The organism is Telluria sp. PB2R4 (genome assembly GCF_059685695.1).
This window is the reverse complement of record NZ_JCASIC010000010.1, coordinates 171,300-217,794: the sequence shown is the minus strand read 5'-3', so window position 1 is coordinate 217,794 and position 46,495 is coordinate 171,300. Positions and strand designations below refer to the sequence as shown.

General features: G+C 65.5%; 37 protein-coding genes (1 of these 37 running past the window's edge). 25 read left to right on the top strand and 12 right to left on the bottom strand.

Going from position 1 to position 46,495, the window contains the following annotated elements; translation table 11 throughout:
• The 4 genes from AC56LU_RS17410 to AC56LU_RS17395 form a co-directional block, all read right to left on the bottom strand.
• Positions 1-1,468, bottom strand: a 1,468-nt coding sequence (locus AC56LU_RS17410; RefSeq protein ID WP_497176875.1) for a hypothetical protein, incomplete at its 3' end; no start/stop codon positions are given.
• 461 nt (positions 1,469-1,929) lie between these two features.
• Positions 1,930-3,975, bottom strand: a complete 2,046-nt coding sequence (locus AC56LU_RS17405; protein ID WP_497176874.1) for a hypothetical protein — start codon at positions 3,973-3,975, stop codon at positions 1,930-1,932.
• A 330-nt stretch (positions 3,976-4,305) separates the two neighbouring features.
• Positions 4,306-5,631, bottom strand: coding sequence for a sigma-54 dependent transcriptional regulator (locus AC56LU_RS17400; protein ID WP_497176873.1), 1,326 nt, complete (start codon positions 5,629-5,631; stop codon positions 4,306-4,308).
• Positions 5,632-5,850: 219 nt separating this feature from the next.
• Positions 5,851-8,109, bottom strand: a complete 2,259-nt coding sequence (locus tag AC56LU_RS17395; RefSeq protein ID WP_497176872.1) for a hybrid sensor histidine kinase/response regulator — start codon at positions 8,107-8,109, stop codon at positions 5,851-5,853.
• Between the two features lie 150 nt (positions 8,110-8,259).
• Here AC56LU_RS17395 and ubiE point away from each other — a divergent pair, with 150 nt between their 5' ends.
• From ubiE to AC56LU_RS17300, 19 genes are all read left to right on the top strand, one after another.
• Positions 8,260-8,994 (top strand): bifunctional demethylmenaquinone methyltransferase/2-methoxy-6-polyprenyl-1,4-benzoquinol methylase UbiE, encoded by a 735-nt coding sequence (ubiE, locus tag AC56LU_RS17390; protein ID WP_497176871.1) that lies wholly within the window; start codon positions 8,260-8,262, stop codon positions 8,992-8,994.
• Between the two features lie 29 nt (positions 8,995-9,023).
• Entirely contained in the window at positions 9,024-10,019 is a 996-nt protein-coding gene (locus tag AC56LU_RS17385) for a Tim44 domain-containing protein (RefSeq protein ID WP_497176870.1), read from the top strand.
• A 105-nt stretch (positions 10,020-10,124) separates the two neighbouring features.
• The gene (locus AC56LU_RS17380; RefSeq protein ID WP_497176869.1) at positions 10,125-10,769 is read left to right on the top strand and encodes a ubiquinone biosynthesis accessory factor UbiJ; all 645 of its coding nucleotides are present in this window, start codon (positions 10,125-10,127) and stop codon (positions 10,767-10,769) included.
• Entirely contained in the window at positions 10,766-12,355 is a 1,590-nt protein-coding gene (ubiB, locus tag AC56LU_RS17375; protein ID WP_497176868.1) for a ubiquinone biosynthesis regulatory protein kinase UbiB, read from the top strand. Before AC56LU_RS17380 ends, ubiB begins: the two co-directional genes overlap by 4 nt.
• Complete coding sequence (locus AC56LU_RS17370) at positions 12,356-12,964, top strand: methyltransferase domain-containing protein (RefSeq protein WP_497176867.1); 609 nt, start codon at positions 12,356-12,358, stop codon at positions 12,962-12,964.
• Positions 12,965-13,422: 458 nt separating this feature from the next.
• On the top strand, positions 13,423-13,752 hold the full coding sequence (locus tag AC56LU_RS17365) for an FmdB family zinc ribbon protein (protein WP_497176866.1): 330 nt from the start codon (positions 13,423-13,425) through the stop codon (positions 13,750-13,752).
• A 32-nt stretch (positions 13,753-13,784) separates the two neighbouring features.
• Entirely contained in the window at positions 13,785-14,372 is a 588-nt protein-coding gene (locus AC56LU_RS17360) for a DUF502 domain-containing protein (protein ID WP_497176865.1), read from the top strand.
• 87 nt (positions 14,373-14,459) lie between these two features.
• A complete protein-coding gene (aspS, locus tag AC56LU_RS17355) occupies positions 14,460-16,253 on the top strand; it encodes an aspartate--tRNA ligase (RefSeq protein WP_497176880.1) in 1,794 nt (597 codons plus the stop codon).
• Positions 16,254-16,343: 90 nt separating this feature from the next.
• Positions 16,344-16,793 carry a dihydroneopterin triphosphate diphosphatase gene (gene nudB, locus AC56LU_RS17350; protein ID WP_497176864.1) on the top strand — a complete coding sequence of 150 codons (450 nt, stop codon included), beginning with the start codon at positions 16,344-16,346 and terminating at the stop codon, positions 16,791-16,793.
• A 360-nt stretch (positions 16,794-17,153) separates the two neighbouring features.
• Positions 17,154-17,354: a hypothetical protein gene (locus tag AC56LU_RS17345; protein ID WP_497176863.1), complete on the top strand. Its 201-nt coding sequence runs from the start codon at positions 17,154-17,156 to the stop codon at positions 17,352-17,354.
• A 95-nt stretch (positions 17,355-17,449) separates the two neighbouring features.
• Positions 17,450-18,259 carry an endonuclease/exonuclease/phosphatase family protein gene (locus AC56LU_RS17340; RefSeq protein ID WP_497176862.1) on the top strand — a complete coding sequence of 270 codons (810 nt, stop codon included), beginning with the start codon at positions 17,450-17,452 and terminating at the stop codon, positions 18,257-18,259.
• A 5-nt stretch (positions 18,260-18,264) separates the two neighbouring features.
• Entirely contained in the window at positions 18,265-19,425 is a 1,161-nt protein-coding gene (gene clsB / locus AC56LU_RS17335) for a cardiolipin synthase ClsB (protein WP_497176861.1), read from the top strand.
• A gap of 31 nt (positions 19,426-19,456) precedes the next feature.
• Entirely contained in the window at positions 19,457-19,840 is a 384-nt protein-coding gene (locus AC56LU_RS17330) for an RNA-binding S4 domain-containing protein (RefSeq protein WP_497176860.1), read from the top strand.
• Between the two features lie 146 nt (positions 19,841-19,986).
• Positions 19,987-21,231, top strand: coding sequence for a DUF819 family protein (locus AC56LU_RS17325; protein WP_497176859.1), 1,245 nt, complete (start codon positions 19,987-19,989; stop codon positions 21,229-21,231).
• 270 nt (positions 21,232-21,501) lie between these two features.
• Entirely contained in the window at positions 21,502-22,122 is a 621-nt protein-coding gene (locus AC56LU_RS17320) for a TetR/AcrR family transcriptional regulator (protein ID WP_497176858.1), read from the top strand.
• Between the two features lie 53 nt (positions 22,123-22,175).
• Positions 22,176-23,966 carry an acyl-CoA dehydrogenase C-terminal domain-containing protein gene (locus AC56LU_RS17315; protein ID WP_497176857.1) on the top strand — a complete coding sequence of 597 codons (1,791 nt, stop codon included), beginning with the start codon at positions 22,176-22,178 and terminating at the stop codon, positions 23,964-23,966.
• Positions 23,967-23,997: 31 nt separating this feature from the next.
• On the top strand, positions 23,998-26,394 hold the full coding sequence (locus AC56LU_RS17310) for a 3-hydroxyacyl-CoA dehydrogenase/enoyl-CoA hydratase family protein (protein WP_497176856.1): 2,397 nt from the start codon (positions 23,998-24,000) through the stop codon (positions 26,392-26,394).
• Positions 26,395-26,423: 29 nt separating this feature from the next.
• Entirely contained in the window at positions 26,424-27,620 is a 1,197-nt protein-coding gene (locus AC56LU_RS17305; RefSeq protein ID WP_497176855.1) for an acetyl-CoA C-acyltransferase, read from the top strand.
• A gap of 107 nt (positions 27,621-27,727) precedes the next feature.
• The gene (locus tag AC56LU_RS17300) at positions 27,728-28,507 is read left to right on the top strand and encodes an enoyl-CoA hydratase (protein ID WP_497176854.1); all 780 of its coding nucleotides are present in this window, start codon (positions 27,728-27,730) and stop codon (positions 28,505-28,507) included.
• A 4-nt stretch (positions 28,508-28,511) separates the two neighbouring features.
• On the opposite strand, the gene AC56LU_RS17295 is transcribed toward AC56LU_RS17300, so the two are convergent.
• From AC56LU_RS17295 to AC56LU_RS17285, 3 genes are all read right to left on the bottom strand, one after another.
• Positions 28,512-30,152: an ATP-binding response regulator gene (locus AC56LU_RS17295; protein ID WP_497176853.1), complete on the bottom strand. Its 1,641-nt coding sequence runs from the start codon at positions 30,150-30,152 to the stop codon at positions 28,512-28,514.
• Positions 30,149-33,076, bottom strand: a complete 2,928-nt coding sequence (locus tag AC56LU_RS17290) for a PAS domain-containing hybrid sensor histidine kinase/response regulator family protein (protein WP_497176852.1) — start codon at positions 33,074-33,076, stop codon at positions 30,149-30,151. Before AC56LU_RS17290 ends, AC56LU_RS17295 begins: the two co-directional genes overlap by 4 nt.
• Before the next feature lie 93 nt (positions 33,077-33,169).
• On the bottom strand, positions 33,170-33,565 hold the full coding sequence (locus AC56LU_RS17285) for a response regulator (RefSeq protein ID WP_497176851.1): 396 nt from the start codon (positions 33,563-33,565) through the stop codon (positions 33,170-33,172).
• A gap of 166 nt (positions 33,566-33,731) precedes the next feature.
• Here AC56LU_RS17285 and AC56LU_RS17280 point away from each other — a divergent pair, with 166 nt between their 5' ends.
• Together AC56LU_RS17280 and AC56LU_RS17275 are read left to right on the top strand one after the other, a co-directional pair.
• Positions 33,732-34,463 carry a response regulator gene (locus AC56LU_RS17280; RefSeq protein WP_497176850.1) on the top strand — a complete coding sequence of 244 codons (732 nt, stop codon included), beginning with the start codon at positions 33,732-33,734 and terminating at the stop codon, positions 34,461-34,463.
• A 144-nt stretch (positions 34,464-34,607) separates the two neighbouring features.
• Positions 34,608-36,236 carry a response regulator gene (locus tag AC56LU_RS17275; protein WP_497176849.1) on the top strand — a complete coding sequence of 543 codons (1,629 nt, stop codon included), beginning with the start codon at positions 34,608-34,610 and terminating at the stop codon, positions 36,234-36,236.
• Here the strand turns inward: AC56LU_RS17275 and AC56LU_RS17270 are convergent.
• The 3 genes from AC56LU_RS17270 to AC56LU_RS17260 all read right to left on the bottom strand — a co-directional run bounded on the left by AC56LU_RS17270 (position 36,224) and on the right by AC56LU_RS17260 (position 40,463).
• Positions 36,224-37,252: a porin gene (locus AC56LU_RS17270; protein ID WP_497176848.1), complete on the bottom strand. Its 1,029-nt coding sequence runs from the start codon at positions 37,250-37,252 to the stop codon at positions 36,224-36,226. The two genes, AC56LU_RS17275 and AC56LU_RS17270, sit on opposite strands and share 13 nt — an antisense overlap.
• Entirely contained in the window at positions 37,245-37,988 is a 744-nt protein-coding gene (locus tag AC56LU_RS17265; RefSeq protein WP_497176847.1) for a MarC family protein, read from the bottom strand. Before AC56LU_RS17265 ends, AC56LU_RS17270 begins: the two co-directional genes overlap by 8 nt.
• Positions 37,989-38,111: 123 nt before the next feature.
• The gene (locus tag AC56LU_RS17260; protein WP_497176846.1) at positions 38,112-40,463 is read right to left on the bottom strand and encodes a beta-galactosidase; all 2,352 of its coding nucleotides are present in this window, start codon (positions 40,461-40,463) and stop codon (positions 38,112-38,114) included.
• Positions 40,464-40,606: 143 nt separating this feature from the next.
• Between AC56LU_RS17260 and AC56LU_RS17255 the strand changes: the two genes are divergently transcribed.
• The 4 genes from AC56LU_RS17255 to AC56LU_RS17240 all read left to right on the top strand — a co-directional run bounded on the left by AC56LU_RS17255 (position 40,607) and on the right by AC56LU_RS17240 (position 45,935).
• Positions 40,607-41,953 (top strand): BNR repeat-containing protein, encoded by a 1,347-nt coding sequence (locus tag AC56LU_RS17255; RefSeq protein WP_497176845.1) that lies wholly within the window; start codon positions 40,607-40,609, stop codon positions 41,951-41,953.
• Positions 41,935-43,113 (top strand): glycoside hydrolase family 88/105 protein, encoded by a 1,179-nt coding sequence (locus AC56LU_RS17250; protein ID WP_497176844.1) that lies wholly within the window; start codon positions 41,935-41,937, stop codon positions 43,111-43,113. Before AC56LU_RS17255 ends, AC56LU_RS17250 begins: the two co-directional genes overlap by 19 nt.
• 17 nt (positions 43,114-43,130) lie before the next feature.
• Positions 43,131-44,384, top strand: a complete 1,254-nt coding sequence (locus AC56LU_RS17245; RefSeq protein WP_497176843.1) for a DUF2264 domain-containing protein — start codon at positions 43,131-43,133, stop codon at positions 44,382-44,384.
• 339 nt (positions 44,385-44,723) lie between these two features.
• Complete coding sequence (locus AC56LU_RS17240) at positions 44,724-45,935, top strand: MFS transporter (RefSeq protein WP_497176842.1); 1,212 nt, start codon at positions 44,724-44,726, stop codon at positions 45,933-45,935.
• A gap of 57 nt (positions 45,936-45,992) precedes the next feature.
• Here the strand turns inward: AC56LU_RS17240 and AC56LU_RS17235 are convergent, their stop codons facing one another.
• Positions 45,993-46,307 (bottom strand): ArsR/SmtB family transcription factor, encoded by a 315-nt coding sequence (locus AC56LU_RS17235; RefSeq protein WP_497176841.1) that lies wholly within the window; start codon positions 46,305-46,307, stop codon positions 45,993-45,995.
• Between the two features lie 52 nt (positions 46,308-46,359).
• Positions 46,360-46,495, bottom strand: partial view of an MFS transporter gene (locus AC56LU_RS17230; protein WP_497176840.1) — the end only. Its footprint extends 1,067 nt past the window's final position; 136 of the gene's 1,203 nt are visible here — the last part of the coding sequence; its start codon lies off the right edge, out of view; it ends in the stop codon at positions 46,360-46,362.

The following is a 46,495-nucleotide window of genomic DNA, read 5'->3' as shown; positions in this document are numbered from 1 at the left end:
CGGTCGCGGTGCCGGCAGCGCCAGCACCACCCGCGCCACCTGCGCCGCCAGTGCCGGAAGCGCCTGCGCCGCCGGTGCCTGCGCCGCCAGCACCACCAGTGCCGGTCAAGGCCGCACCGTTGCCGGCGGTACCGCCGCTGCCTGCACCGCCGGCAGCGCCTGCGCCGCCGGTCGAGGTGCCGGCAGCGCCGGACCCGCCTGCGCCGCCAGTTGCGCCCGCACCGCCGGCGCCGGAGGTGGAATCACCTGCGGTGTTCGACACGGTGCCGGTGCTCGAAGCACCCGACGAAGCTTCGCCACTATTCGAAGTGGCGGCGCCGCCCGCGCCCGCTGCGGTGTCGTCACCCGACATGCCGCCGGTGCCGCCATTGGCCATGTTGCCGCCGCTGCCCGCATTGCCGCTCATCGCGGAACCGGTTGCGCCCTGGTCCGATCCGCTCGCGTTGCCGCTGGCACCGCCCATGCCGCCGGCGCCGCCGGCCGAGCCGCTGCCGCCATTGGCGTCGGAGCCGCCGCCGTTGGCGCCCATGCCGCCGGTCACTGCGCCGTTGCTGCCGCCATTGCCGCCGGACAGGCGGCCAGCGCGGCCACCATCGCCGCCGTCGGCCATGCCGCCGGTGCCGCCGGTGCCGGTGCCGGCTTCCCCACCGCGGGCGCCGTTGCCGCCCATCGCATCGGCATTGCCGCCACGGCCACCCGTCGCGTCGGCGTTCCCGCCGCGGCCGCCCGTCGCGTCTGCGCTGCCACCGCTGCCGCCGGTGCCACCCAACGCGCCGCTGCCGCCGGTGTTACCGCCGCCGCCCGCGCCGCCCAGGCCGCCAGCTGCGCCACGGCCGCCGTCGCCGCCTGCGGCGCCGCTGCCGCCTTCACCGCCCATGGCGCCCGAACCGCCGGCGCCGCTGCGCGCGTTGCCGGTCATGCCGCCTGCGCCGCCTGCGCCGCCGCTGGACATGCCGGTATCCGATGCGCCGCTGGTGGCATCGCCGCTGCGGCCGTTAGCGCCCGAGCCGCCCATGTCGCCATTGGCGCCGCGTGCCGCGCCGCTTGCACCGCCGTCGCCGCCGCGTGCTGCACCACCGGTGGCATCGCCGCCGGCTGCGCCACGACCGGCTGCGCCATTGGCGTTACCGCTATTGACGGCCGTATTGCCGATATTGCGGATGTCATTGCCGGTGACCGTACCGGTCAGGTTGCTGGTGGCGGTAGCGCTCGAGTTGTTGAACGAGCTCGACACGTCCGAGGTCGAGGTGCTGTTGTTGTTGGCAGCCGCTGCAGCCACTTCGCTGGCGTTTGCGTTGCCGGTACTGCGATTCTGGCCCGACGAGTTACGATTATCCGAGTTGTTGCTCTGGTCAGTAGTTTGCGTTTGGGTGTTGCCGCCGCGGACGTCGCCCACGGTATTGCCGTCCTGTGCTTGGGCCAGGCCGAATGCCAGTGCGATTGCGGTCGCCAGAATAGTGCGCTTCATCTGATACTCCCCTTGTGTGTCACTGAAAGTTGAAATGCCCGGCGCTCAATGTCACCGGTCCACTCTGGTCTTAGCAGTTTGCGTGCCACGCTAACAGCGGTTTCGCAAGTCGTTGATTTATTGGCGAATTGTTATGCCGAGCAAGCTTGTAGGACTGGATTGATGGGTTAATTCAATAAGTTGCCTGGATCCTGTCGCAGATCTGTGACAGTTGCCCCGAGATCGTCACGAAACTGTATCAGCGTGTAACAGCAAGCTTGGGGGACAGTCGCTTTCTTCGACCGACTGTTTCTTTGGAGGTGTAGGAAAAAATGAAGAGCAAGAAGGGATGGCGAAGCGCGTGAAGCTGCAGCGGGCCCGGATCCTCAGGCAGGGTAGAGCAGGCTAATCAAGTGCCCAGGGCTTGGTTCAAAAAAAAACCGCGCGGACGATGCCGCGCGGTAGTTACTGCCGGACCTAAATTATTGGCCGACGTTCATGTTGGACTGAACGTTGACGCTCTGCTGCACCAGCGACGAGAAGCCGCCGTTCTGGCTGATCACCGAGACGCCTGCAGCTGCCTGGGAAACGGCGGACATCGCGTTCGACATGTTGAACTCGCCGGTGGTCACTTCCTGGCTGCCTCCGGCGCCGCCAGTGCCGGCTGCGCCCGCGCCGCCGGTGCCTGCACCGCCGGTATTTGCGCCGCCAGCGCCGCCTGCGCCCGAGGTGTTGCTGCCGCCAGCGCCGCCTGCGGCGCCGCTACCGCCGGTGGCCGTGCCCGAGGTGGCCGCGCCGCTAGTGGACTCGCCACCAGTGGCTTCGCCGCCTGCCGCGCCTTCGCCGCCGGTATTGGAGGCTGCACCGCTCGCTGCGCCGGAGCCGCCTGCAGCGCCGGCAGCGCCAGCACCGCCCGCACCGCCGGCTGCGCCCGAACCGCCTGCGCCGCCTGCCGCACCGGAGCCACCGGTGCCGCCTTCAGCACCCGCACCACCAGTGCCGCCTGCCGCACCGGCGCCGCCGGTCGCGGTGCCGGCTGCGCCGGCGCCTGCGGTCGAGGTGCCGGCCGCGCCAGCGCCTGCGGTCGAGCTGCCTTCAGCGCCTGCGCCGCCCGCGGCACCTGCACCGCCAGTTCCTTCTGCGCCTGCACCGCCGGTACCGGCAGCACCTTCTCCGCCGGTGCCGCTCAACGCCGCTCCGGCGCCAGCTGTGCCGCCGGTGGCGGTGCCGCCAGCCGCGCCCGCGCCGCCGGTCGAGCCGGCCTCGGCGCCTGCGCCGCCTGCGCCGCCCGCTGCGCCCGCGCCGGCAGTGCCGGACGTGGAAGCGCCTGCATCATTGGTGGCTGCGCCGCCGGTTGCCGTGCCCGAGGTGCCGGCGCCGCTGTTCGCATCCGCGGTACCGCCAGCCCCGGAGCCGCCATCACCGGCGGTGGCGGTGTTCATGCCGGTACCGGCCGCGCCGCTGCTGGTGGTGCTGTTGGCGTCCTGGCCCGAGCCGCTCGCCATGCCGCTGTCGCCGCCGGTACCGCCTTCACCGCCCCGGCCGCCATCGCCGCCGGTGGCAGTCGAGCGACCGCCTGCGCCGCCGTCGCCGGCGTTGACCGCGCGATTGTCGCCGCCATTGCCGCCTACGATACGGCCGGTCGAGCCGCCCATGCCGCCGGTGCCGTCGCCGCCTGCACCGCCGCGCGCGTCGCCGCCTGCGCCGCCAGCCGCGCCGCGGCCGCCGGTTGCATCGGCATTGCCGCCACGGCCACCGGTTGCATCGGCGTTGCCGCCACGGCCACCGGTTGCATCGGCATTCGCGCCGCGGCCGCCGTCACCGCCGGAGGCGCCGTCGCCCCCCAGGTTACCGCCACCGCCATCGCCACCGGCAGCGCCCATGGCGCCGCGGCCGCCGTCGCCACCCATCGCGCCACGGCCGCCATCGCCGCCGCGGGCGCCGTCGCCGCCGGCGCCGGTGCGTGCGTTGCCGGTTTCGCCACCGGCGCCGCCTTCGCCACCACGTGCCGCGCCAGCCGAGGCGTTGCCACTGCGCGCAGCGCCGCTGGTGGCGGTCGATCCGTCACCGCCTGCGCCACCGTTGCCGCCACGTGCATTGCCGCTGTCGCCGCCGTCGCTTCCGTTGGCGTTACCGCCATTCCCGGCACCGCCTGCTTCGCCGCGGCCTGCGCCGCCGTTGGCGCTGCCGCGGTTTTCGGCCGCGTTACCGATGTTGTTGACGGAGTTGTTTGCCGCACGGCCCTCGAGCGTGCTCATCGAGCTTGCGTCCGAGGTGTTGAACGAATCGGTCACGGTGGCGGAGGCGGTGCCGTTGTTATTGGCCGAAGCGGCGCCGACAGCGGAAGCCCTGGCATCGCCCCTGCTGCGGTTTTGGCCCGAAGAGTTTCGATTATCCGCGTTGTTGCTCTGATCAGTCATTTGAACCTGATTGTTGCCTTGGCGGACTTCGCCTGCCGTGTTGCCGTCCTGTGCGTGGGCCATGCCGAATGCCAGTGCGATCGCGGTCGCCAGAAGTGTGCGCTTCATCTGTTACTCCCCATTATGTGTAACGAAAGTTGAAATGCCCGGCGTGCGATCACACCGGTCCATTTTACCCCTAAGCACTTTGCATGCCATACGCTGCTTATCTCGCCAAGTCGTTGATTAATCTGAGTATTTTTACGTGGGGAAAAACTGTAGGACTGAATCGATGGTCTTGTTCAATATGTCGGGCAAATGCTGTCGCAAAGCTGTGACAGTCGACGTTGAATTGTCACCAGACCGTATCAAGCTGTAACAGCAGGCACTTGGAGGGCGCACGAAGACGTATCCAGGAATTGCGCTGGATATGTAGGATGAGACGAGGGGAGGCCGGTATCAGGGCGCGATGGAATGCTTGGCCATCAGACGGTACAAGGTCATCCGCGAGACACCGAGCTCGCGTGCCGCCTGGCTGATGTTATTGCCGCACTTGGCCAGGCTATTCGAGATGGCCGTGCGTTCGGCACTGCCGCGCGAGTTATCGAGGCCATCTCGCAGGATGATGGCGTCGTCGTGCGGTGTCAGCTCCAGGTCTTCCGGCATGATCAGGCGGTTTTCGGCCAGCACCATGGCACGCCGCATGCGGTTGATCAGTTCGCGGATATTGCCCGGCCAGTTATGTTGGGCCATGGCGCGCAATGCCTGATTGCTGATGCCTTTGAGCTGCGGGCTCTTTTCATCCGCATATTTGTTGAAGATGATTTCAGTCAGCAGCGGCAAGTCTTCCTTGCGCTCGCGCAGCGATGGCACCCGGATCGGGAACACGCTCAGGCGGTAGTACAGGTCTTCGCGGAAGCGTCCTTCGGCCACCGCCTTGGGCAGGTCGACGTGGGTGGCGGTGATCACGCGTGCATCGACCGCTACCGTGCGGGTGCCGCCCACGCGGTAGATGCTGCGTTCCTGCAGGAAGCGCAACAGGCTGGCCTGCAGGTCGAGCGGCAGGTCGCCGATTTCGTCCAGGAAGATGCTGCCGCCCGAGGCTGCTTCGATGAGGCCCGGCTTGTCTTTCGCCGCGCCAGTGAAAGCGCCGCGCTCGTAGCCGAACAGTTCGGAGTGGATCAACGACGGCGGGATCGCTGCGCAATTGATGGCGATGAAGGGGCCGCCGGCGCGCGGCGACTGCGCGTGGATTTCTTGCGCCGCCAGTTCCTTGCCGCTGCCGCTTTCGCCCGAGATGAGCACCGGCGCATCGACCGCGGCGATCTTGTCGATGTGGGCGCGCAGGCGCCGGATCGCCACCGACTGGCCGTCGATGCGGCGCGCGGTGGCAGCCTGCTTGTGCGGCGGCGTGGATTTGGCGAGCATGGCCATGCCGTGCGCGTGGCCCAGCGAATGCTGCAGGCGCACGGTGTCGACCGGGCGGGTATGGAAATCGGACAGGTGGGTGGCGATGGCCTGGCGCAACTGCGGGCGGTGCAGCAGGTCGGGGCCGAACACGCCGATCCAGCGGATATGGTGGTGCTGCTGGAGGAAGCGTTCGATGTCGTCGTGCTCGAGGTCGTCGCCGTCGAGCAGCAGGCCGACCGCGTAGTGCTGGTGCGCGAGTACCTTGCGCGCGGCGGCGATACTGTCCACCGTGCACACGTCCCAGCCCCGCAATTCTCCGCAGGCTGCGCGGACCGCTGCGTTCCCCTCGTTGGTGATGCATAAGAGTCGTTTCACCGACACATTAACCTCGTTTTTATTCGTTATTACTGGTAATGCGGGCGACGTCGTCGGCCGATTGTCCGGAAGTCTTGCAGGAAAAATCCCGGGTAGAGAATGCCGGATAAATCCGACACCGCGTTGACCGTCATTTAACCAGAAATGGCCACCTTCCGGCGCACGAATATTGCCGAGTTGGTAATTAACATCGAAAAAATTCCCTCAGGAATCAATGCCTTACGGCATTTGTTCATCTTGGCTGTTCGTGGTGGCTGCCGCGAGCAGGCTCACCAGGCGTTCGATCGGATAGGGCTTGGCCAGGACCTGTACGCCGGGGATGGCGGCCTGGCGTTCGGTATAGCCGGTGGCCAGCACCACCGGCAAGGACGGATGGCGCTGGCGCACGATGGCGGCCAGGTCGATGCCGCTCACCCTGCCCGGCATGACGATGTCGGAGAACACCGCGGCAGGACGCGCGCCGCCGTCGAGCAGGGCCACCGCCTGTTCGCCGTCGTCCGCCACCAGCACTTCGAAGCCGGCGTCCGTGAGCGCACGCGACACCGCTTCGCGCACCAGCGGGTCGTCCTCGACGAACAGTACTTTGCCTCGCGCACGCGGCAGCGGCGCGTCGGCCGGCGCATAGTCCGACGTCGCGGCTGCAGGCGCCGGCGTGGCCGCCGCCTGCGCGCGCGGCAGGTAGATGTCCACCCGCGTTCCCTTGCCCGGTGCGCTGTCGAGCAGCAGCAAGCCCTGCGACTGCAGGGCGAAGGCATAGGCCTGCGGCAGGCCGAGGCCGGTACCCTGGCCCTGGCTCTTGGTGGTATAGAAGGGATCGAGTGCGCGTGCCAGCACCTCGGGCGTCATGCCGCTGCCGGTGTCGCCCACGGTCACCCGCACGTAGTCGCCGGCGGGCAGCGCCGCCAGCGCCGAACCCGGCGCCGGCGCGGCCAGCGCGACATTGCGCGCTTCGATGCGCAGCACCCCGCCGCGCGGCATGGCGTCGCGCGCATTCACCGCCAGGTTCAGCAGCGCCAGGTCGAACTGCAGGGGCTCGACCTTCACTGGCCAGGCCGGCTCGTCGCATTCGATCCGCAGGTCGATGTCGTCGCGCAGCGCGCCGCTCATCAGCTGGCGCGCGCTGCGCAGCTGCTGGCAGGCGTCCACCGTTTCCTGGCGCGCTTCCTGGATCCGGCCGAACGAACCGAGCTGGCCGGTCAGGGCGGTGGCGCGCTGTACGGTCTTCTTGCAGGTCTGGACCAGGCTGTGCACCTTGCCGTCCTTGTTGTTGAACTCCACCAGTTGCAGCGCCGTACTCAGGGTCTGCAGCAGGTTGTTGAATTCGTGGGCGATGCCGCCGGTCAGGCGCCCCAGCGCTTCCAGTTTCTGCGCCTTGAGCAGGGCGCTTTGCACGCGCTCGGTGGCGGCGACGGCTTCGGCCACGCGCTGCTCGAGTTCCTGCTGCGATTGACGGATCTGGCGACCGGCCTCCTGCATGCGTTGCGCCACGTTGTCGATTTCGGCGATGTCTTGCGGCTGGTAACCCGGTTCCTTGCCCTGGCCGAGTTCGTCGGCGGCGAGCCCGAGGTATTCGATCGGCCGGATGGCCCGCTGCGCCAGACGGTGGGCCGCAAGCACGCCCGCGGCGAGCAGGGCCGCCATCAGTCCGCCCAGCAGGGCGGCGGCCTGCAAGGGCAGGCGCTGGATCTCGCTCATGGGAATGCTGATCAACACTTTCCAGTTCGATGCCGGCACCGTGTCGAAGAAGGCGCGCACCTCGATCCCGTCGAGTGTGCGGCTTTCGCCGATCCCCTTGCTGGTGGCCTGGAGGCGCTGCCGGGTCGACGGACTGGCCGCGTGGCCGACGAAGCGCTCGGGATGGCGCGAACGCGCCAGCACCTTGCCCTGGCGGTCGACCAGGGTGACGATCCATTCACTGCGGAAATCCTGGCGCTCGACCAGTTTCTGCAGCGTCGCCACGCTGACGCCCACCAGCAGGTGGTAGCGCAGCGCGCCGCCGACCATGACCGGCACTTGCACCGTGTAGTCGTAGACTTTGCCGATCGGGGCCATGAACATGTCGGAAACATAGGTGCCCGCAGGGCCGCCGCGCCGCATCAGCTCGCCCACGTTCGACGAGCGCTGCGTCGGCAGCGCTGCGCCGAAGGGGCGGCGCGTGTTGACCAGCTGGCGCCCATCGAGGTCGGCCAGCACGATGACGGTCTCGGGGGTGGGCGCCATGCGCCGCGCGAAATCATAAAACGTGCGCAGGTCGCCTTCGTGCAGGGCCGGGGAGCCTGCCAGCGTGTGCAGGATGGCGGTATGCGCCCGCAGTTCGGTGTCCACCATCAGCGCGAAGGTGCGCGTGGCTTCGCTCACGCTTTGCACCTGCGACTTCTGTTCCTCGTGATAGACGTAGCCCACCGCCAGGGCCGCCGCAATGAAGGAGGGCACCAGGATGGCCAGCACGAGGATCAGGAGACGGGTTCGGATGCGCATGAGAAGGATCTTGCATAGCGCAAATTGCGTAATTTAACGATTATACAAGATGCAACATTGTTGCATCATGACTTGCAAGCGTGCACGCCCTGCACGCAGGCGCCGCCCGACCACCTTGTATAATGTGGCAACCCCAACCTGCCTGCACATATGACGAATACCACCCACTTCGGCTACAAGACCGTCGCCGAGGACCAGAAGGTCCAGGAAGTCGCCAAGGTCTTCCATTCGGTCGCCTCGAAATACGACGTCATGAACGACCTGATGTCGGCCGGCCTGCACCGCGCCTGGAAGCTGTTCACCATCGCGCAGGCTGGGGTACGGCCCGGCTTCAAGGTGCTCGACATCGCCGGCGGCACCGGCGACCTGGCCAAGGCCTTTGCGAAGCAGGCGGGCCGCACCGGCGAGGTCTGGCTCACCGACATCAACGAGTCGATGCTGCGCGTCGGCCGGGATAGACTATTGAATAAGGGCCTGGTGACCCCACTTCTCTTGTGCGACGCCGAGAAGCTGCCGTTCCCGGACAATTATTTCGACCGCGTCAGCGTGGCCTTTGGCCTGCGCAACATGACGCACAAGGACCAGGCGCTGGCGGAAATGCGCCGCGTATTGAAACCCGGCGGCAAGCTGCTGGTGCTGGAGTTCTCGAAAGTGATCGCGCCGCTGCAGAAGCCCTACGACCTGTATTCGTTCTCGGTGCTGCCGTGGATGGGCCAGAAGATCGCCGGCGACGCCGAGAGCTACCGTTACCTGGCCGAATCGATCCGCATGCATCCCGACCAGGAAACCCTGAAGTCCATGATGCTCGATGCGGGACTGGAGCGGGTCCAGTATCACAACCTGACGGCGGGTGTGGCCGCATTACACACCGGTATCAAGCTGTAGTATCACGCTTTAAAACAGGAAGAACGGACATGAAAAAACTCGTGGCAACGATGGTACTGGCGATCACCGCGGTCTCGATGATCGCCGAAGCGACCGCGCGCCCGATGGGCGGCAAGCGTTCGATCGGCCGCCAGTCGCAGGCCGTGCAGCGGATGCCGGCCCCGGCGCCGGCCCCGACACCCGGATTCCAGCAGCAGCGCGCGCCAAGCGCGGTGCCGGCCGCCGGCGCCGCGGGCGCCGCTGCCGCCGCGCAGGCCAAGCGCCCCAGCATGTGGAAGGGCATCCTCGGCGGCGCACTGCTGGGTCTCGGCCTGGGCGCACTGCTGTCGCACCTCGGCATCGGCGGCGCGCTCGCGAGCGCGATCTCGGCGATCCTCATGATCGGCCTGCTCGCGCTGGCGGTGCTGTTCGTGGTGCGCATGTTCCGCCGCAAGGACACCCCGGCCAACCCGGCCTTCGGCGGCGGCTATACCAATCCGGTGCCGGCGGGCGCCGCGCCGCATGCCTCGGCAGCCGGCGTGGCGACACCCGAAATCGGTTCCGGCCTGCGCCGCCCGGCGGCCTTCCAGGGCCAGCAATCGGCCCACGCCGGCGGCGTTTCGCTCGGCAAGCCGGGCTCGGAACCGCCTGTCATGCACAACCAGTGGGGCGTGCCTTCCGACTTCGACCAGGACGCCTTCCTGCGCCATGCGAAAGCCTCGTTCATCCGCATGCAGGCCGCCTGGGACCGTGGCGACACCAACGACCTGCGCGAATTCACCTCGCCGGAAGTGTTCGCCGAGCTGAAGTTGCAGATCCAGGAGCGTAACGGCGCCACCGACTTCACCGACGTGGTCACGATCGACGGCCAGCTGCTGGGCATCGAGACCACCGCCACCGACTACCTGGCCAGCGTGCAGTTCAACGGCATGATCCGCACCGCCCCGAACGCGCCGGCCGAGCCGTTCGTGGAAGTCTGGAACATGTCCAAGCCGCTGTCGGGTTCCGGCGGCTGGGTCCTCGCCGGCATCCAGCAAGTGGCGTAATTTTTTCCGGTAAAGCTTCGTGCCGCCGGGTTTGTGTCCGGCGAACTGGTAAGATCGAACCGCCCGCTAACACCGGGCGGTTTTTTTTGATAAAGAATGCCTGCCATGTTCCCGAGTTCCGCCATGCTGGCGACCCCAGCGGTCGCCACGATCAACCATCTGCTGGCCCAGGAAGCCTGGGCGCGCGATGCCCTGCTGCGCCATGCCGGCAAGGAAGCCTGTATTGATACCGGCCACATTGCACTGCGCCTGCGCGTGGCGCGCGACGGCATGCTCGAGGCGGGCAAGGGCGATGGTCCGGCGAACGTGACCATCCGCGTCAAGCTGACCGACCTGCCGCTGATCGCGCAGAACCGCGAGCGCGCGTTCTCCTATGTGAAGATCGAGGGTGACGCCGAGTTCGCCAACACCATCTCTTCGCTGTCGAAGGGCCTGCGCTGGGACGCCGAGTACGACCTGGAACGCGTGGTCGGCCCGATCGGCGCGCGCCACCTGGTGCAGGGCACGCGCGGCGCCGCCGGCGGCGTGCTGGGCGCCGGGCGCCGGCTGGCCGAGAACCTGGCCGAATTCCTGCTGGAAGAGCGGCCGGTCCTGGTGCGGCCCGCCGCGCTGAACGAATTCGCCGCCGACGTGGTGCGCCTGCGCGACGACGTCGAACGCACTGCCAAACGCATCGCCCGGCTGGAGCAGCGCCTCGCGCAGAGCGCCGCCGCCGAGACGAGCGTGATACTGAGTCCGGATAACCGATGATATTGAAATTCCTGCGCCTGCTGAAAATCCTGACTGTCGCGACCAAATATGGTCTCGACGAAATCGCGGTCACGAGCCTGCACGCTCCCCGTACCGCGCGCTTCATGAGTACCGTGTTCTTCTGGCGCCGCATCACCTCGCCGCGTGCCATCCGCCTGCGCCAGGCGCTCGAGGAACTGGGACCGATCTTCATCAAGTTCGGCCAGGTGCTGTCGACCCGGCGTGACCTGATGCCGCAGGACATTGCCGACGAGCTGTCGCTGCTGCAGGACCGGGTGCCGCCTTTCGATTCCGACCTGGCGATCGCCCAGATCACGGAGTCGCTCGGCGCCCACCCCGATCAATTGTTCGCCAGCTTCGAGCGCACGCCCGTGGCCTCGGCCTCGATCGCCCAGGTACACTTCGCGACGCTGAAGAACGGCCTGGAGGTCGCGGTCAAGGTGCTACGTCCCGGCATGAAGAAGACCATCGACGAAGACCTGGCGCTGATGGACCTGGCCGCCGGCCTGATCGAGCGGGTGTGGACGGAAAGCCGCCGCCTGAAGCCGCGCGAAGTGGTCGCCGAGTTCGACAAGTACCTGCACGACGAGCTCGACCTGATGCGCGAGGCCGCCAACGCCAGCCAGCTGCGCCGCAACTTCGCCGACTCGAACCTCTTGATGGTGCCGGAGATGTACTGGGACTATTGTTCCAGCAGCGTGATCGTCATGGAACGCATGAACGGCATCCCGGTGTCGCAGATCGACCGCCTGGCGGCCGAAGGCGTCGACCTGAAAAAACTGTCGAGCGACGGCGTGGAGATCTTCTTCACCCAGGTGTTCCGCGACGGCTTCTTCCACGCTGACATGCACCCGGGGAACATCCTGGTGTCGGTGGAGAAAGAGACCTTCGGCCGCTACATTGCCCTGGACTTCGGCATCGTCGGCACCCTGAACGACTTCGACAAGGACTACCTGTCGCAGAACTTCCTGGCCTTCTTCCGCCGCGACTACAAGCGCGTGGCCGAGGCCCACATCGAATCGGGATGGGCGCCGCGCGACACCCGCGTCGACGAACTGGAATCGGCGGTGCGCGCCTGCTGCGAGCCGATCTTCGACCGCCCGCTAAAGGATATTTCCTTCGGTCAGATCCTGCTGCGCCTGTTTCAGACCTCGCGCCGCTTCAACGTCGAAGTGCAGCCGCAGCTGGTGCTGCTGCAGAAGACGCTGCTCAACATCGAGGGCCTGGGCCGCCAGCTCGACCCCGAGCTCGACCTGTGGAAGACCGCCAGGCCCCACCTGGAGAGCTGGATGGGCGAGCAGGTGGGCTGGCGCGGCATGGTCGAGCGCCTGCGCGCCGAGGCGCCGCGCTACGCCCACATCTTCCCGCAACTGCCGCGCCTGCTGCACCAGACGCTGGAGCGCCATGCGCATTCCGGCATGGCGACCCAGAACGGCCATCCGATGGGCCAGGCCGAGCTGATGGCGATGGTGCTGGTCGAGCAGCGCCGCACCAACCGGCTGCTGGGCCTGATGACCTTCCTGGGACTGACCACGGGAGCGCTGGGCGTGGCCGTGATCGGCTGGTTCTTCTACACCGGGGCCTGAATGGCGCTTGCGCCGCCCGCTTTCACCAGCCGCGATCCGCTCAGCCCGCAGTTCTGGGACGAGCGCTTCGCCAACGCCTTTACGCCCTGGGACCGTGGCGGCGTGCCGCAAGCCTTGCGCGATTTTGTCAGCGCTTCCCCGTACCCGCTATCCACCCTGATTCCCGGCTGCGGCAGCGCCTACGAGCTGGTGGTTCTCTGCGACGCCGGCTGGGATGCCACGGCGATCGACTTCGCGCCGGAAGCGGTGGCGCGCGGCAAGGCACTGGCGGGGCGGTGGGCCGGCAAGATCGTCGAGGCGGATTTCTTCGCCTGGCAGCCGGCGCGCCCGCTCGAACTCATCTACGAATGCGCCTTCCTGTGCGCCTTGCCGCCCGCCATGCGGCCGCAAGTGGCGGCGCGCTGGGCCCACTTGCTGGCGCCCGGGGGCAGGGTGGCCGGCTTCTTCTTTTTTGACCAGACGGTCAAAGGTCCGCCTTTCGGTATCGACGGAAAAGAGCTCGACGCCTTGATGGCGCCGTATTTCGATTGCGTCGAGGATGCGGCGGTGGCCGATTCGATCCCTATCTTCGTAGGCAAGGAACGCTGGATGATCTGGCAACGCCGCTGACCACGATTGTCAATGGTGCCCGCTTCTCGTAGATCGATACGGGCTCCGTTATCGTGCGCGATGATCTTGCAGTTAACTATCACCGCGTGGGCAGGGAACCTGCCCACCCTACGAACCCGACGTCAACGCTAACAAAAAGAAAAAGCCCGCAAGAAGCGGGCTCATGAAATACAGCATTCTTTTACGGACCAGCGGCGGTGCAGCACCGCGCAAAATCTTCTGTTTCTTCTTAACTTGTAGCAGCAGAGCTTGCCTGTTGCCATCATGTTCTCAAGAAAGATGCTATTTAATCACCCGAGCCTGCTGTTGAGCAAACGAAACATCGTGTGGCGAGGAAGAAAAACAACACCCGCGGCCGGCACCCATAGCATCCCGGTCCGGCCGCTGCGGCCAAAAAGGGCAAGCCATCCCATAAAAGCTTTATAATTCAGGGTTTTGAGATTTTTGCGGAGTATCAGATGCCGATTTACGCCTACCGCTGCGACGAATGCGGTTTTACTAAAGATGTGCTGCAAAAAATTTCTGACCCAGTTTTGAGTCTCTGTCCCTCATGCGGCAAGGAAGCCTTTAAAAAACAGGTGACCGCTGCCGGCTTCCAGCTCAAGGGCACGGGTTGGTATGTCACCGATTTCCGCGGCGGCAGCGCGCCGGCCACCGGTACGGCTGCGGGCGCTGCTGCCCCGGCAACCCCGGCTGCTCCTGCGTCCGACAGCGGCGGCAGCCCTGGCACGCCGGCTGCGGCCCCCGCGGCTCCCGCGGCCAGCGGCGGCGACAAGAGCAGCACCTGACATCAGCAGCCCGAAAAGAACAAGAGAACGCGATGCGTAAATATTTCCTGACCGGCCTGCTGGTGCTGGTGCCCCTGGTGATTACGGCCTGGGTGCTGAGCATGATCATCAGTACCCTGGACCAGTCGCTGCTGTTCGTGCCGGAATCCTGGACGCCGCAAGTCATGTTCGGCCGCGACATCCCGGGTGTCGGGGCAGTGCTGACCATCGCCGTCATCTTCATTACCGGCCTGCTGACCAATAACCTGGTGGGCGGCTACATCGTGCGCCTGGGCGACCGCGTGATGAAGCGCATCCCGGTGGTCAGCTCGCTGTACGGCAGCGTCAAGCAGGTGTCGGACACGCTGTTCTCGTCCTCTGGCAACGCATTCCGCACGCCGGTCCTGATTCCGTACCCGCATGCGGATTCCTATACCATCGCTTTCCTGACCGGTGTGCCGGGCGGCGACGTGAAGAACCACCTGGTGGGCGACTACGTGAGCGTGTACGTGCCGACCACCCCGAACCCGACCTCGGGCTTCTTCCTGATGATGGAACGCAGCAAGGTCGTCGAACTGAACATGTCCGTGGACGCGGCCCTGAAGCACATCGTCTCGATGGGCGTGGTCGCTCCGGAATAAAGAAAACGCAGCATCCAAGAACAGGTCGCCGGCTACGGTGGCGGCCTCTGAATGAATAACCAACCTGGAACGAAAATTATGTCCTCCATGCGTACCAACTACTGCGGCCTCGTCACCGAGGAACTGCTGGGCCAAACCGTCAGCCTGTGCGGCTGGGTGCACCGTCGCCGCGACCACGGCGGCGTGATCTTCATCGACCTGCGCGACCGCGAAGGCCTGGTGCAGGTGGTCTGCCACCCGGATAACGCCGAGGTGTTCAAGGCCGCGGAACACGTGCGCAACGAGTACTGCCTGCGCATCACCGGCACCGTGGTGAACCGCCTGGAAGGCACCGCCAATGCCAACCTGAAGTCGGGCAAGATCGAGATCAACACCACCGCCCTGGAAGTGCTGAACGCATCGGTGCCGGTGCCGTTCCAGCTGGACGACGACAACCTGTCGGAAACCACCCGCCTGACCCACCGCGTGCTCGACCTGCGCCGCAACCAGATGCAGCACAACCTGCGCCTGCGCTACAAGGTGTCGATGGAAGTGCGCAAGTACCTCGACAACCTGGGCTTCATCGACATCGAGACCCCGATGCTGACCAAGTCGACCCCGGAAGGCGCCCGCGACTACCTGGTGCCGTCGCGCGTCAACCCGGGCAACTTCTTCGCGCTGCCGCAGTCGCCGCAGCTGTTCAAGCAGCTGCTGATGGTCGCCAACTTCGACCGCTACTACCAGATCACCAAGTGCTTCCGCGACGAAGACCTGCGCGCCGACCGCCAGCCGGAATTCACCCAGATCGACTGCGAAACCTCGTTCCTGACCGAACAGGAAATCCGTGACCTGTTCGAAGACATGATGCGCGTCGTGTTCAAGAACGCGGCCGGCATCGACCTGCCGAACCCGTTCCCGGTGATGGACTTCGCCACCGCCATGGGCATGTACGGCTCGGACAAGCCGGACATGCGCGTCAAGCTCGAATTCACCGAACTGACCGAGCTGATGAAGTCGGTCGAGTTCAAGGTGTTCAACAGCGCCGCCAACATGACCGGCGGCCGTGTGGTCGGCATGCGGGTGCCGCAGGGCGCCTCGATGCCGCGTTCGGAAATCGACGCGTACACCCAGTTCGTCGCCATCTACGGCGCCAAGGGCCTGGCCTACATCAAGGTCAACGAGAAGGCCAAGGGCCGTGACGGCCTGCAGTCGCCGATCGTCAAGAACATCTCCGACGAAGTCCTTGCCCAGATCCTGGAACTGACCAAGGCTGAAGACGGCGACCTGATCTTCTTCGGCGCCGACAAGGCGAAAGTCGTCAACGACGCCATCGGCGCGCTGCGCGTGAAGATCGGCCACTCGGAGTTCGGCAAGAAGGCCGGCGTGTTCGACGACGTCTGGGCGCCGCTGTGGGTGATCGACTTCCCGATGTTCGAGCACGACGAGGAATCGAACCGCTGGACCGCGACCCACCACCCGTTCACCGCACCGAAGGACGGTCACGAAGACATGCTCGAGACCAATCCGGGCGCCTGCGTCGCCAAGGCCTATGACATGGTCCTGAACGGCTGGGAGCTGGGCGGCGGTTCGATCCGTATCCACCGTGAAGAAGTCCAGAGCAAGGTGTTCCGCGCCCTCAAGATCGACGCCGAGGAAGCGCAGCTGAAGTTCGGCTTCCTGCTCGACGCCCTGCAGTACGGCGCGCCGCCGCACGGTGGCCTGGCCTTCGGCCTGGATCGCCTGATCACCCTGATGACCGGTTCGGAATCGATTCGCGACGTGATCGCCTTCCCGAAGACCCAGCGCGCGCAGTGCCTCCTGACCAACGCGCCGTCGGAAGTCGACGAGAAGCAGCTCAAGGAACTGCACATCCGCCTGCGTAACGAGACCAAAGTCGCTTAAGTAGCGCGGTCGGCTTTGCCGACCGCGCGTCCAACTCACGCGGGCCTGGCCAATACATCGGCTGCGCCCGCGTTTGTTTTATCTGCCCTCATGCCCCACAAAATCCCCGAGTCGGTCCTGGTCGTCATCCACACCTCCGCCATGGAGGTGCTGTTGATCGAACGCGCCGACCGTCCGGGTTTCTGGCAATCCGTCACCGGCTCGCTCGACGCCCACGACGAACCCTTGCTGCACACCGCTACCCGCGAACTGTTCGAGGAAACCGGCATCGTGGCCGACGGAGACAACATCCGCCTGCACGACTGGCAGCTCGCCAACATCTACGAAATCTACCCCGTCTGGCGCCACCGCTACGCGCCCGGCGTCACCCACAATACCGAGCACGTGTTCTCGGTCTGCGTACCGCGTGACATTCCAGTGATCCTGAGTCCGCGCGAACACACGCAGTACGCCTGGCTGCCCTGGCTCGAAGCCGCCGACCGCTGCTTCTCGTCGTCCAATGCCGAAGCCATCCTGCAGTTGCCCGCGCATACCCTGTAAGTTATCGAAACTCCCCCTGGCGTGGGGTTGGCAATAATTCCGCGCGGAAAATAAACTGTAGTGATACCACAACAGTAGCCAAATTTTTATTTGCGAACGGTTATGCAGTTTCTGCGGTCATTTCTGTGCGTTAGCGCTCTTTTGATGCCATTTTGACCCCATAAACTGTTGTTTTTACGGATATTGCTGAGTTTTATGAAGCCATTTTCGTAATTAATTGACTGAAGGAAATTAGGCAATTTCCAAGCTGCACGATAGATTCGTCGTTTGACAGGGGTCAATCTCTGGCATATCGTCAATGAAGTCGCCTGCAGTCAATTTTCGCGACGCAACTCTAACTAGATCACCAGGGAGAAAAACATGGACGTTGAACTGAAGCACGATGGCAAGGTAAAAGAGATCAGCATTGATAACGGCTGCATCCAGATTGACCTGTTGTCCGGCCTGCGCTTGTCCGGCCCTCTGCTGTCGAACGACGAAGTGATCCAGGCATCGGCGCGTCCACGCCGCATGATGGTGAGCGGCCACGAGGCCATGTCCGGCCAGATGGCATTTGGCTGAACACGGCGGGCCAGGCCCGAAAGCGAATCACCCGGCAGCGCACAATTGGGCCTCGTTCCACGAGGACAACCGCCCGATGCGGTTAGAATGTTCCCATGAAAATTCGTGTGGCTACCTACAACATTCACAAGGGCGTCTCTTCACTACGCAGTACGCCCCGGGTGATCGCCCTCAAGAAAGCAATCGCCGAGTTCAACGCTGATATCGTCTTTCTACAGGAAGTGCAGGGGCGGCATGACCGTTTCCAGGCGCGCTACGGCAAGGAAGACCTCGCGCATCGGCACTGGCCCGAAACCGCGCAATACGATTATTTCAAGAACGAGAAACACCACAGCGCCTACGGCATGAATGCCGTCTACGACCATGGCCACCACGGCAATGCGCTGCTGAGCGCCTTCCCGATCGAGAATTCGCATAACCACGACGTCTCCGACCACGCCTACGAGCAGCGCGGCATCCTGCACTGCGTGCTGAACACGCAGGCTGGCCGGGTCCACTGCTACGTGGTGCACCTCGGCCTGTTCGAGGCCGGCCGCGGGCGCCAGGCCGACGCCCTGATCGAGCACGTCAATACTTCCTCGCATGGGGAGCCGGTGATCATTGCGGGCGACTTCAATGATTGGCGCAATATCCTCAGCGACCGCCTGCGCAACGCGCTCGGCGTGACCGAGGTGTTCGACGAACTGGGTCCGAAGTCGCCGCTGGGCGACATGGTGCGCAGCTGGGCGGGCCGCCAGCCGCGGCTGGCGCCGGCGCGCACCTTTCCGGCCATGCTGCCCTGGTTCCGCCTCGACCGCATCTACGTGCGCGGCTTCAAGGTCGACAACGCCCAGGTGATGCACGGCGCGCTGTGGGCCAAGCTGTCCGACCACGCACCGATCGTGGCCGAACTGCAGCTCTCCTAGCTGCCATGCGCCACGTCAGCTTTGTCGACAACAACGAGGTCACCCTGCTGGAAAGCGGCACCGCTTTCTTCCCGGCCCTGATCGCGGCCATCGATGCAGCGGAAAATGACATCCTGTTCGAAACCTACATTTTCGCCGAGGACGAGACCGCCGTCACGGTACGCGATGCGCTGACCCGGGCCGCGCAGCGCGGAGTCAAGGTGCGCGTCCTGGTCGACTGGATCGGGACCGAGCACCGGCCGGCCACGCGCCTGGGCGCGGTGCTCGCCGAGGCGGGGGTGCAGTACCGCGTCTTCAACCCCTGGTGCAAGCGCGGCATCGCGCGCTCGCACCGCAAGATCGTGGTGGTGGACCGCGCCATCGCTTTTGTCGGCGGCATCAACGTCAACGACGACTGGCAATGCGACCACGCCGACCGCCACCGCCTGCCGGCGCCGCGCTGGGACTTTACCGTACGGGTAGCAGGCCCACTGGTGGCCGAGATCCACGACGAGGCGCAAGGGCAGTGGCTGCGCGCCGGACGCCTGAAGCTGAAGCAGCGCATCGAACTGTTCAAGGAAATGCGCAAGGAGCCGCCGCAGTCCTGCGCCTATCCGGCGCGCGCGGCGTTCGTCGTGCGCGACAACCTGCGCAACCGTTCCACCATCCAGCGCGCCTACCTGCAAGCCTTGGGGCGCGCCAAGGAAAGCGTGCTGCTGGCCACGCCGTACTTCGCCCCGGGACGCAAGTTCCGCAAGGCGCTGGCCCACGCGGCGCGGCGCGGGGTGCAGGTCACCTTGCTGATCGGAGTCGGGGAGTTCCGCATCCAGGACATGGTGGCCCACTCCTTCTACCCGAAGCTGCTGCAGGACGGCATCCGCGTGGTCGAGTACCAGAAGACCCAGCTGCACGCCAAGGTCGCGGTGGTCGACGACGACTGGGCCACGGTCGGCTCGAGCAATTGCGACGGCCTGTCGCTGTTCCTGAACCAGGAAGCCAACGTGGTGGTGCTGGACCAGCGTTTCGCCGCCACCGTGCGCGCGCACATCGAGCGCGGCATCCTTGACGGTGTTCCGGTGCGGGCCGAGGATTTCGCCGGCATCGGCTGGATCCGGCGTGCCAGCTACGGATTGGCCTACATGATGTATAAACTGGTCATGCGGGTCTTCGCGATCGGCTATGCATGAATGGAAGCTGCCCGAAAGCAGGAGGAACACCATGGAAGACAACAACGTACGACTCGACAAATGGCTGTGGGCGGCGCGCTTTTTCAAGACGCGCTCGATGGCGACCGACGCGATCGATCGCGGCCGCGTGCGCGTCGAGGGCGAGCCGGTCAAGCCTTCGCGCAACGTCAAGGTGAACGACAAGCTGGTCATCGACAACGGGTCGGACCGCTGGGAAGTCATCGTCGCCGCCATCTCCGACAAGCGCGGGCCCGCGCCGGTGGCGCGCACGCTCTATTTTGAAACCGACGAAAGCATCGCCAAGCGCGAGAACGACAAGACGGCGCGCCGGCTGTTCCCCGAACCCAGCCTGGACATCAAGGGGCGGCCGACCAAGCGCGACCGCCGCGCCATGACCCGCATCGGCGACGAATAGACTGCCGGGCCGCCGCGCCCGCCAGATTTCAGTTTGCATTTTCTTTCGAGAATGTAAAATGCCCGTTCCCGGCCGCCAGGCTTCCGGTCGGGCATCACCGCGGGTTGCGCCCGGCGCGATGTCCGGCAGCTCTCGATGATCATCCCATGCAAACTGCTGTTCCTCTCGTCACCAACGATGCCGTCGTGCTCGGCATACTCGCCACCATCCTGGGCTGCGTGTTCTGGACCGCCTCGCGGTCCGACGGCTTGTGGAAGAAGTTATATACCTACGTGCCGGCCCTGCTGCTGTGCTACCTGATCCCGGCCATCCTGAACACCCTGGGCGTCATCGACGGCAGCCTGTCGAAACTGTATCCGGTGGCGCGCGACTACCTGCTCCCCAGCGCGCTGGTCCTGCTGTGCATCGCGATCGACTTCGGCGCCATCGTGCGGCTCGGCCCCAAGGCCATCATCATGTTCCTGACCGGTACCGCCGGCATCATGCTGGGGGCGATCGTGTCGTTCGAGCTCATGCGCGTCATCCATCCGGAGACGGTCGCCGGCGAAACCTGGCGCGGCATGACCACCATTACCGGGGCATGGATCGGCGGCGGCGCCAACCAGGCAGCGATGAAGGAGGTGTTCGAGGTCGACGCCAACGTGTTCGGCCAGTTTGTCGCCGTCGACGTGCTGGTCGCGAACGTGTGGACGGCGGTGCTGCTGTTCATAACGGGGCGTGCCCAGGCCTTCGACCGCTGGACCGGCGCCGACCTGAGCGCCATCAACGCGCTGAAAACGCGCATCGAAAGCTTCCAGGCCGAACACGCGCGCATGCCGAGCCTGACCGACTTGATGGTGATCCTGGCGGTGGGCATCGGCGCCACCGGCCTGTCGCATGCGTTGACCGGCCCCACCGTCGGCTGGATCGCCGGCCTGCCGGCCGAATGGCGGCTGCAGGACTACAGCCTGACCTCGTCCTTCTTCTGGATCGTGGTGTTCGCCACGACCATCGGCCTGCTGCTCAGTTTTACGCGCGCGCGCAGCCTGGAAGGGGCGGGCGCATCGAAGATCGGTTCGGCCATGCTGTACTTCCTGGTGGCGACCATCGGCATGCAGATGGACCTGAACGCGCTGCTCGACCGGCCATGGCTGTTCGTGCTGGGCCTGATCTGGATCTGCGTGCACGGCGGCCTGCTGCTCCTGATGGCAAAGCTGATCCGCGCGCCGCTGTTCTTCCTGGCGGTCGGCTCGCAGGCCAATGTAGGCGGCGCCGCATCGGCACCGGTGGTGGCCAGCGCCTTCCATCCGGCCCTGGCGCCGGTGGGCGTGCTGCTGGCGGTGCTCGGCTACGCGCTCGGCACCTATGGCGCCTACGTGACCGGGCTGGTGCTGCGCGCGCTGGCCACCTGAAGGCATCGGCCGGGTAAATATAAAGCGTCCGGCCACGCCCGCGTACGCCACACGCCCCGAAAATCGGTTACCTTTACATCTGCGACAAGCTTGTCTCCGCCACATCGTGGCGGAGATGCCGCGCGGGCGCTCCATCTCGCCCGCCCTTGGCCTGCATCAATAGAATCTCGCCTCTAAGTTCCCGTTTGACATTTCATCTCTGGTAGATAATAGTACGAGCGTTCGGATTTTTTCGATTCAGGGGCCGCTATCACTACTTCAGCAAAATTCATGCGCAAGGGCGAACTCACGCGGGCAGCGATTCTCGACGTGGCGCTCGAGCTGTCGAGCCGCGACGGCCTGGAGGGCCTGACCATCGGCCTGCTGGCCGACCGGATGAACATGAGCAAATCCGGCGTGTTCGCGCACTTCGGTTCGCGCGAGGACCTGCAGCTGGAAGTCGTCAAGCTGTATCACCACCGCTTCGAGCAGGAAGTGTTCTTCCCGAGCGTGCGCGAGCCGCGCGGCCTGCCGCGCCTGCAGTCGATGTTCGACCGCTGGCTCGAGCGGGTGTCGGTCGAGATCGCATCCGGCTGCATCTACATCAGCGGCGCCGTCGAGTACGACGACCGTCCAGGCCCGATCCGCGAGGAGCTGGTCAAGATGGTGCAGGCCTGGCAGGGCGCCCTGCAGCGCAGTGCGCGCCAGGCGGTCGAGGTCGGCCACCTGCGGCCCGACACCGATGCCGAGCAGCTGGTGTACGAGATGTACGGGCTGATCCTGGCCCTGCATCACGACGCGCGCTTCCTGCGCATGCCGGGCTCGGTCGAACGTGCACGCCGCGGTTTCGAGCGGCTGGTCGAGAACTACCGTAACCCCAATCCGCCGCAAGGCACCCCGGCGCCGCAGTAATCATTACCAGCGCCGGCAGTCAACTACACTTTTACCTTCGTCAGGAGAAAACCATGGGTCAGTACGTCGCGCCAATCCGGGATATGCAGTTCGTTCTGCACGAATTCCTCAATGTCAGCGAAGAGTTCAAGAACCTGCCTGCCTACCAGGAAATCGACGCCGACATCATCAACCAGGTGCTCGAGGAAGGTGCGAAGTTCACGCAAGAGGTGCTGTTCCCGCTGAACCACTCGGGCGACCGCGAAGGCTGCCATTTCGACGCCGCCACCAAGGCCGTCACCACCCCGAAGGGCTTCAAGGAAGCGTATAAACAGTATGTCGAAGGCGGCTGGGCCGCGCTGGCGTGCGATCCGGAATACGGCGGCCAGGGCCTGCCGGTCTCGCTGAACAACTCGTTCTACGAGATGCTGAACTCGTCGAACCAGGCATGGACCATGTACCCGGGCCTGTCGCACGGCGCCTACGAGTGCCTGAAGGAGCACGGCACCGACGAGCAGAAGAAGCTGTTCCTGCCGAAGCTGGTCTCGGGCGAGTGGACCGGCACCATGTGCCTGACCGAAGCGCACTGCGGCACCGACCTGGGCCTGCTGCGCACCAAGGCCGAGCCGCAAACCGACGGCAGCTACAGCATCACCGGTTCCAAGATCTTCATCTCGGCCGGCGAACACGACATGTCCGACAATATCGTTCACCTGGTGCTGGCGCGCCTGCCGGACGCACCGGAAGGCTCGAAGGGCATCTCGCTGTTCCTGGTGCCGAAGTTCAAGGTGAATGCCGACGGCTCGCTCGGCGAGCGCAACGGCATCGCCTGCGGCGCCATCGAAGAGAAAATGGGCATCCACGCCAACTCCACCTGCCAGATGAACCTGGACGGCGCGATCGGCACCCTGATCGGCCAGCCGCACAAGGGCCTGCAGGCGATGTTCGTGTTCATGAACGCCGCCCGCCTGGGCGTCGGCATGCAGTCGCTGGGCCTGACCGAAGTCGCGTACCAGAACGCGCTGGTCTACGCCAAGGAACGCATCCAGATGCGTTCGCTGTCGGGCCCGAAGGCACCGGACAAGCCGGCCGACCCGATCATCGTGCACCCGGACGTGCGGCGCATGCTGCTGACCGCCAAGGCCTACGCCGAAGGCGCGCGCGCCCTGACCTCGTACATCGCGCTGCAGATCGACCGTGAACTGAACCATCCGGACGAAGAAGTGCGCAAGGAAGCCGCGGGCGAAGTCGCACTCTTGACCCCGATCGTGAAGGCCTTCATCACCGACAACGGCTGGATCGCCACCTCGGAAGCGATGCAGGTGTACGGCGGCCACGGCTACATCAGCGAGTGGGGCATGGAGCAGTACGTGCGCGACGCCCGCATCAACATGATCTACGAAGGCACCAACACCGTGCAGTCGCTCGACCTGCTGGGCCGGAAGATCCTGATGGACAACGGCACCAAGCTGCGTGCCTTCGGCGAGAAGATCAAGGCTTTCGTCGAAGAGAACGGCCTGGACGAGTCGATGTCCGAGTTCGTGACCCCGCTGGGCGAGCTGGGCGACAAGGTCGGCAAGCTGACCATGGAAATCGGCATGAAGGCTTTCCAGAACCAGGACGAAGTCGGCGCCGCCGCCGTGCCTTACCTGCGCGTCGTGGGCCATCTGGTGTTCAGCTACTTCTTCGCGCAGATGGCGAAGATCGCGCTGGCCAAGCAGGATTCGGACGACAAATTCTACGTTGCCAAGCTGCACACCGCGCGCTTCTACTTCGCCCGCCTGTACCCGGAAACCGCCATGCTGATCCGCCAGGCTCGTTCGGGCGCATCGAACCTGCTGGCCATGGACGCAGACCTGTTCTAACACTCATCACGCACACTCAAGGAATACTTACATGTCCAATTTCATCGTGAAGAAAGTCGCCGTGCTGGGCGCCGGCGTGATGGGCGCGCAGATCGCTGCGCACTGCGTGAACGCCAAGGTGCCGGTCGTGCTGTTCGACCTGCCGGCAAAGGAAGGCGCCAAGAACGGCATCGTCCTGCGCGCCATCGAGAACCTGAAGAAACTGTCGCCGGCCCCGCTGGGCAACAAGGACGACGCGGCCCTGATCGAAGTGGCCAACTACGAGGACAACCTCGAGGTGCTGGCAGGCTGCGACCTGATCATCGAAGCCATCGCCGAGCGCATGGACTGGAAACACGACCTGTACAAGAAGGTCGCGCCGCACATTGCCCCGAACGCGATCTTCGCATCGAATACCTCGGGCCTGTCGATCAACAAGCTGGCCGAAGGCTTCGACGAAGAACTGAAGGCGCGCTTCTGCGGCGTGCACTTCTTCAACCCGCCGCGCTACATGCACCTGGTCGAACTGATCCCGACCACCAGCACCCGTCCGGAAATCCTGGACCAGCTGGAAACCTTCCTGACCTCGACCCTGGGCAAGGGCGTGGTGCGGGCGAAAGACACCCCGAACTTCATCGCCAACCGCGTCGGCATCTTCGGCATGCTGGCCACCATCCACGAAGCCGAGAAGTTCGGCCTGTCGGTGGACGTGGTCGACGACCTCACCGGCGCCAAGCTGGGCCGCGCCAAGTCGGGCACCTTCCGCACCGCCGACGTCGTGGGCCTGGACACCATGGGCCACGTCATCAAGACCATGCAGGACACCCTGCAGGACGACCCGTTCTTCAGCCTGTACAAGACCCCGGACGTGCTGGCCAAGCTGATCGAGAAGGGCGCGCTGGGCCAGAAGACCGGCGGCGGCTTCTACAAGAAGGTCGGCAAGGAGATCCAGCGCCTCGACTTCGCCACCGGCGAATACGTGGCAGGCGGCGCCAAGGCGGCCGACATCGTCGCCCGCATCCTGAAAGAGAAAGACCCGGTCAAGAAGTTCAAGGCCATGCGCGAATCGACCAACCCGCAGGCGCAGTTCCTGTGGGCGATCTTCCGCGACGCCTTCCACTACATCGCGGTCCACCTCGACACCATCGCCGACAACGCGCGCGATATCGACTTCGCGATGCGCTGGGGCTTCGGCTGGAGCGTCGGTCCGTTCGAAACCTGGCAGGCCGCCGGCTGGACGCAAATTGCCCAGTGGGTGAAGGAAGACATCGACAGCGGCAAGGCTTTGGTCAACGCACCGCTCCCAAGCTGGGTGTTCGAAGCCCCGGTCGCCGAGAAGGGCGTGCACACCGCCGAAGGTTCGTACTCGGCCTCGAAGAACGCCTATGTTCCGGTGTCCGACCTGCCGGTGTACCAGCGCCAGCAGTTCCGCGCCCCGGTGGCCGGCTCGACCACCGTCGATCCGAAGACCTTCGGCACCACCGTGTTCGAGGACGATTCGGTGCGCCTGTGGCACTCGGGCGACGATGTCCTCATCATCTCGCTCAAGACCAAGATGCACGTCATCGGCGAAGGCGTGGTGAAGGGCCTGCAGCGCGGCATGGCTGAAGCGGAGAAGGGCTACAAGGGCCTGGTGATCTGGAACACCGATGCGGCCGAAGGCGGCGCCTTCTCGGCCGGCGCCGACCTGCAGTCGGCCATGCCGGCATTCATGATGGGCGGCGCCAAGGCGATGGACCCGATGGTGCGCGACCTGCAGAACGTCTTCATGCAGATGAAGTATTCGAACATCCCGGTGGTCGCTGCTGTCGCAGGCCTGGCGCTGGGCGGCGGCTGCGAGATGATGCTGCACGCGTCGAAGCGCGTGGCCTCGATCGAGTCCTACATCGGCCTGGTCGAAGTCGGCGTCGGCCTGGTGCCGGCCGGCGGCGGCCTGAAGGAAGCGGCCGTGCGCGCCTTCACCGAAGCGAAGGGCAACGACATCCTGCAATTCCTGAAGACCGGCTTCACCAACGCGGCCACCGCGCAGGTGTCGAAGTCGGCCCTGGAAGCGAAGGCCATGGGCTACCTGAAGGAAGACGACGTCATCGTCTTCAACCCGTACGAACTGCTGCACGTGGCAAAGACCACCGCGCGCGCCATGTTCGACGCCGGCTACCGCGCACCAATGCGCCGTCCGATTACCGTCACGGGCCGCTACGGCTGGGCGACGATCCGCGGCCAGCTGGTCAACATGCGTGACGGCGGCTTCATCTCGGCCTATGACTACAAGCTGGGCGACATGATCGCCGAGATCGTGACCGGCGGTGACATCGACCAGGGCAGCGTGGTGTCCGAGCAGTGGCTGCTCGACATGGAGCGCAAGGCCTTCATCGAGCTGCTGGCCAACCCGAAAACCCAGGAACGCATCATGGGCATGATGCAGACCGGCAAGCCAGTGCGTAACTAAGTCGCTGACAAAGAACAGGACGACCAATCATGAGCAAACAACTTCAAGACGCATACATCGTCGCAGCGACTCGTACTCCGATCGGCAAGGCGCCGCGCGGCTTCTTCAACAAGACCCGCCCGGATGACCTGCTGGTGCACGCCATCCGCGGCGCCATGGCCGCCGTGCCGAACCTGGATCCGGCCCTGATCATCGACGCCATCGTCGGCTGCTCGTTCCCGGAAGCGGAGCAGGGCTTCAACGTGGCGCGTAACGCCGTCGTGCTGGCAGGCCTGCCGAACACCGTGGGCGGCGTCACCGTCAACCGCTACTGCGCCTCGGGCATCACCGCCCTGGCGATGGCGGCCGACCGCATCCGCGTGGGCGAAGCCGACGTGATGATCGCCGGCGGCGTCGAATCGATGTCGATGGTCCCGATGATGGGCCACCATCCGTCGATCAATATGGAGACGTTCAGGGACGAGAACGTGGGCCTGGCCTACGGCATGGGCCTGACCGCGGAAAAGGTGGCCGAGCAGTGGAAGGTGTCGCGCGAAGACCAGGACGCCTTCGGCCTGGAATCGCACCGCCGCGCCATCGCCGCCCAGCAGGCCGGCTACTTCAAGGACGAGATCACCCCGGTCGAGATCGTCACCCGCACGCCGAACCTGGCCACCGGCGAGATCACCGTGAAGCGCCGCACCGTCGACCTGGACGAAGGCCCGCGCGCCGATGCCAGCCCGGAGGGCATGGCCAAGCTCAAGCCGGTGTTCGCCGCCAAGGGCTCGGTGACCGCCGCGACCTCGTCGCAGATGTCGGACGGCGCCGGTGCGCTGATCGTCGTCAGCGAAAAAATCCTGCGCGAGCACAACCTGACCCCGCTGGCCAAGTTCTCCTCGTTCGCCGTGCGCGGCGTGCCGCCGGAAATCATGGGCATCGGCCCGAAGGTCGCGATTCCCGCGGCGCTGGCCGCTGCCGGCATCACCCAGGACCAGCTGGACTGGATCGAGCTGAACGAAGCCTTTGCCGCCCAGGCGCTGGCCGTGATCCGCGATTTGGGTCTGGACACCAGCAAGGTCAACCCGATGGGTGGCGCGATTGCGCTGGGCCACCCGCTGGGCGCGACCGGCGCCATCCGCGCCGCGACCGTCGTGCACGCACTGCGTCGCAACAACCTGAAGTACGGCATGGTGACGATGTGCGTCGGCGCCGGCATGGGCGCAGCCGGTATCATCGAACGCGTTTAATCATCGATTAGCGTATCACCGCGTGGGCGGGGCACGGTAGGCCAGTGGCCTTCCGTGCCCCGCCCACGCGTCCAACCAGCTTAAGAAATTCCGGAGACTCCCTGAACATGGACATGCTGATCACCAAGGCCGCCGGCCTCTTGACCATCGAATTCAACCGCCTCGAACGCAAGAACGCCATCACCGGCGCGATGTACCAATCGATGGCCGACGCCCTCGTCGAAGCAGAGCAAGACAGCGCCGTGCGCGCCATCCTGATCGCCGGCAAACCGGAGATCTTCACCGCCGGTAACGACCTCGACGACTTCATGAAGAATTCGGCCCCGGTGCCCGGCGTCCCCGCCGAAAACCGCCCGGTCTTCCAGTTCATGCGCGCGCTGCACGGCTCGACCAAGCCGGTCATCGCTGCGGTGGCCGGCGCCGCCATCGGCATCGGCACCACCATGCTGATGCACTGCGACCTGGTCTACGCCGCCGACAACGCCAAGTTCTCGGTTCCCTTCACCCAGCTCGGCCTGTGCCCGGAATTCGGCTCCTCGCTGCTGCTGCCACAACTGGCCGGCTACCCGCGCGCGGCCGAAAAGCTGCTGCTGGGCGAAACCTTCGGCGCGCAAGAGGCTTTCGAGATGGGCTTGCTGACCAAAGTGCTGCCCGCCGCCGAGCTGCGCGCCTTTGCCGAACAGCAGGCCGCCAAGCTGGTCGCGCTGCCGGCCGCCTCGATCCGCACCACGAAAGCGCTGATGAAGCGTCCGCGTATCAAGGACATCGAAGCCGCCATCGGCGCCGAGAACGAACGCTTCGCCGCCATGCTGCTGGCGCCGGAAGCGAAGGAAGCCTTCACCGCCTTTTTTGAAAAGCGCAAGCCGGATTTCTCGAAATTCGACTGACGCGTCAACGGTAGGCGAGCCTGCGCCGGATGGCCACCATCGTTCCACGGCCGCGCCGTCCGTAGATGCGGATGCTGGCGCGGATGCTGGCGGCGCGCTCGCGCATGCCCTTGAGGCCCAGGGACCCGGCATCGTGCAGGCGTTCCCTCGGGATCCCGGCGCCGTTGTCGCAGATGCGCACGAGCAGGGAAGCGTTACGCATGGCGACCTGGATGATGACGCGCGTCGCGCCGGCGTGGCGCAACACATTGGTCAGGGCCTCCTGGCACATCCGCAGCAATTCCCCCGCCACGAAAGGCGGCTGTTCGACGTAACTCTCGGGGTCATGCAGGACGCTGAAGTCGATGCCGGTGCGGCGTTGCAGATCGGCTGCCTGCCAGCGCAGCGCCGCCACCAAGCCGCCTTCCTCGAGCTCGGGCGGCCGCAGCAGCGCCGTAATGTCCTGCACCGCGGCGATTGCCAGGTCGACGCTGGATAGTACCGCTGTCAGTTCCCTCACGATGTCTGGTGCGGACGGCTGCTGGCCGGGCGCCGCGACGCGATCCTGCAACAGGCGGATATCGATCTTCGCTGCCGTCAGGATCTGGCCGAGCTGGTCGTGCACTTCGCGCGCCAGCATGCGCCGCTCGTCGTCGCGCACGTGCTGGACCGTGTCGAGCAAGGTGCGTAGTTCCTGTTGCGACTGCTGCAGCCGCAGCAGCTCGCCCTGGCGCCACACCGCGTCACGCCGCAGCCGCACAAGGCGGACGTTGGCCTCGATCCGTGCCACCAGGTCTTTTGCGCTGAAGGGCTTGGCGACGAAATCGTCGGCGCCCGCGCCCAGGGCCGCGACCCGCGCGGTCTCGTCGGCCTGGCCGGACAGCATGATGACCGGGACAGTGCTGAGCACCTCGTTGCAGCGCATCATGCGCAGCAGCTTGATGCCGTCCAGGTCCGGCATGACCTTGTCGACCAGGATCACATCGGGCTGGATCGACCTGGCCAGCTCGAAGCCTTCGCGCGCGTTGTGCGCCGCATCGAAGGCGAAGCCGGTCTGTTCCAGGATACGCCTGACGTAGGCGGCCAGGAGTTCATCGTCATCGATGAGCAGTACCCGGGTCTTGCCCGCGCCGGTCCCGCCCTGGCCATGGGCCGGCGCGCCGTCCCGCATCAGCACCTGGGAGAGCTTGTGCACGGCCAGTTCCAGCAGCGCCGCGAGCGACGGCGCATGGTCGGCATGCCGCAACATGAACAGCGCGAGGCCATGCGGCTGCTGCGCAACCCGGGCGCCGAACGGCACGACCGCCAGCGCGGACGGGTGTTCACCGATCCAGGCCGGGCGAGCCGGGCCGATGTCACCGATGCGTGCGTGCCCGCCATAGCCGGCAAATTCGTCCGGCTCGACGTCCAGGACCGTCTTCAGGTCGGCGGCATGCGCAGGCGGAGGCTGCCGGCAGCCTGCGTGCAGCAGCAAGGACAGGCTCCCGTCCGCATTGACGAGGTAGATGACCAGTGCGTCGACGTCGTCGCGCAGGGAAGCGAGCATCTGGCTTCCCAGGGCGGACAAATCGTTCGGGATGGCGAGGTGCTCGACCACGCTGGCGAACGCCAGCATCCTGCGGCATACGAGGTCGCGTTCGCGCTGGCCGTCTGCCGGCGAGTTCATGGCGCCGTCCCCAGGCCGCCGAGCACTTCCGACAGCACCTGCGCCAGGACGGTCTTTCCGTACGGTTTGTTCAGGAACCGGATGTCCGGTCCCAGTGCATCCTGGTGCGGCATGGCCTCGAAGGTGTAGCCGGAGCTCAGCAGGATACGCAATCCAGGCCGCATTGCGCGTGCTTGCGCGGCAAGTTCGATGCCGGAAATGCCGGGCATGACGACATCCGTAAACAGCAGGTCGAAGGGCTGTCCGTCCGCCAGCCGCGCCAGCGCTTCTTCGGCCCTGGAAGCTTCCGTGACCTCGCACCCGAGCTCGCGCAACAGGGCGTAGATATGCGCACGGACGATCGGATCGTCCTCGACCAGGAGAACGGCGCATCCGCGTGGGGGCGGCGTGCCGGCAGCCGTGGCAAGTTCGGGCCGCGCCTCGGGTTCGCTGTACGCGCGCGGCAGGTACAGTTTTACCTGCGTGCCCTCGCCCGGCTCGGAGTAGATCGTGACGTCGCCATTGGACTGCTTGACGAAGCCGTAGACCATGCTCAAGCCGAGCCCGCTGCCGGATGCTTCGTCCTTGGTCGTGAAAAAGGGTTCGAACACATGCTCCATCACATCCTGGGGAATGCCATGGCCGTTGTCCGCAACGGCGATCACGACGTACTCGCCCGGCGGCAGCGGCTTGCTCAGCTCATCCAGCTGCTCTTCCATCTCGACCAGCTGGAGCTGGATGATCAGCTTCCCGCCGTCGGGCATGGCGTCGCGCGCATTGATACAGAGGTTCACGATGGCTGCTTCGAGCTGCGCGCGGTCGGCATACACGCACCAGTGGCGTTCCATGTCCAGCAACTGGAGCTCGATATTCTCGGGCAGGCTGCGCGCGATCAGCGGGCGGATCGACTCGATGGCTTCGCCGACGGCCAGGATTTGCGGCGTCAGCGGCTGCCTGCGTGCAAACGCCAGCAGGCGGCGTGTCAGTTCCGCGCCGCGCTCGCCGGCCAGCTGGATCATGTGGGCGATGTCGCGCAAGGCCGGCTGCGCCTCGAGCGCTTCGACCAGTTCTTCGGCGCTGCCGAGGATCACGGTCAGCCAGTTGTTGAAGTCGTGCGCCAGGCCGCCGGTCAGGCGGCCGAGCGATTCGAGCTTCTGGATCTGCAGCAGGCGCTGCTCCAGTGCGATCCGCTCGCTCAGGTCGGTCACCACGGACAGGATCGCACGCGGCGTGCCATCTTCGCGACGCACCAGGATCCAGTGCACATGAACGACGAAGGTGCGGCCGTCCGCCGCCGCGTGCACCATGCGGCCGGAATAGTCGCCGTGCCGCATCAGCACCTGCATCGCATGCTGGAAATCGGAAGGCGCACACTGGGCATACAGGGTCTCGCTCACGTTCCGTCCGATGACCTCGTCGCTGCTCCAGCCGTAGCGCGCGGCGGCAGCCTGGTTCCAGTAGAGCATCCGGTTGTCGAGGTCCCGCACCAGGATGGCATCGGTCGCATAGTCGAGCATTTCGGCCTGCATGCGCAGGCGCGCCTCCTGGCGCTTCTGCTCGGTCAGGTCGGCGATGCTGCCGACCATCCGCTGCGGCTTGCCTTCCTCGTCGATGACCATGAAGCAGCGATGCAGCACCTGGCGCTCCACGTCCCCCGGCAGGCGGAGCCGGTATTCTGCGGCCCAGTTTTCGCGCCCGGCGGCCACGCCCGCATGCAGGCTCGCGCCGACCCGCTCGCGATCGTCGGGGTGGATGCAGGCCTCCCAATCCGCCAGGCGGGTCGAGCGCGCCAGCGCGCTGCCGAGCGGTTCCAGTGCACTGCGGCTGCACCACAGGGCATCGTCCGCCATGCTCCAATCCCAGACCACGTCGTTGGTGGCGCGCGTGACATAGCGCAGCCGCTGCTCGCTCAGCGCCAGCGAATCGGCCATGCGCTTGAGCTCGTACGAGCGCAGCACGATTTCCGCTTCGAGCCGGGTGGTCTTGGCATGGGGTGCGTCGGTGTCCAGGGGCCTGTGCGTCAGCACGTAGTCGGTCACGTCTTCGACCCGATGGATGATGAACATGACACGTCCATCCGCGTCCAGGACAGGGGAGTTGACCGGGCTCCAATAGCGCACCTCGAACATTCCTCCCGGCCGGCGGATCGGATAGCGCTGCACCGCCATCACGTCGGGAACGCGGGTCTGCCGCACACGCTGCAGCGATGCGCTCAGCGCCGCGACGCCGCCGTCGTGGTCGTCGTCATCCTCATCCTCATCGTCGGGGTCGTCGGGGAACACGTCGAACATGGCGCGGCCGATGATCTGCTCGCGCGTGACCATGGTCGCCTCGAGATAGGCATTGCTGGCCGCCACGATGCGGAAGCTGTCGGGCGCCAGTACCAGATAGAGGCCTGGCGCGGACTCGAACAGCAGGCGGAACTGTTCCTGCGCCTGCGCAGACTCGTTGCGCGGCGCCGTTACTGCGCCGGCGGCAGGATGGAATCCGAACATGGCGTCGGCGTCATGTGCGCCACCGGCCATCCCGCCTGCACGCGCCGACACACTGTCCACGAACAGGTCGGCGGTCAAGCCCAGCCCGGAGTCGGCCGCCGGTTCGCGCGGATGTGCGCCGGCGACGGCCAGCACGCAGGTGCCCTGTTCCGTCCCGTAGGGGAAGCTGCGCCGGACCGCGCGGTAGCTGCGCACGCCGGCGCGCTCCGCCAGTTCCCGGCAGGCAGGCGGCAACCCGCTGAGGCGCAGGTCGGGCAGTGCGCACGCTTCCGCGCTTACCTGTGCTTCGAGCGCCTCGAGCGCTGCGTGGACAGCCGGGTTGCCTTCCGTGCAAAAGCGTTGCGGTGCACTGCCGTCGGGCAAGTGAAGGCTGAGCATGGCCCAGTCTTCGCTGGACGCGATACGCGCCAGTTCCGCGGTCTTCTCCATCCTGGCTGCGTCGTTCGCCATGCTCGTTCGTTTTCCTGGACGCTTTGCGTAAATGTCACTAATAATTTCACGATAGCACAAGGCTTGGCACATGCACGTCCCGAAAGGGCGCGCTCACGCGCGCAGGCGCGCCAGGATGTCGACCAGTACGTCGACCTTGATTGGCTTGGTGAAGTGGAAATCCATGCCTGCCTGGATGGGGCAGCATGGCAGGTCATTGTCGCTCCATGCCGTCAGTGCCGCAATGCAGGCCTGCGGTCCCCAGGGCCGTTCACGCATGCGCCGCGCAGTTTCGCAACCGTCCATGCCGGGCATGCCGATGTCGAGGATGACCAGCTGGGGATGCAGCGCGTCGCCACGGGCGAGCGCCTCGCTGCCCGAATAGGCAACCTCTATAGTGCAATCGAAGAGCGCCAGCAGGGTGGCCAGGATGTCGGCGGCATCGGCGTTGTCGTCGACGACGAGGACGCGCACGCGTGGCGTGGGCTCATGCAGGGGCAGCTTGTCCAAGTTGGTGTCCTGCTGGAGCACAGCATGGGAAAGAAACCGTGCAGCTTACTGGGACAAATGCCGGCGATGAAGTCGGATAGATTGCGACACGCTGTCGCGACTTTGCTCATCGCGCGCCGCATTCGAAGTTCATATCATCGCGGACTGCCCGCGATGTGGCGCTTCCATGTCCGGCGGCAGGGCCACGCTTCCATTCAAACGGCATGTTTATTTCATTTTTGCTAACATCCTCTTACACGAACTTTTCTTTACCCGGCAATCATCAATGATCAGAGTTGTCATCGCTGACGACCACCAGTTGGTGCGTGAAGGCGTCAAGAAGGTGCTGTCTGTCGACCCCGAAATCGTTCTGGTGGGGGAGGCTGCGGACCTGGAATCGACGCTGACCGTGCTTGAAAACACGGAAACCGACCTCCTGCTGCTCGACCTCACCCTCAGCCCCATCCATGAGCTGGATGCGTTGCGGACGGTCGTCGAACGCTTTCCCGGCCTTCGGGTACTCGTGCTGAGTTCACACAGCGAAGAACGTTATGGCATTGCCGTCTTGAAGCTCGGCGCCGCAGGCTATATTCCGAAATCGCTGACGGTCGATATCGTGCTGAAAGCCATTCATAACGTCTATGCGGGCGGGAGCTACCTGAGCGACGGCCTGGCCAAGCTGCTGGTCCACGAGGTGTCTTCCCCCAAACCTCGCCACGCCCATGAGCGCCTGACCGAACGTGAGCTGCAGGTGTTGCGCCTGCTGGCAATGGGTCATCCAGTCAAGCAGGTGGCGGCCAGGCTCGACATCAGCATCAGCTCGGTCAATACCTATCGCAGCCGTATCTTCACGAAGCTGCAGATCAGGAGCAATGCGGAATTGATACGCTACGCCATCCATCACGGCCTGGTCGCCTGAGCACCTCGACACGACCCCCTTGTCATGCCTGCTGCGACCCGCGCGTCACATTTTTCGCGATGATAAATAGGTTGGCAACACGTTAAAATCAGCGCAGCCCAGTTTTGCAATTAGCCTTTCCCTTTCCATCTACCGGCTGTTGCAATGACCGAACACACACTACAAGCTCCTTCCATTCTTCTGGTTGACGACGAATCGTTCTCCAGAGACATTATTTCTCATGGATTGGCATTGTGTGGGCCGCATCGCTTTCGTTACACCAACATGCCGGAGATGGCAGTCGAATTGGCCAGGGAGATAGCAGCCACCGTCGTCCTGGTCGACATGCGCATGCCGGGGATGGATGGCCTCGAAGTGACGCGCCGCCTCTGCGCAGACGCCGATACCAGGCACGTGGCCGTGATCGTATTGTCTTCGGAAGACGATCCGGATTTGAAAGCCCAGGCCTTCGATGTCGGCGCCAGCGATTATCTCGTCAAGTGGCCGGATCCGCGCGAGCTGGTCGCACGTGTGCGCCATCACAGCAATTCCTGCGCTGCCCGGCGCCAGCTCGATGCTGCTTTTACTTCCTTGTCCAAGAGTCGGGAAGATCTGGCTGCCAGCCAATCGGCCCTGCTCCAGTCGCAGAAAATGGAAGCGATCGGCCAGCTCACCGGCGGTGTCGCCCATGACTTCAATAATGTCTTGCAGATCGTCGGCGGCAATCTGCAATTGCTGAAGCTCGGCAACGGGGTGACTGAAACCGGCAGGATTCGCGTGGAGGCCGCATTGACCGGCGTGAAACGTGGCGCCGAGCTGGCCTCGCACTTGCTGGCGTTTGCACGCCGCCAGCCCCTGCAGGCAATCGCCACGAATCCCGAGCATCTGCTGCGTGAAATGGCGGACATGATGCGCAGGATGTTCGGATTACGTCCCAATGTCATCACCCAGATCTCCCATGGCCTGGGCAGTATCGTGGTTGACCCTAACCAGCTGCACAATGTCTTGCTGAACCTGGCCATCAACGCCCGCGACGCCATGGCCGGCAGCGGTACCCTGGTCATCCGCGCCGCCAACGTCGATGGGGCGGATGGCCTGCCGCCGGAGGTGGCAGCCGGATCCTGGGTCATGATCGAGGTCGCGGATAACGGCCGGGGCATGACGCCGCAAGTCCTGGCGCGAGTCTTCGAGCCATTTTTCACCACAAAGCCGATCGGGCAGGGCACCGGCCTGGGTTTGTCGATGGCGTATGGCTTCGTCAAGCAGTCGGGTGGAGAAATCGTCTTGTCCAGCGTGCCCGGAGAAGGAACGAGCGTCAAGATCTACCTGCCGCGCAGTGATGCCGAGCCGGTCGTGCAGGATATTCCGGTGACAACACGGCTGGAGGGCGGCTCGGAAACCATCCTGGTGGTCGAGGACGAGGACAGTGTACGCCAGTCCACCTGCAGCGGCTTGTCGATATTGGGTTATCAGGTATTGCAGGCTTCCAGCGCCGCGGGTGCGCTCGAGATCATCAACAGCGGCCAGAAGATCGACCTGGTGTTCACGGACGTGATCATGCCCGGACCGGTGAGCAGCTTGCAGCTGGGTGAACTGGTGCGCGTCTACCTGCCGCGTGCACGGATCTTGTACACATCAGGCTACGCTGAAGGTGTGCTGGCCCATGAGGGCAGGCTGCACGCCAACGTCAATCTCCTGCAGAAACCCTATGACCTGAGTACGCTCAGCACGCGCATCCGTCACCTTCTCGGGAATGCGAAGGCTGAGCAAATGGAACAAGCTCAGAAATCGTAGCGGATGCCGACAGCAAAGGCCTGGCCGCCACTGATGCCGGCATCGAAATCGTCCAGGCCGCCGCGGCGTTGGGTGAGAACGGCGGTCGAGCCCTCGCGGTAGTACTCGGCGAAGAGCTTCACATCGTCCCTGAGTCGATGGTCGACGCCGAGATGGACGATGTTGTCGCCATAGTTTTCCACTCTCGCGAGCATCAGCTTGAAGGTGGTCTTGCCCATGGCATAGCTGCCGAACAGGTTGACGGCCTTGTTGCCATCGCTCGAAAAACTGCCGCGCTGGCGGTTTCCCGTGTCGAAGCGCTCGAGCTTGGCGGCCAGGTAGAGATTGCCGGCCTGGTGGCTGGCCGACAAGCCGACCAGGCGGTTGCGTCCATAGCCGGCGTCGCCCCGCTCGTCGATGCCCGCGGCAAGGCGGGTGTCGCCGGATGTGTAGGTGGCTGCGACTTGCCGACGCCGCGCATCGATGCGCGAGGTCGAGCGCGCATTGCCACCGCTGCCGGTGTAACCCGCGCTGAGGGAAAACCCCGCGACTTCCGGCGTCGCATAGGCAAGCGTCTGCGCCACGCGGAAGACGGTATAGGTGGCGAAACCGCTGTAATAGGTGCTGAACATGTCCACCGGTGCCGCCACCGCACTGTAGTAAGGCATCCACTGTTGACCGTAGGTGACGGTTCCGAAACGGCTCCGCAATCCAAGCTGGGCGAGCCTGATCCGCTCGCCGTGGGGACGGTTGGCGTCGCCCTGGTCGTAGGGGTCGCGCATGCGGAAGTTTGCAGAATCGACGGGGAGTTCCAGTTGACCGGTCAGCGCCAGCCCGGCGCCCAGCGGATGGTCGAACTTGACGCCCACCCGCGAATAGGCGTCCCGGAAGCCCGCATAACTGTCCAGGCGATCGCCGCGATCGGGAACGACCGCCTCGGCCTGGGTGCGCAGCGAGCCATAGAAGTCGACAGCGGGGGCGCCTTCGGCCACACAGCCCAATAGTCCAAGCGCGAAGCCCGTCAGCGGCTTAAGCATGCATTGTCTCCGGATGATGGATAGGCAGGCCCGGCGGAACTGCAACCAGGTGAGGAGAGACCGACAAGATCTCGAGCAGCAATTCGCTGACGCCATCCCATACGATCTGCACGCCGAGGCACAACAGGATGAAGGCGGTGAGGCGCAGGAACACCGCTGTTCCGGCCTCGCCGATCAGGCGCAGGAAATGTTCCCCATAGCGAAAGGCGAGATACAGCAGTATGCCGATCACCGCCAGCGCCAGCAGTGCGCCGCCCATGCGCGCCAGCGATATCACCAGCTGTACATCGTGCAGGGCGACCCCCACCGTGATGGCGACCGAGATCGAGGCCGGCCCGCAGCTGATCGGAAAGGTCAGCGGATAGAATGCCTGGCGGTGCGCATGGTCCGGCGTGAACGCTTCGGCCAGGGCTGCCCGGCTGTCGGGCGTGCTTGGCGTCGCGCCGAGCAGGCGCCATGCCACGGAAGCCAGGAGCAGGCCACCGCCGACGCGGACGATGGGCAGCGAAATGCCGAAGAAATCGAGGACGTAGGAGCCGATCAGCATCGAGCCTGTCATCAGCCAGAACATGTTGCGCGCGATGCGGCGCGCCAGCAGCGTACGGGTTTCGGCCGACGCCCCGTCGGTCAGGCTCAGGAAGATCGGAGCAGTGGCTGCCGGATTGAGGATGGGCAACATGGTCGCGAGCACAAATAGAAAGCTTTTGGCTGCTGCGACGAATAATTCAATCGTCATGACAATGGGTGCGGTGACGACGACAAAAACGACGCCTGGGGACAGTATATGACCCCAGCGAAAAGCGTGACGCCCGCTGCGGCATGCCGGGGCGGCGGCCCCGGCGCATGCCGCTATCTCGCCTCAGCGCTGCTCCGCCAGCCTGTCGCCCACGTACACTCGATAGCCCCGGATCCGTCCGGTCACGGTGTCCGGCCCCTGGCGCGGCGTGTAACGCAGGCCGGTAATGTCCACCGAGGCGCCGAGATCGATGATCAGGCGCGCCGGGCCTGAGGTGGGAAGCCCCTTGCTGTAGGCCGTGTGCCAGTAGTCGCTTGCCTGACCGTTGATGGCGTTCAGGGCGCCGCCGTCCTCCTTGTGCGCTTCCTCGCTGCTGGCATGGGCGATGGTCCAGCTGCTCTGGTTCATGCGGGTGCCGCCCGGACCGAGCAGCGCCAGTTCGGCCACCGCCGCATGCGGCTTGCCATCGAAGGTGTCGACCACCTCCAGGCACAGTTGGCGCCCGCGTGCCGGCTGTGCGAACGTGACGTCCTGGGTGCCCGGGCCGCTGGCAAACTCCCCGGCATGTACCGGCGCCACGCCTGCCAGACGCGCCCGCGCCGTGCTGGCTGGACGCGCGAGGTCGAGCTCCGGACGCAGTTGGTCGAGGATGGGCGTGGTGCGGCCCTCGATGCGGCTGGCGCGCGGCCCGGTCAGGTCGAGCACGACGACTTCGTTACGGCCGGCCCTGATCCACGGGCCGGGCAGGTACATGGTCTGGGTCGGGCCAATGCTCCAGTAGCGGCCCAGGCAGCGGCCATTGATCCAGACGATGCCCTGGCCCCAGCTCGACATGTCGAGGAAGGTATCGGCCCGTGCCGGGGCTTCGAAACTGCCGCGCCAGAACGCCGGGCCGCTGGTACGCTCGGCCTGCCAGCGCAGCGGCGGCAGGTCGCCGTCGGCGCCGAAATCGATGGCGCGGATTTCCCAGCCTTTCAGTTCTGCGGCGGCGCCGTCCGCCGTGCGCAGCAACACCGGGCCTTGCAGTCCCTTGCGGTCATGCACCTCGACCCCGAAATTCACGCGCGCGATCGTGTACAGCAGGATCTCCACCTTGGCCGCCTTGCTGCGCGCAGGCAGGTCGACGCTGAAGCGGCGGTGCCGGGTATCCATCGTCCCAAGCAGGCGGCCGCCGGCAAACACCCAGGCCAGGTCGCGCGCGTTCGCCGCTTCCAGCTTCGCCGCAGGCCCGGGCGGCAGCACGATGCTGTAGGCAAGCAGGCCGCGGCTGATGTCGTATTGCTCGATGTTGCGCGGCGACGCGTCGCGGATCACCTTCTCCGGCAGGTTCGCGAACACGGGTGCGGTCTCGCGCAGGGCGAAGGGCGGAATCGCCATCACCGGCAGGCGCGCCGGCGCGGCGCTCAAGGTCTCGCCGGGCGCCAGGTGGCGGCCCAGGCATGCGCGGTAGGTGTCGAATTTTTCGCCGAGCCAGCCCGCCTCGCTGATCGGGGCGTCGTAGTCGTAGCTGGTCGTATCGGGACGGAAGGGGCGGTCGCAGCCGCCCCACAGGCCGAAGGTGGTGCCGCCATGCGCCATGTACAGGCTGAACGAGCCGTTCGCCTTCAGCATGGTATCGATATCCCGGATGGCGCGGGCATTGTCGCCGCGCTTGTGCGGCGTGCCCCAGGTGTCGAACCAGCCGGAGTAATACTCGCCGCACATCAGGGGGCCTTGCTGCACGGCGGCCAGCGCCTTGAAACCGCGTTCCGGGTCGCTGCCGAAGTTCGCCACCGAGAGCAGTTCCGGAATATGGGTCTTGGGCACCGCATTGGTCGGGTTGCACTGGAACAGGGGGACCTCGAAGCCCCCGTCGAGCACGGCCTGGCGCATGGTCCGCATGTAGTCGCGGTCGTCGGCGAAGAAACCGTATTCGTTCTCGACCTGCACCATCAGGATCGGGCCGCCCCGGGTCACCTGCATCGGCGCCAGCACCCGGCCGACTTCCTTCAGCCAGCGCCGCGCCGGCTGCACGAAAGCCGGGGCGCGGCTGCGCAGGAAGCTGTCGCCCGGATGCTTCAGCAGCCACCACGGCAGGCCGCCCATTTCCCACTCGGCGCAGGCGTAGGGGCCGGGACGCAGGATGACCCACAGGCCTTCGGCCTGGGCCAGCCGGCAGAACTCGGCGGCGTCGCGCTGGCCGTCCCATTGGTACTGGCCTTCGCGCCATTCGTGGTAATTCCAGAACAGGTAGGCGCACACCGTGTTCAGGCCCATCGCCTTGATCGCCTTCAGGCGATGCCCCCAGTATTCGCGCGGCACGCGGGCGAAGTGCATTTCGCCGCAGCGGATCTGCAGCGGCTTCCCGTCGAGCAGGAAATCCTTGTCGCCGACGGCGAAGCGGGACGCCGCGGCCGCGGCCGGGGGCAGGTTCAGCGCAAGCGCGGTTCCGGCGGCGGCGCCGAGGAAGCCGCGGCGCGATGGGTGAAGGGGCATGGCGGGTCCTGGTCGAGAGGCTGGTGCCCTTCATGGTAGAGGAAGTCCGCGTGTCCGGGCAGCTCCGCCCCACAATGATCATCAGCTTGATTCCGGAGGCGCTGAATTGCATAGTAAGGTAGCCGGATTCGCTTGGAGAAAACATGAGAAGGAATCGCGGGATGTGGCGCCTGGCGCTGCCCCTCATGCTGTGCGCATGCGCGGGGCCGGCGCAACAGCACACACCGCAGCAGCACGTGCGCATCGTCGAGGTGGCCGACGGCTGGGCGGCCAACTCGGTCAATGCCGTGGTGTTCCGCAAGAACTCCCTGGTCACCCACGCAGGCCACCAGTACATCGCCTTCTACGACGCCGCGGGCAGGGTGGTGCTGGGCAAGCGTGCTTCCGGCGCCCCGGACTGGCAGCTGGCGCCCACCCAGTACCTGGGCAATGCGAAGGACGCGCACAACAGCATCAGCATCATGGTCGACGGCGCCGGGACCCTGCACGTGGCCTGGGACCACCACAACGGCCGCTTGCGCTACGCCCGCGGCACGGCGCCCGGTGCGCTGAGCCTGGGCCCCCAGGAAGCCATGACCGGGGTTGATGAGGCATCCGTGTCCTATCCGGAGTTCTACCGCAGGCCGCAGGGCGATGTGCTGTTCATGTACCGCGACGGCGGCTCCGGCCGCGGCAACCTGGTGCTGAACCGCTACGACCCGGCCAGCCGCACCTGGCAGCGGCTGCAGGACAATCTCCTGAGCGGAGAGCGCAAGCGCAACGCCTATTGGCAGGCCTTCGTCGACGCGACCGGGACCCTGCACCTGTCCTGGGTATGGCGCGAATCGCCCGACGTCGCCAGCAACCATGACCTGGCCTATGCCCGCTCGCGCGATGGTGGACGCACCTGGGAGCGCAGCACCGGCGAGCGCTACAGCCTGCCGATCACGGCGGCCAGCGCGGAAGTCGCGGCCCACATCCCGCAGCGCAGCGAATTGATCAACCAGACCGCGATGGCGGCCGACCGCGACGGCAACCCGGTCATCGCGAGCTACTGGCGCAGTGTCGGCAGCGCCGTCCCGCAATACCGCGTGCTGCATCACGACGGCACGGCCTGGCGCTTGCACGATCTCGGCTTCCGGACGGCGCCCTTCTCGCTGTCCGGCCTGGGGACCAAGGCGATTCCGATAGCGCGGCCGCAGATCCTGGTCGATGGCGCGGGCGCGGCGCCGGGGGCCTGGCTGGTGTTTCGCGACGCGGAGCGCGGCAACAAGGTGTCGGTGGCCTGCACGGGCGACCTGCGCCGTGGCGGCTGGCAGGTGTTCGACCTGCTTGACCAGGCCATGGGTGCGTGGGAGCCGAGCTTCGACACCGAGTTGTGGCGCCAGTCCGGCCGATTGAACCTCTACCTGCAAACCGTCCACCAGGCCGATGCCGAAGGTGTCCTGCCCGCCGGGCCGACCCGGGTCGGCGTACTGGAATGGACCCCCGCATGCCCACCCCAACCATGAACCACATGAACCTCAAAACAAGCTGTATCGGCCTGCTGGCGACACTGAGCTTCGTGCTCGGTGGCTGCGCGACGCCCCCTCCCTCGGACACCGGCGTCAGGCGCAGCGAAGTGGTCGCCATCATCGACAAGGTCAACACCCACTGGCAGTCGACGACGCCGGCGAAGCAGTGGGCCTTCTGGGACGTCGCCGCCTACCACACCGGCAACATCGAAGCCTACCGCGTGACCGGCAACGAGCGTTACCGACGCTATTCCGAGGAGTGGGCCGAGCATAACGCCTGGATGGGGGCGAAGTCGAACGACCGGGCGCGCTGGAAGTACAACTATGGCGAAACCGATGAACACGTGCTGTTCGGCGACTGGCAGATCGCGTTCCAGACCTACGCCGACCTGTATCAACTGGACAAGGACCCGCGCAAAGGTCTACACAAAATCTCCCGCGCCCGCGAGGTCATGGAATACCAGATGAGCACCCCCCACAAGGATTACTGGTGGTGGGCGGACGGCCTGTACATGGTCATGCCGGTCATGACGAAGATGTACAACATTACCGGGAACCGCCGGTACCTGGAGAAGCTGCACGAATACTACGAGTACGCCAACAGCATCATGTACGACCCGGAGGAGCAGCTGTACTACCGCGACGCCAAGTACGTCTATCCGAAGCACAAGAGCGCCAGCGGCAAGAAGGATTTCTGGGCCCGCGGCGATGGCTGGGTGTTCGCAGGACTGGCCAAGGTGCTGGCCGACCTGCCGCAGGACGATCCCCACCGCGCGGCCTACATCGCGCGCTACCGGGCGATGGCCGCTGCCATCGTTCGCAGCCAGCAGCCCGAGGGCTACTGGACCCGCAGCATGCTCGACCCGGCGCACGCACCGGGACCGGAGACCAGCGGCACCGCGTTCTTCACCTACGGGCTGCTGTGGGGGATCAACAATGGCATGCTCGCGCGCGGCGAATACCTGCCGGCGGCGCAGCGCGGCTGGCGCTACCTCAGCAGCTTCGCGCTGCAGGCGGACGGCAAGGTCGGCTACGTCCAGCCGATCGGCGAGCGCGCGATCCCCGGACAGGTCGTGAACCAGCACTCGACGACGCCCTTCGGCGTGGGCGCCTTCCTGCTGGCCGCGGCGGAAATGGCGCGCCTGGCCGACCAATAACAGAGACAAGTTAGAACATGGAACGACGACACTTCATGCGTGCGTTGGCCGCTGCGCCGGCCGCGCCAGGCATGCTCGCGGCAGGCCAGGCATTCGGCGCAGCGCCAGCCGAAGGGGAGCGCGACTACCAGCTGCGCCTGCTGCAGCGGATGGCCGAGCCGGTCCTGACCCTGATGTCGAAGGGGGAACTGAAAAAGAAGTTCGCGCTCGAAGTGAGCCCGACCTGGGACGGGCGCGACCGCTCGGTCGCCTACCTCGAGTGCTTCGGGCGCCTGATGTCGGGCATCGCTCCGTGGCTCGCCCTGCCGGTGGACGGCACCCAGGAAGGCAAGCTGCGCCAACGCCTGCAGCAGATGGCGCTGCAAAGCTATGCCAACGCGGTCGATCCGCGCAGCCCCGACTACCTGACATGGAAGGGCGAGGGCCAGGCGCTGGTCGATTCCGCCTATTTCACCAATGCCCTGCTGCGTGCGCCCAAGGTCTTGTGGGAGCCGCTCGACGCTTCCACCAAGGCGCGCGTCATCGCGGAAATCAAGGGCCTGCGCCGGGTCGAGCCCCCGTACACCAACTGGCTGCTGTTCGCCGCGATGAACGAAGCCTGGCTGCTGTCGATCGGGGAAGAGTTCGACCCGATGCGCATGAACGGGGCGATCCGCAAGATCAACGAGTGGTACATCGGCGACGGCTGGATCAGGGACGGCAAGGACTTCCACTTCGACTACTACAACTCCTACGTCATGTATCCGATGCTGCTGGAAGTGCTGGACGTACTGGCCGCGAAGAAGGGACCGTTCTGGCAAGCCAAGCCGCAGGAACTGCTGGCGCAGGCGACCAGGCGCGCGCAGCGTTACTGTGAACACCTGGAGCGTTTCGTGGGCCCCGACGGCAGCTATCCGCCGATCGGCCGCTCGCTCACCTACCGCACCGCCGCCTTCCAGCCGCTGGCCCTGCTGGCCTGGCGCAAACAGCTTCCGGCCTCGCTGCCGGAAGGGCAGGTGCGCGCCGCGCTGCATGCGGTACACCGGGCCATCTGGGATGCGCCCGGCAACTTCACGCAAGACGGCTTCCTGACCATCGGTTTTCGCGGCCACCAGCCGGACCTGGGGGACTGGTACTCGAACAACGGCAGCATGTACATCGCATCAAGCAGCCTGCTGGCCCTGGGACTGCCCGCCAGCGACACCTTCTGGACCGCGCCAGGACAGGATTGGACCCAGAAGAAAGCGTTCAGCGGCCGCAGCTTCCCGAAGGACTATCCGGTTACGTACTGACACAGGGCTGGCACGACGACGGTTGATACATGGGACCACATGGCCAGCCCCAACGCGGCCGTGGCCGCCAGCGCCAGGAGTAGCCGAAACAGCCGGCGCGAAGCGATGTTGCGCTGAACGGTGAGGTGGTGCATGTGTTCCTCCTGATCCAGTTTGTGCGCTCAGTCAACATATCACGTCGGAACAAGTGGTAAACGGCGCTCTCGTTTCAGCTTAGAGACTGTGGTCGGGATCGCTTCTGTTCCAGCGCAAGCACCGGTCTGCGCGTTCCGGCCGCGCATAGTAGACTGGCAAGACTCTTCATCCTGCGTCCACCCTGCGTACATCCTGCGCCTTCCCATGTCCACACCACCTTCGCACCCGTCCGCAGCGCTGTCCGCACCGCCGGCCGCGGTGATGCAGATCCTGTTTTCGGTCGCCTTTGTTCACCTGTTGAACGACTGTGTGCAGGCCGTCCTGCCCGCCATCTATCCGCTGCTCAAGCAGGAATTCGCGCTCAGCTTCACCCAGATCGGCCTGATCACGCTGAGCTTCCAGTGCACCGCCTCGATCCTGCAGCCGTGGATCGGCCTGTATACCGACAAGCGCCCGATTCCCTTTCTGCTGCCGGCCGGGATGTGCGTCACGCTGCTCGGCGTGGCGCTGCTGGCCACGGCCGGCAGCTTCGGCATGCTGCTGCTGGCGGCCGGCCTGATCGGCGTCGGTTCCTCGACCTTCCACCCGGAAGCCTCGCGCGTCGCGCGGCTGGCCTCGGGCGGGCGCTTCGGCTTCGCGCAGTCGCTGTTCCAGGTGGGCGGCAACCTCGGTTCTGCCTTCGGGCCGCTGCTGGCCGCCGCCATCATCGTCGGGCAGGGACAGGGCAGGATCGCCTGGCTGATGCTGCTGGTGCTGCTGGCGGTGGCCGTGCTGGTGGGCGTCAGCCGCTGGTACGCCGGCCACCTGCGCAGCGTGACGAAGAAGATCGCCGTGCATGCCGGGCCGGGTTTGTCGCGCGGGCGCGTGGTCTGGGCCTTGACCGTACTGGCGTTGCTGGTGTTCTCGAAGTACATCTACATGTCCAGCCTGTCGAGCTACTACACCTTCTACCTGATCGAGAAATTTGGCGTCACGGTGGAGTCGGCGCAGATGTACCTGTTCCTGTTCCTGGCGGCGGTGGCGGCCGGCACCTTCGCGGGCGGGCCGATCGGCGACCGCATCGGCCGCAAGCGCGTGATCTGGTTCTCGATCCTGGGCGCGGCGCCGTTCGCGCTGGCGCTGCCCTATGCGAGCCTGTTCTGGACCGCGGTGCTGTCGGTGGTGATCGGGCTGGTGATGTCGTCGGCCTTCTCGGCCATCGTGGTGTTCGCGCAGGAGCTGGTGCCGGGCAAGGTGGGCATGATCGCCGGCCTGTTCTTCGGGCTGATGTTCGGCATCAGCGGCATCGGCGCGGCCGCGATGGGGGCCATCGCGGACAGCACCGGCATCGAGTACGTGTACCGGATCGCTTCGTACCTGCCGCTGCTGGGGATCCTGGCGGTGCTGCTGCCGCGCACCGACGCGCCGCCGCGCTAGGCATGCAAAAAATATTTGCACCGGGGCGCTCAGGTGCAAATATTGTTTGCACGCCCGTCAGAGCGCGCCGATGGCTTCCTTGAGCTGGGCCAGGCGCGCGGGATTCACGCAGTAGCACACGCGCTGCACGTCGGCCGAGCCCTCGATCAGGCCCGCTTCCTTGAGGATCGACACGTGCTTCGAGATGGTCGAGGGCGCCAGTGGCAGCACGTCGGCCAGGCTGCCGAAGTAGCAGTCGCCGTGCTGGATGAGGTGGCGCAGCAGCTGCAGCCGGGCCGGGTGGCCGATGGCCTTGCACAGGGCGGCGAGGTCGTCGGTGTCGATGTCGGACGGCGCCGGCGTCGCCGCCGGGCCGCAGCAGGAACTGGTCATGTGCGCTTTCGATCTGTTGAAGCTGCGAGGATAGGAAGCCGCCGCCGCGCCGTCAAGTGCCCGCGATTTCCGCGGTGCCCGCCATGGCCGCGGGCTTGACCGCCGACAGGTAGAGCAGCAGGGAAGCCAGCGCGCAGCCGAACAGCACCAGCGGCAGCACGAGCTTGCCGGATGCGCCCGACAGGATC

Coding starts and splice junctions, on each gene's coding strand:
- AC56LU_RS17295 (WP_497176853.1), bottom strand. CDS start 30,152: ATGAACTCGCCGGCAGACGGCCAGCGCGAACGCGACCTCGTATGCCGC.
- AC56LU_RS17305 (WP_497176855.1), top strand. CDS start 26,424: ATGAGCAAACAACTTCAAGACGCATACATCGTCGCAGCGACTCGTACT.
- AC56LU_RS17385 (WP_497176870.1), top strand. CDS start 9,024: ATGAAAAAACTCGTGGCAACGATGGTACTGGCGATCACCGCGGTCTCG.
- AC56LU_RS17315 (WP_497176857.1), top strand. CDS start 22,176: ATGGGTCAGTACGTCGCGCCAATCCGGGATATGCAGTTCGTTCTGCAC.
- clsB (WP_497176861.1), top strand. CDS start 18,265: ATGCGCCACGTCAGCTTTGTCGACAACAACGAGGTCACCCTGCTGGAA.
- AC56LU_RS17275 (WP_497176849.1), top strand. CDS start 34,608: ATGACCGAACACACACTACAAGCTCCTTCCATTCTTCTGGTTGACGAC.
- AC56LU_RS17280 (WP_497176850.1), top strand. CDS start 33,732: ATGTCCGGCGGCAGGGCCACGCTTCCATTCAAACGGCATGTTTATTTC.
- AC56LU_RS17320 (WP_497176858.1), top strand. CDS start 21,502: ATGCGCAAGGGCGAACTCACGCGGGCAGCGATTCTCGACGTGGCGCTC.
- AC56LU_RS17365 (WP_497176866.1), top strand. CDS start 13,423: ATGCCGATTTACGCCTACCGCTGCGACGAATGCGGTTTTACTAAAGAT.
- AC56LU_RS17370 (WP_497176867.1), top strand. CDS start 12,356: ATGGCGCTTGCGCCGCCCGCTTTCACCAGCCGCGATCCGCTCAGCCCG.
- AC56LU_RS17340 (WP_497176862.1), top strand. CDS start 17,450: ATGAAAATTCGTGTGGCTACCTACAACATTCACAAGGGCGTCTCTTCA.
- AC56LU_RS17240 (WP_497176842.1), top strand. CDS start 44,724: ATGTCCACACCACCTTCGCACCCGTCCGCAGCGCTGTCCGCACCGCCG.
- AC56LU_RS17380 (WP_497176869.1), top strand. CDS start 10,125: ATGTTCCCGAGTTCCGCCATGCTGGCGACCCCAGCGGTCGCCACGATC.
- AC56LU_RS17260 (WP_497176846.1), bottom strand. CDS start 40,463: ATGCCCCTTCACCCATCGCGCCGCGGCTTCCTCGGCGCCGCCGCCGGA.
- AC56LU_RS17250 (WP_497176844.1), top strand. CDS start 41,935: ATGCCCACCCCAACCATGAACCACATGAACCTCAAAACAAGCTGTATC.
- AC56LU_RS17360 (WP_497176865.1), top strand. CDS start 13,785: ATGCGTAAATATTTCCTGACCGGCCTGCTGGTGCTGGTGCCCCTGGTG.
- aspS (WP_497176880.1), top strand. CDS start 14,460: ATGCGTACCAACTACTGCGGCCTCGTCACCGAGGAACTGCTGGGCCAA.
- nudB (WP_497176864.1), top strand. CDS start 16,344: ATGCCCCACAAAATCCCCGAGTCGGTCCTGGTCGTCATCCACACCTCC.
- AC56LU_RS17405 (WP_497176874.1), bottom strand. CDS start 3,975: ATGAAGCGCACACTTCTGGCGACCGCGATCGCACTGGCATTCGGCATG.
- ubiE (WP_497176871.1), top strand. CDS start 8,260: ATGACGAATACCACCCACTTCGGCTACAAGACCGTCGCCGAGGACCAG.
- AC56LU_RS17290 (WP_497176852.1), bottom strand. CDS start 33,076: ATGGCGAACGACGCAGCCAGGATGGAGAAGACCGCGGAACTGGCGCGT.
- AC56LU_RS17330 (WP_497176860.1), top strand. CDS start 19,457: ATGGAAGACAACAACGTACGACTCGACAAATGGCTGTGGGCGGCGCGC.
- AC56LU_RS17245 (WP_497176843.1), top strand. CDS start 43,131: ATGGAACGACGACACTTCATGCGTGCGTTGGCCGCTGCGCCGGCCGCG.
- AC56LU_RS17265 (WP_497176847.1), bottom strand. CDS start 37,988: ATGACGATTGAATTATTCGTCGCAGCAGCCAAAAGCTTTCTATTTGTG.
- AC56LU_RS17310 (WP_497176856.1), top strand. CDS start 23,998: ATGTCCAATTTCATCGTGAAGAAAGTCGCCGTGCTGGGCGCCGGCGTG.
- AC56LU_RS17325 (WP_497176859.1), top strand. CDS start 19,987: ATGCAAACTGCTGTTCCTCTCGTCACCAACGATGCCGTCGTGCTCGGC.
- ubiB (WP_497176868.1), top strand. CDS start 10,766: ATGATATTGAAATTCCTGCGCCTGCTGAAAATCCTGACTGTCGCGACC.
- AC56LU_RS17395 (WP_497176872.1), bottom strand. CDS start 8,109: ATGCGCATCCGAACCCGTCTCCTGATCCTCGTGCTGGCCATCCTGGTG.
- AC56LU_RS17300 (WP_497176854.1), top strand. CDS start 27,728: ATGGACATGCTGATCACCAAGGCCGCCGGCCTCTTGACCATCGAATTC.
- AC56LU_RS17345 (WP_497176863.1), top strand. CDS start 17,154: ATGGACGTTGAACTGAAGCACGATGGCAAGGTAAAAGAGATCAGCATT.
- AC56LU_RS17255 (WP_497176845.1), top strand. CDS start 40,607: ATGAGAAGGAATCGCGGGATGTGGCGCCTGGCGCTGCCCCTCATGCTG.
- AC56LU_RS17235 (WP_497176841.1), bottom strand. CDS start 46,307: ATGACCAGTTCCTGCTGCGGCCCGGCGGCGACGCCGGCGCCGTCCGAC.
- AC56LU_RS17270 (WP_497176848.1), bottom strand. CDS start 37,252: ATGCTTAAGCCGCTGACGGGCTTCGCGCTTGGACTATTGGGCTGTGTG.